This window comes from Dysosmobacter sp. HCP28S3_G4 (assembly GCF_052065175.1).
Taxonomy (GTDB): domain Bacteria; phylum Bacillota; class Clostridia; order Oscillospirales; family Oscillospiraceae; genus Oscillibacter.
The window spans coordinates 1-42,534 of record NZ_JBQHUP010000021.1 but is presented as its reverse complement, the minus strand read 5'-3'; the positions used below and the strand labels follow the sequence as shown (position 1 = coordinate 42,534).

The following is a 42,534-nucleotide window of genomic DNA, read 5'->3' as shown; positions in this document are numbered from 1 at the left end:
ATTCCACGATCCAGCTTCCCTCGTTCAAGCATCTTTCATCACCCATGCTTATTTTACCATATAAATGCGAAAAAGCCCAGCTATGCTCGACTTTTTCGACAGCCTGAGGGCCTCCGGGATACCAGAGGTCCTCTTTTTTCGTTTAGAAGACAAAATTGATACCAAACTGTAATGACTTCTCCCGGCCTTTTATGGTTTACTGATGCGGCGGAACAGAAAGACCGAAAGGAGAAGAACGTAATGGAACAGAGACGGGAATTTCGCGGCATCAGCGCACTGACGCTGCATCTGCTGGCCATGGCCTTCATGCTGTGTGACCACCTGTGGGCCACGGTGCTGTATCCATACGACTGGCTGACCTGGGTGGGAAGGCTGACCTATCCCATCTTTGCCTTTCTGCTGGTGGAGGGCTTTTACCACACCCATGACCTGAAAAAATACCTGCTGCGGATGCTGGCCTTTGCCGTCATCTCGGAGCTCCCATTCAATCTGATGTACAGTGGGCAGCTGATCTATCCCGTGCATCAGAACGTGATGTGGACGCTGCTGCTGTCCCTGCTGTGCATGGCCGCGATTGAGAAGACACGGCGGCGGGGCAAATGGTGGCTGACGGCGGCGGTGTTCCTGCTGACCGCCGGAGCAGGCTACGTGCTGAGTATACTCACCATGGCGGACTACTTCGGCTGCGGCGTCCTGATGGTGCTGGTGTTCTACCTGTTCCGGGGACGGAAATGGTGGCAGATGCTGGGGCAGGCTCTGGGACTTTACTGGGTCAATGTAGAGCTTCTGGGCGGCATGATGGTACCGGTGACCGTGCTGGGGCATACCTTCATGATCGTTCAGCAGGGGACGGCGGTGCTGGCGTTGCTGTTTATCTGGCTCTACCGGGGACGGCAGGGGCCTCACAGCAAGGCCGTCCAGTACGCCTGCTACGCATTCTACCCGGTGCATCTGCTGATCCTGGGACTGCTGGGGCGGTATCTGTAAAGGAAGCTCTGAAGGGCACTCCAGCGGCGTACTCTTTTCTGAAAAGAGAAAAGAGTACGCTGAGTCTGTCGATAAACCCAAAAAACTTGCGGCAGCTTGTCGAAAAGACTTTTTCGACAAGCTGGCTCTTTTTGGACAAGACCATTTACAAGCGTCCATTTCTCGTGTACAATAAAAGAAATAAAATTTTAGCACTATAAAGACAAAAAGAGATTCGGGAGAGAAGACATGAAACTGCTGTACACGATCTATGACTTCATGTGGGGCGATCTCATCACAATTCCCCTGCCGGGAGGCGGTTCCCTGGGACTGTCCCTTCTGGTGCTGATCCTGGTGCCGGCGGGCATCTTTTTTACGCTCCGCACCCGGTTCCTGCCGGTGCGGCTGTTTCCGGAGATGATCCGGGTGACCCTGGAGACGGAGAGCAACGCCAAGCGGGAGGGCATCTCCGGCTTTCAGGCCCTCATCGTGTCCACCGCCACCCGGGTGGGCATGGGCAATCTGGTGGGCGTGGTGGCCGCCGTCTCCGCCGGCGGCGCCGGCGCCGTGTTCTGGATGTGGGTGACGGCGCTGGTGGGCTCCGCCACCGCCTTCGTTGAGGCCACCCTGGCCCAGCTCTACAAGCAGAAGGACCCGCTGTACGGCGGATACCGGGGCGGCCCCGCCTATTTCATCCACAGCTTCATGACCCGCCATTTCGGGAAGAAGACCCGCCGGTGGTCCTTCACTGCCGTGCTGTTCGCCATCTCCGGACTGATCTGCTGGTGCGGCATCAGCCAGGTCATCGGCAACTCCGTGTCCTCCTCCATGTACAACGCCTTTCATATCCCGCCGCTGTACACGGCCATTGCCCTGGCGGCGGTGTCCGCCGTCATTGTGCTGCGGAAGAACGCCACCGTCAAGGTGCTGGACGTGGTGGTGCCCATCATGGCGGGCTGCTACTTCTTTATCACCCTGTTCATCATCGTCAAAAACGTGTCTTTGCTGCCCTCTGTGTTCCAGCGCATCTTCGCCGAGGCCTTCGGCCTGCGGCAGGCGGCGGCGGGCGGCTTCGGCGCCGTCATCATGAACGGCGTGAAGCGTGGACTGTTCTCCAACGAGGCGGGCAGCGGATCCGCCCCCTGTGCCGCCGCCGCGGCGGACATCGACCATCCCGCCAAGGAGGGTCTGCTCCAGGCCTTCGGCGTGTTCCTGGACACCATCGTCATCTGCAGCTGCTCCGCCATGATCATGCTTCTGGCTCCGGCGGAGAGCGTGGACGGCCGGGCAGGCATGGACCTGCTGCAGGCCGCCATGGAGTATCATCTGGGGCGCTTCGGCGTAGTGTTCATCGCCCTGACGCTGCTGCTGTTCAGCTTCTCCACCTTCATCGGCGTGCTGTTCTACGCCCGCTCCAACGTGGCCTATCTCTGCGGCGACAACTGGGCCTCCCAGACCGCCTACAAGGTGCTGGCCCTGGTCATGCTGTTCATCGGGTGCCTGGCGGCCTACACCTTCGTGTGGGACCTGGGAGACGTGGGTATCGCCCTGATGACCATTTTTAACATGATCGTCTTGTTCCCTATGTCCGGCGAGGCTCTGGCTTCCCTGCGGGACTATGAGGCCATCATGAAGCGGCGGAAGCAGCGCAAATAAGAGACGAATCCAGTGGATCCCGCACGGGGCCGTTTTCCGGGACGGCTTGGTGCGGGATCTATTTTTTCGGGAAAAGACGCAACGGTTTTCCGGCGGGACGCATATAGGAAAGTGACAGACGTCAAAAAGAAAGGAGGGGGCCTATGGAGGACGTGCTGGCCAAACGGCTGCGGCTGGGAGACATCCAGGCGCTGGAGGAGATCATGGACCGCTACAGCGCCTATGCCGCCAAGATCATCGCGGTCTTTCTGAACCGGACGCTGCCGCTGGAGGACATGGAGGAGGTCCTCTCCGACGTGTTCATCAGTCTCTGGAACAGCCGGAGCCGTCTGGAGGGAGACGTGAAGCCCTATCTGGCGGCCATCGCCCGGAACGCCGCCCGACAGAAGCTGCGGCAGTTCCGGCCTGTGGAGGAGATGCCGGAGGACCTGGAGCTGACGGACAGCACGCCCGGTCCGGAGCGCCGGGCGGAGGACGGCGAGCAGGCCGGGGAGCTGCGGGCGGCCATCCGTCGTCTGGACCCAGCGGATCAGGAGCTGTTCTTCCGGTTCTATTTTTTGGACCAGACGGTGGGAGAGATCGCCGCCGTCACAGGGCAGAATCCCGCCACGCTGCGGAGCCGCCTGAAGCGGGGACGGGAGAAGCTGAAAAAGATCTTGACGGAGAGGGGTGTTTGCTGTGACTGAGAAATGGATCCCAACAGACGAGGAACTGGACGCGCTGCTGGACGCCCAGCCGCAGTTCGACCCGGAGGCTGTCAAGGCCCGGACCCTGGCGGCCGTGGCCGGACAGGAACCGCCGGAAAAATACCGCCGCGGAAAATTCTTTCTGCGCTGTACCCTCATCGCTGCGGCGCTGTGCCTGCTGTCCGCCACCGCTCTGGCGGCGGTGGACACCGCCACCGGCGGCCGTATCACCGCCGCCCTGGGTATCCGCACGGCGGCGGAGCCCGCCACGGAGCCGGAGACCGCGCTCGTGGAGGAGGTCGTCCAGCCGGAACCGGAACCCGCTCCTGAACCGGTGAAGAAGGAGCCGGAGGAACCCCCGGAGGAGCCGCCGGAGCTGGACCGGCAGGTGGCGGACTCCCTGGGCATCCGGCAGGAGCAGGCAAAAAACCTCCGTCCGGCGGTGCAGAAGGTGGAGCGGACGGCGGAGGAGCAGGACGTCCGCATGACGGTCTTACAGACGCTGGGGGACCCGTCCTGCCTGTATGTCAAGCTGCGGTTCGACTTCCCGGAGGAGGTGCCGGTCCATGACTATCTGGAGTTCCAGAACATGGACGTCGACTTCGGAAACTCCGGCAGTTACAGCTATCAATGGACCGTTCTGGAGCGGACCGGCAGTTCCATCACCTATCTGCTGACGGTGTGGGGCTCTGATCTGGAATTGCTGGACGGCAACACCGCCACCGTCACCGTTGAGAACTATGGACATGACCATCAGTACGCGGACGATGAAATCCTCCAGCTGGCGGGCGAGGAGGGGAAGCCATACACCACCATCATTGCCCCGGACGGGACCATGCGCTGGGACGTCTCGGACAGCGACACGGCGGCCCTGCCGCCCCAGACAGAGGTCATCGTCTCCAACGGCTTCACCATCAGCCGGAGGGAGGACGGCAGCCGGGTGGTGACCTACGACGGCGCCCACGGCGACCGGATGACGACGCTCTATCTGGCGCCGGACTTCGACGCCGAGGTGGCGGGGAAGTGGGAACAGTCCTGGGAACTGTCCTACGAGGATTTGTCCCTGCGCTGGACGGGAGCGTCGGAGCTGTTCGGACCAGTGCTGACTTTGACGGATATCCGCCTCTCTCCGCTGTCCTGGGAGATGACCTTTACGGCCCGGGAGCTGGAGGGGGAGAATCTGGCCTTCAGCCTGCTGCCGGAAAGCGGCTGGAACGCCCGGCTCAGGCACCGGGACGGCTCCCTGACGGAGTTCCCCATGCGCCGGGGAAGCGGCGGATATTCGCAGGAGCGGGATCCGCAGGATATCACCATCCTCATTGAGACTATCACGACCATGAACCGGTTCGACCGGCCTGTGGACATCTCGGACGTTACCGCCATCGTCATCGACGGCACGGAGTATCCGTTGACCGGGAATTGACCTTATAAAAATTTCAAATTCTGGATATTTCAATAAAACCACTTCGCGGATAAGATGGAACAATCAAAGCGAGAGGGGTTTTACCAATGAATCAAGCAACTGATCTGCGCAAGCGGGCGCCCGTCAAGTGGCTCACCGTGACGGCCCTGCTGATGGCCATGAACGTGGCCCTCAGCTCCTTCGGCGTCCCGGTGCCCGGCGGACACTTCTACCTCAACGACATCGTCATCGCCGCGGCGGCCATCCTGCTGGACCCACTGGGGGCCTTCATCGTGGGCGGCGTGGGCGCGTTCCTGGGCGACTTCCTGTTCTATCCCGCGCCCATGTTCGTGTCTCTGGTGACCCACGGCATCCAGGCGGTGTTCATCTCCTGGTGCGTCCGGCGGGCCTCCGAGGAGAAGAAGCTGACCGCCGCCATCGTGGGCGTGGCCGTGGGTGCCCTCATCAACGTGGTGGGCTATTCCCTGGGCCGGGCGTTCATCTACAGCACGCCGGAGTACGCCGTGCTGAAGCTGCCCTTCCAGATCCTGCAGGCGGGCATCGGCGCGGCGCTGGCCGTGGTGCTGTGCTGGCCCTGCCGTCTGCGGGCGGCGTTCCAGCGCATCTTCGAGCGCTGAGCGGATCGTGACAAAAGACCCGTGGGAGGAACTTCCTCCCACGGGTCTTTTCCTGTTTTCCAGTCACTCCCGAAACAGCTGGTCCAGCAGCTCCATGGCCTGGGGCAGGCGCTCCGGCTCCAGACCGGCGTAGTTGATGACCAGCGTGTGGTCGAAGGCCGGGTCCGGCACGGCGGCGTACTCCGACAGGAAGCCCACCCGGATGCCCAGCTCCTCCGCCCGGCGCTGGAGGGCCTGATCCGTGGCCAGGGTGTCCAGCTTCAGCAGGAAGTGCAGTCCCGCGCCGTGCTCCGTGATGGTGACCCGATGGGCGAAGGGACTCTGCCGGAAGGCGTCCAGTACAGCGGCACGGCGCTGGCGGTACTCGTTGCGCATCCGGGACAGGTGCTGCTCGTACTGCCCGGAGGACAGGAACCGGGCCAGCACCGCCTGCTCCGTGGCGGGGACGGTGCAGGCGTAAAAGCCCATGGTACGCCGCCAGCGGTCCAGCAGCTGGGGCGGCAGCACCAGAAAGCCCACGCGCATGGAGGGGGCGATGGTCTGGGAGAAGGTGTTCATGTAGATGACCCGGCCGTCCCGGTCGATGCTTTGCAGGGGCGGGATGGGACGGCCTGTAAAGCGGAACTCGCTGTCGTAGTCGTCCTCGATGATGACGCCGCCGGTCTCCGCCGCCCACCGCAGCAGTCCCTGCCGCCGGGAAATGGGCATCACCAGTCCGGTGGGGTAGTGGTGAGAGGGGGAGATGTGGGCCACGGTGGCCCGGCTCCGCCGCAGGGCGTCAAGGTCCAGGCCCTGATCGTCCAGCGGCACCGGCACGCACCGAACGCCGCTGGCCCGGTAGACCTGGCTGATCTTGGGATAGCCCGGGTCCTCCACGGCGAAGACGTCCACCTGGCTCATGAGCTGGGCCAGCAGCAGATACAGGAACTCCGCGCCTGCGCCCACCACGATCTGCTCCGGGGAGGCGCTGAGGCCCCGGTAGTCCCGCAGGTCCTGGGAGATGGCCTCCCGCAGGGCCAGCAGCCCCTGATGAGGGATGGGGGCCAGCAGGGCGGTGCCCTCCTGACTCAACACCTGCCGGGTGAGCCGGGACCAGGCGGCGAAGGGAAACCGGGAGGCGTCCACCCGGTTGGTTTTCAGATCCAGTTGCCACGTCCGCTCCGGCGGCGGGGCCAGCCGGGGGATGGGAGCAGGCTCCCGGGCTGGCGGTGCCTGTTCCACCTGGGCCACGAAAAAGCCCTGCTTGGGCTTCGCCAGGAGATAGCCCTCCGCCGCCAGCTGGGCGTAGGCGTTCTCCACGGTGATGACCGACACCCGCAGATGCTCCGCCAGAGAGCGCTTGCTGGGCAGCCGGGTCCCCGCCGTCAGGGCGCCGGAGAGGATGTCCCCCCGGATGCGGCGGTACAGATATTCATAGAGCGGCAGGTCTCCCCGCTCCTCCATGGGATATGTCAGCATGGCGGATACCTCCCATCTGACCTTATGAAAAAATCGAAATTTGGATATTCCAATCATACCATATCCTCGCTAGAATCACAACATCAAAATCACGTCAGACGAACCTGAGAGGAGAGAATGATATGGAAAAAGTAATCAGACGGGAAAATACGGCGGCCATGACCGGCTTCCGGGCCATGGTGATGACGGCTTTGTTCGCGGCGCTGGGCTATGTGGCCACGCGGATCTTACAGATCCCCACCCCCAGCGGCGGCTATGTGAACCTGGGGGACACAGTGGTGATCCTGGGGGCCTATCTGCTGGGGCCGGTGTACGGCGCCGTGGCCGGCGGCATTGGACCCGCTCTGGCGGACCTGCTGTCCGGCTACGCCATCTATGTGCCGGCCACGCTGGTCATCAAGGCCGTCATGGCCCTGCTGGCGGCGCTGGTGTACCGGGCGCTGGGTAAGAAGACGTGGAGCATGGTGGTGTGCGCCGTGGCGGCGGAGGCCGTCATGATCGTGGGCTACTGGCTATTTGAGACGGTGCTGGCTGCCGCCGCGGGAGAGGGCAGCTTCATGGTGTGCCTGGCGGCCTGCGGTGCGGCGGGCATTCCCGGCAATCTGGTGCAGGCGGCCTTCGGCATCGCGGCCTCCACGCTGCTGGCCCTGGCCCTGCGGCAGAATACCCAGGCCCGCCGCCAGTTCCCCAATCTGTAAGAGTCTGCACGGAAAGGAACAGAAAGACCGGGCTGTCATGGATTCATGACAGCCCGGCTTTTTTGTCGGTCGGAAGCGGGATCAGAAATATCCGCCCAGATCGTCGGGACCGTGGTCCTCAAGACGGCTCCGGGAATCCATGCCGGAGGTGCGCTTGGCGGTCTCGAAATAGGCCAGCTCCGAAGTCTGGTACAGGGGGAGATAGAGGGCGCCCACGATGATGGGGACGATCACCTGAAGCGGAGGGGAGAGCCCCAGAGGCAGCTCCGGCAGAAAAATATCCAACATGGACAGGTACTCCGCCGCGTAAAGATAGATGGACGGAAGAGAGGAGAGGACCATCCAGCCCAGGAAGCTCAGATCCAGGGAGAACAGCTGACCCTTGTAGCCGAAGGTCTGGCGCTTGCTCATGTTCAGCGTCTCCATCACCCCCAGGTTGGGGTCTTCGCAGAGATTCAGGATGGCGAAGCGGTAGCGATACAGTGCCACCACCGGCGGGATGAACAGCAGGATCATCAGCGGGGAGAACAGGAAGATCTCCTGCTCATACATCATCAGCAGGACGCTGAAGATCATGCCGGAGGGGAGGGACCACAGGAAGACGAACATCATCTTCGCCAGATACAGCAGGATGAGCCTGCCGGCGAAGGAAAAGCCGTCGAACAGCGTCAGGTATTCCGTGCGCTCGCCCCGGCGGATGGCGGCGCAGTAGAGCCAGCAGCCGGCCTCCAGGATCAGAGCCAGCAGAGACACCAAGATCCAGACGAACAGCCCCAGGGGATTGGACAGGGCAGGAATCCCGCCGCCGCTGTTGTTGGCGAAGTAGCTGGCCAGATTCATCAGCCACACCAGGGCCAGATACAGGGTGAAGAACTTTCTGGGAGGGACCTGCGCGTCCCGCAGAAGTTCCCGCGCCTCCCGTTTGACTTGCCTGCGGTCGATATACTCTGCCATCCAAAGACCTCCATATCTGCCCGTCCTGCCGGAGGGCTTCCGCTGCGATTACTGCATAGTTTATCACAGCTGAGGGGAAAAGGCAAGATGCGGCAGAGCCGGTCCGGTGGGGAGTGCCGCTGGGCAATTTATCCAGAACAGTAAAATACTTGTCAAAAAAGAAACGAATTTTGCGGATTTGTGGAGTTCACAGTCTGGACATTTTATGACGGCTGGTGTAAAATAAAACGCAGTATGTGATAGCCGTGTGCTATCCAGCAGAAAAAATGAGGTGAAGACTATGGCACAAGCTTTCTTTGGCGGCGTTCATCCCAATGACATGAAAGCCGCGACCAATGAAAAGGCCATCGAGCAACTGGCACCCCCTGCGAAGGTGGTCATTCCCATGTCGATGCACTTTGGCGCACCGTGCACCCCCCTCGTCAAGGTGGGCGACTACGTAAAAGTGGGCCAGAAGATCGGCGAGTTCCACGGTTTGGGAGCCCCCATCCACGCCAGCGTCTCCGGCAAGGTGATCGCGGTGGAGCCCCGGCCCTACAACATGGGCGGCAACATGATGGCTGTGGTCATCGAGAACGATGGCAAGGATGAGCTCAGCGAGGAGGTCAAGGCCCCTGAGAATCCCGACAGCCTGACGGTGGACGAGATGGTGGAAGCCGTCAAGAACGCCGGCATCGTCGGCATGGGCGGCGCTACCTTCCCCACCCACGTGAAGATCTCCGGCGGCATCGGCAAGGTGGACACCGTCATCATCAACGGCGCCGAGTGCGAACCCTACATCACCGGTGACCACCGGACCATGCTGGAGCGTCCCGAGGAGATCATCGGCGGCGCCACCTATCTGGCCAAGATGTTCGGCGTGGACAAGGTCATCATCGGCGTGGAGGACAACAAGCAGAACGGTATCGACGCCATGAACAAGGTCATTGCCGAGAAGCACGCCCCCGTTGTGGTGGAGCCCCTGCACTGCCGTTACCCCCAGGGCGGTGAGAAACAGCTCTGCCAGGCCATCACCGGCAAGCAGGTGCCTCCCGGAGGACTGCCCTCCAACATCGGCTGCGCCGTGTTCAACATCAATACCACCTGCGCCATCTTCCGGGCCATCACCCAGGGCATGCCCGTGGTGCGGAAGATCGTCACCGTCTCCGGTTCCGGCGTCATCGAGCCCAAGAACCTGGAGTGCCCCATCGGCACCCCCGTGTCCAACCTGTTCGACGCCTGCGGCGGCCTGAAGGAAGGCACCTACAAGCTCATCATGGGCGGCCCGATGATGGGTATGGCCCAGTACACCACGGATGTTCCCGTGGGCAAGGGCACCGGCGCCATGCTGGCCTTCTGCGAGAAGGAGGAGCAGACCGTTGAGAATCCCCAGTGCATCCGCTGCGGCAAGTGCGTGGAGGCCTGCCCCATGCACCTGGAGCCCCTGTTCATGTACCAGTACGCCTCCAAGGGCATGGTGGATGAGCTGAACGAGGCCCATATCATGGACTGCATGGAGTGCGGCGCCTGCGCGTACATCTGCCCTGCCCGCATGCACCTGACCCATATGTTCAAGACCGGCAAGCAGCTGGTGAAGAACAAGGCAGCCGCCGACAAGGCTGCCGCTGAGGCCAAAAAGGCCGCACAAGAGAAGAAGGAGGCGTAAACAATGACCGATTACAAGAATCTCAAGCTGATTGCGACTTCTTCTCCCCACATCCGTTCCGCGGAGAACACCCGGTCCATCATGCTGGATGTCATCATCGCCATGCTGCCGGCTTTGGCCTACGCGACCTGGCAGTTCGGCCTGAAAGCCCTGACCCTCACCGCCGTGTCCGCGGCGGCCTGCGTGTTCTGGGAGTGGCTGTACCGTACGCTGCTGAAGAAGCCTCAGTCCATCGGCGACCTCAGCGCCGTGGTCACCGGCATGCTGCTGGCTTTTGTCTGCCCCGTGACCACCCCCTACTGGGTCATCGTCATCGGTGCGTTCTTCTCCATCGTTCTGGTGAAGCAGCTGTTCGGCGGCATCGGCAAGAACTTCCTGAACCCCGCTCTGGTGGGCCGTGCCTGCCTGCTGGCCAGCTATGCGGGCTACATGACCACCTGGCTGGACCCCGCTGCCGGCAAGGCGCCCCTGATGGGCCTCGTGGCCGACACCATGACCGGCGCCACCCCCATGTCCTATCTGAAGACCGGCGATCTGGCCGCCCTGGCGGAGAAGTACTCCGTTCTGGATATGTTCCTGGGCAAGACCGGCGGCTCTCTGGGCGAGGTCTCCGCGCTGATGCTCATCGCCGGCGGCGTCTGGCTGCTGTACCGGAAGGTCATCTCCTGGCACATCCCCGCCGCTTACATCGGCACCGTGGCGGTCCTGTCCCTGCTGTTCCCCAAGGGCGGCGCTGACAACCTGCAGTTCATGCTGTACAGCGTGTTCGGCGGCGGCCTGATGCTGGGAGCCATCTTCATGGCTACCGACTACGCCACCTCTCCCGTCACCAAGAAGGGCCAGCTGATCTACGGCATCGGCTGCGGCCTGTTCACCGTGTTCATCCGCTATTTCGGTTCCTATAACGAGGGCGTCTGCTACTCCATCATGGTCATGAACCTGTTTGTGCCCCTGATCGACAAGTACACCAAGCCCGTCCGCTTCGGCACCGTAAAATCTGCTAAGAAGGAGGCGGCTGCGAAATGAGTAGCGAAGTCAAGACCAAGGAAAAGGTCAATATGGACCCCAAGTACCTCATCAAACTGGCCGTGACCCTGTGCGTTACCTGCGTCATCGTGGCCGCGGCACTGGGCGCTGTCGACAACGTGACCAGAGGCCCCATCGCCGAGGCCAACCGTATCGCCACCGAGAAGGCCCTGTCCGCGGTGTTCCCGGATGTGGCCGCCCCTGAGTTCCCCGAGCTGGAGCTCACCGACGCCATGACCTCCGCCGCTTCCGCCGCCGGCGCCACGCTGGAGAATGTCTACGAGGTGAAGGACGGCGGCGAGACCGCCGGCTATGCCGTGAAGATCATTGCCTCCGGCTCCCAGGGCAACATCGAGATGGTGGTGGGCGTTGACGCCGAGGGCGCCGTCACCGGCGTGTCCATCGTCTCCAATGCTGAGACCTCCGGCATCGGCTCCAAGGTCATGAAGAACAATCCTCTGCCCAGCGGCACCGGCGTTCTGGACCAGTTTATCGGCAAGAGCGCCGCTGACGGGACCCTGTCCGTGGGCTCCAATGTGGACGCCATCTCCGGCGCCACTGTATCCAGCCGCGGCGTCACCACCGGTGTCAACGGCGCCATCGCCGCTGCCGGCGCCATCGGCTGAGAAAGGGGGATACTGAATCATGAACTTTGGAAAACAGTTTAAGGAAGGTCTGATCACCAACAACCCCGTGCTGGTGCAGGTGCTGGGCATGTGCTCCACCATGGCAATCACGACCTCCTTCTTCAACGGCCTGGGCATGGGCCTCAGCGTTCTGGTCATCCTGACCGCCTCCAACATCGTTATTTCCGCCATGCGGAAAGTCGTTCCCGATAAGATCCGTATCGCCATGTTCATCGTGGTCATCGCCGGCTTCGTCACCTGCGTGGACCTGCTGCTGAAGGCCTTCGTCCCCGCACTGTCCGAGTCCCTGGGCGTGTTCATCCCCCTGATCGTGGTGAACTGCATCATTCTGGGCCGTGCCGAGGCGTTCTCCTACAAGAACGGCGTTCTGGCCTCCGCCGTGGACGGCATCTGCCAGGGCATCGGCTACACTGTGGTCCTGATCATTATGTGCGTCATCCGTGAGCTGCTGGGCGCCGGCACCTTCGGCGGCGGCCTGCTGAACAACGGCGACGGTATCCGCCTCATTCCCGAACAGTTCCCCATCGGTATGCTGACCCTTCCTGTGGGCGGCTTCCTGGTGCTGGGCTGCCTCATCGCCGCCATGCAGTGGGCGCTGAGCAAATCCAAGAATAAGGAGGAGAGCAAGTAATGCAAGAGATCTATACGCTTCTCTCTATCACGCTGGGAGCCATCCTGTCCAATAACTTCATCTTCTCCCAGTTCCTGGGCATCTGCCCCTTCCTGGGCGTCTCCAAGAAGGTGGATACCGCCTCCGGCATGGGCATCGCCGTGACCTTCGTCATGGGTCTGGCCTCCGCCATCACCTGGCTGGTGAACAAGTTCATCCTGGTCCCCCTGGATCTGAGCTACATGCAGACCGTGGCCTTCATCCTGGTCATCGCCTCTCTGGTGCAGTTCATCGAGATGTTCCTGCAGAAGGCCATGCCCTCCCTGTACACCGCTCTGGGCATCTATCTGCCCCTGATCACCACCAACTGCGCCGTTCTGGGCGTCGCTCTGCTGAACATCCAGAACAACTACAACTTCATTGAGTCCGTGGTCTACGGCGTTACCGGCGGTCTGGGCTTCCTGCTGGCCATCGTGCTGTTCGCCAGCATCCGGGAGCGCCTGGTGTTCGCTGACTATCCCAAGGCGTTTGAGGGCTTCCCCATCGCCCTGGTCACCGCAGGTCTGATGGCCCTGGCATTCATGGGCTTCTCCGGCCTGAAGGTCTGGTAAGGAGGCACTCGTCATGACAAATATTATCGCTGCTGTCGCGGTGCTGGGTATCCTGGGCGCCGTGTTCGGCCTGGTCCTGGCCGCCGCCTCCAAGATCTTCGAGGTGAAAAAGGACCCCCGTGTGGAAGAAGTCCTGAGCCATCTGGCCGGCGCCAACTGCGGCGGCTGCGGCTTCCCGGGCTGCGCCGGCTGCGCCGCCGCCATCGTGGCCGGCGACGCCCCCATCAACGCCTGCGCCCCTGCCGGCGCTGAGAACGCCGCCGCCATTGCCCAGATCATGGGCCAGGCTGCTCCCTCCGGAGAGCGTCAGGTGGCCTTCGTCCGCTGCAACGGCGGCACCAACGCCGTGAAGCGCTTCGAGTACCGCGGCGTCCACGACTGCATCTCCGCCACCAAGGTGGCCGGCAGCCCCCTGGAGTGCAACTTCGGCTGCCTGGGCTTCGGCTCCTGTGTGGCTGCCTGCCAGTTCGGCGCCATGTCCATCGGCCCCAACGGCTCTGCCGTTGTGGATCCGGACAAGTGCACCAACTGCATGGCCTGTGCTGCCGCATGCCCCCGCAAGCTGATCGTGTCCGTCCCCGCCTCCAAGAAGGTCCACGTGGCCTGCGCCAACCAGGACAAGGGCAAGGCCGCCATGAGCGTCTGCTCCAGCTCCTGCATCGGCTGCGGCCTGTGCCAGAAGGAGTGCAAGAAGGACGCCATCCATGTGGTAAACGGCGTGGCCGTCATCGACTATGAGAAGTGCGTGGGCTGCAAGCTCTGCACCAAGGTCTGCCCCCGCGACGCCATCCTCCCCAAGGCCACCGCTGAGGAGAAGGAGAAGTACAAGGCCATCAAGAAGGCCCAGGCTGAGAAGGCTGCCGCCGCCAAGAAGGCCGCCGAGGAAAAGGCCGCTGCCGCCGCTGCCGGCGAGGCTGAGAAGGTCTGAACGCCCGGTCTGTCATAAAGCGTGAAAACGCGCCCCGAACGTCAGTTCGGGGCGTGTTTTTTTACCCGGAGAAGCGGCGAAAAGGCCAAGGGGACACATGGGAAAAGCCTGGCTCCGGTGGGGGAAATATCGGACTCTGGCGTCATCCGCGGCACCGTCGGAAAGGGGATAAAAACCCGGAAAAGGCCGCAGAATAAAAGTTCAAAAATCCCTCTTGGTTTGTTTACAATTTGTTTATATCCATCCATTGACAATAGGGGGCGGCGGTGGTAAACTCACGTTAGCACTCAGGGAAAGTGAGTGCTAAAAAGGTTTGAGGTGTTTGCATGGATCTGACGGATCGGAAAAAGCAGATACTGAAAGTCGTCATTGAGGATTACATCCGCACGGCGGAGCCGGTGGGCTCCAAGACCATCGCCAAGGAGATGGGCGGCAGCGTCAGCTCCGCCACTATCCGGAACGAGCTGGCGGACCTGACGGAGCAGGGCTATCTGGAACAGCCCCACACCTCCGCCGGACGCATCCCGTCCCCCCAGGGCTACCGGCTGTACGTCAACGAACTGATGGAACAGCAGCGGCTCAGCATCGCGGAGACGGAGCGGATCAATCAGGCCCTCCAGATGAAGATGGAGGAGCTGGACCGGGTGATCTCCCAGGCGGGGCGGGCGGTGTCCTCCTTTGTGAACTATCCCGCCTATGTGGCCGCCGCCAGCCGGAAAAAGACCATCACCGCCAAGCATTTCGATATGCTGCCGGTGGATGACCGGAGCTGTATCGTGGTGATGATGACCGGCGACAACCGGGTCAAGAGCCAGCTGCTGCGGCTCCAGCTCCGGATGGACCCGTCCCAGATGCCGGTGCTGGCGGACCTGCTGAACAAGGAGTTCACCAACATCTCCACCGACGAGATGAACATGGCCCTGATGCGCATGAGCGATCAGGTGACGCCCCAGATGTTCCTGCTGCTGTCCCAGACCATTGCCTACGCGGTGGATGTGCTGGAGGAGGCGGGACAGAAGGAGATCTACACCGCCGGTGTGACCCAGGTACTGAAGCTGCCGGAGTTCCGGGATGCCGACAAAGCCCATGAGCTGATGAGCTTTCTGGCGGAGAACAAGGAGAACCTGCCGGTACCCGACGACAACTCTCCACTGAAGATCCTGATCGGGCCGGAGAACGTCAACGCGGCGCTCCGGGACACCAGCGTGGTGGTGGCCAGCTATGATATCGGAGACGATATGCGGGGCCTCATCGGCGTGGTGGGTCCCACCCGCATGGACTACGCCGCGGTGGCGGCCCGTCTGGCCGGGTTTGCCGACGGCCTGACACGATTGTTTGAGAAACGGGATTTACCCCCCAAGGAGGATACAGACAAATGAGCGACGAGACGAAGCAGCCCACTCCGGAAGAAGAGCAGGGCCGGCAGGCCCCCGAGACGGAGGAGACCGCTCCCCGGCAGGAGCCGGAGACCGCCGGAGAGGGCGGAGCGAAGCCGGAAGAGCCCCGGGAGGAGAAGGCCTCCGACAAGCGCAAAAAGGATAAGGACGCAAAGAAGAAGGAAAAAGAGAAGACCTACACCCTGACCCGGGAGCAGATGGAGGCCGCCGAGCTGGCCGCCAAGCAGCTGGAGACCGTGAAGGACCAGTACACCCGTCTGGCGGCGGAGTATGACAACTACCGCAAGCGCACCGCCAAGGAGAAGGAGAGCATCTACCAGGACGCCAAGATCGACACCATCCAGGAATTCTTGGCGGTGTACGACAATCTGGAGCGGGCCGTGGCCGCTGAGGGCGGCGACGATTCCCCCCACAAGAAGGGCATGGAGATGATCTTCGTCCAGTACAAGAAGATCCTGGAGAAGCTGGGCGTCACGGAGATCGAGGCCAAGGGCCAGCCCTTCGACCCCAACCGGCACAACGCCGTCATGCACATCGACGATGAGAATCTGGGCGAGAACGTGGTGGCCCAGGTGTTCCAGGCGGGATTCATGCTGGGCGACAAGGTGGTCCGGCACGCCGTGGTGCAGGTCGCGAACTAAGGCAATTAGGAGTTAGGAATTAGGAATTAGAAATTCATCTGACTCCGTCATTCCTAATTCCTCATTCCTAATTTCTAATTATCATAAAAAACATTTCGATAGATTTAGGAGGAATTCATTATGTCTAAAGTAATCGGTATCGATTTGGGAACTACCAACTCCTGCGTGGCCGTTATGGAGGGCGGCGAGGCCGTCGTCATCCCCAACGCGGAGGGCAACCGGACCACTCCGTCCGTGGTGGCATTCTCCAAGACCGGTGAGCGTATGGTGGGCCAGGTGGCAAAGCGCCAGGCCATCACCAACCCCGATCGCACCGTGTCTTCCATCAAGCGTGAGATGGGCAGCGACTACAAGGTGGGCATCGACGGCAAGAACTACACTCCCCAGGAGATCAGCGCCATGATCCTGCAGAAGCTGAAGGCGGACGCCGAGGCCTACCTGGGCTCTCCCGTCACCGAGGCCGTCATCACCGTTCCCGCTTACTTCACCGACGCCCAGCGTCAGGCCACCAAGGACGCCGGTAAGATCGCCGGCCTGGACGTGAAGCGCATCATCAACGAGCCCACCGCCGCGGCCCTGGCCTACGGCGTGGATAAGGAGCAGTCCCAGAAGATCATGGTCTACGACCTGGGCGGCGGCACCTTCGATGTGTCCATCCTGGAGATCGACGACGGCGTCATCGAGGTCCTGGCCACCGCCGGCAACAACCGTCTGGGCGGTGATGACTTCGACGAGTGCATCATGAAGTACCTGGTCAACGAGTTCAAGCGCACCGACGGCGTGGACCTCAGCGGCGACAAGGTAGCCATGCAGCGCCTGAAGGAGGCCGCTGAGAAGGCCAAGATCGAGCTGTCCGGCGTCACCACCTCCAACATCAACCTGCCCTATATCACCGCCGACGCCACCGGCCCCAAGCACCTGGACATCACCCTGACCCGGGCCAAGTTCAACGAGCTGACCGCCCATCTGGTGGAGGCCACCATGGGCCCCGTCCATCAGGCTATGAGCGACGCCGGTCTGAATCCCTCTGACCTGAGCAAGGTCCTGCTGGTGGGCGGCTCCAGCCGTATCCCCGCCGTGCAGGAGGCCGTGAAGAAGTTCACCGGCTCCGAGCCCTTCAAGGGCATCAACCCCGACGAGTGCGTGGCCATGGGCGCCGCCCTCCAGGCCGGCGTGCTGACCGGCGACGTCAAGGGCCTGCTGCTGCTGGACGTCACTCCCCTGTCCCTGGGCATCGAGACCATGGGCGGCGTGTTCACCAAGCTCATCGACCGCAACACCACCATCCCTGTGAAGAAGAGCCAGATCTTCTCCACCGCCGCCGATAACCAGACCTCCGTTGAGGTCAACGTCCTCCAGGGCGAGCGTGAAATGGCCGCGGCCAACAAGTCCCTGGGCCGGTTCCACCTGGACGGCATCGCCCCCGCGCGGCGCGGCGTACCCCAGATCGAAGTGACCTTCGACATCGACGCCAACGGCATCGTCAACGTCTCCGCCAAGGACTTGGGCACCGGCAAGGAGCAGCACATCACCATCACCTCCTCCTCCAACATGTCCAAGGAGGACATTGAGAAGGCCGTCAAGGAAGCGGAGCAGTATGCCGCCCAGGACGCCAAGCTGAAGGAGGAAGTGGAGGTCCGCAACCAGGCCGACCAGATGGTCTATCAGTCCGAGAAGACCCTGGGCGAGATGGGCGACAAGATCCCCGCCGGCGACAAGGCCAAGGTCCAGTCCGCCATCGACAAGCTGAAGGAGACCCTGAAGGGTCAGGACACCGCCGCCATCAAGGCCGCCACCGAGGAGCTGACCAAGGAGTTCTACGCCGTCAGCGAGAAGCTGTACCAGAACGCCAATCCCCAGGGCGCGCAGGGCGGCGAGGCCGGTCCCGACATGGGCGGTCAGCAGAGCGGTCCCCAGGGCCAGTACTACGACGCCGACTACAAGGTAGTCGATGACGACGACAAGAAGCAGTAAGAGTGACGAGCCGATGGGACGGGGATCTGATCCCCGCCCCATTCGGACGTTTGGCGGAAATGAGGAATCAGGAATGAGGAACCGGAAATTGCCTGTCAAATTCCTCATTTCCGATTCCTAAGGCGGCACCGCGCAGCCGCGCGGCGGTGCCTGAATGACAGGAGCATGACTATGGCAGATAAACGAGATTATTACGAGGTCCTTGGCATCTCCAAGGGTGCCTCTGAGGATGAGATCAAAAAGGCATACAAGAAGATGGCCCGGAAGTACCATCCGGATCTGAACCCCGGCGACAAGGAGGCCGAGGAGAAGTTCAAGGAGGTCAATGAGGCCTACGAGGTGCTGTCCGATCCCAACAAGAAGGCCCGGTACGACCAGTATGGCCACGCCGGCGTGGACCCCAATTTCGGCGCCGGTGCCGGCGGCTACGGGTTCGACGGCAATTTCGACTTCGGCGACCTGGGCGACATCTTCGGCAGCTTCTTCGGCGGCGGCTTCAGCGGCGGCGGACGGCGCACCAATCCCAACGCCCCTCAGCGGGGCGAGAGCATCCGCATGTCCATCGCCATCAGCTTTGAGGAGGCCGCCTTCGGCTGTGAGAAGGCCGTCACGGTGGAGCGCATGGAGCCCTGCGGCACCTGCCATGGAAACGGCTGCGCCCCCGGCACCACGCCGGAGGTCTGCCCGGACTGCCACGGTACCGGCACTGTCCAGGTGCGGCGGCAGACGCCCATGGGCGTCTTCGCCACATCCTCCCCCTGCACCCGCTGCGGCGGAAAGGGACGTATCATCCATCAGCCCTGTCCGGAGTGCCGGGGCGCCGGTTCCGTCCGGCGGCGGAAGACCATCCAGGCCAGCATTCCGGCGGGCATCGACAACGGCCAGACCATCTCTATCCGGGGACAGGGCAACGCCGGTATCAACGGCGGCCCTGCGGGCGATCTGCTGATCACCGTCACCGTCCGGCCCCATGAGATCTTCCGGCGGGAGGGCACCTCCGTCCTGTGCGAGGCGCCCATCACCTTCGCCCAGGCGGTACTGGGCGCGGAGCTGGAGATCCCCACTATCGACGGCAAGGTGAAGTACAATCTGCCGGAGGGCACCCAGTCCGGCACCACCTTCCGGCTGAAGGGCAAGGGCATTCCCTCCATCAACGGCCGGGGCCGGGGCGACCAGTACGTCACCGTGTATATCGAGACGCCCCGGAACCTGAACCGGGAGCAGAAGGAAGCGCTGAAAAAGTTCGCTGAGACGCTGGGCGAAAACAATTATGAGGAGCGGAAGAATTTCTTCCGGAAGTTTAAGAAATGAGCGGGAAGCAATACGCGGCAGACTGCCACCTGCACTGCCGCTGGTCGCCGGACAGCCGGGCCCCCATGGAGGATATGGCCCGGGCGGCGGCGGACATGGGCCTGAACGAGGTCTGCTTCACGGACCATGTGGAGGTCATGACCGCCAAGTCCTGGGTGCGGAACACCTTTGACTGGGCGGCGCTGGACGCGGAGTACGCCCAGGCCCGGGAGGCGCTGGGGGATCGGATCGTCATTCGCCGGGGCATCGAGCTGGGGGAGACCCCCAGAGACTTCGCCCACGCGGAGGCGCTGTTGGCCCAGATGCCCCCGGCAGACTTCGTCATCGGCTCCATCCACCAGCTGTCCGACGCATACGGCTGTCAGGATCTGGCCTACGCTGCCAGCGCCGATCCGGAGGAGGCCCGCCGTCAGATCACGGACTATCTGGAACTGGTGCTGCGGCAGGCCAAATGGGGAAAATTCTCCGTGCAGGGCCATCTGACCCTGCCCCTGCGGTATATCAACGAGCGCCGGGGCGGGCACATGACCTTCGACGGCTTTGAGGCGGAGGTGGAGGAGATCTACCGGACCCTCATCGCCAACGGCTGCGGCATCGAGGTCAACACCAACCGGGGCAAGGACCCGCTGCCGGACGAAAAGTGGCTGCGGCTGTACCGGGAATGCGGCGGCGAGATCATCACCCTGGGATCCGATGCCCACCGGGCGGAGCACGTGGGCTGCTGCATCCGGGAGCGGCAGGAGCTGCTGCGGGAGTGCGGCTTCCGGGCGTTCTGCACCTTCCGGGAGATGAAACCCGTGTTCCACGACCTGTAAAGCGGTCCGCGCCGATTTTCCGGTTGCAAATATGGCAGAACACGGGTACAATAGCCATGGAAACGGCGCCGCGGGAGCGGACCGGCCGAACGACGGACTTCCCCGGCTTCCGGGGAGACGTTCAATCTGAACTGTGCCGCGCACGCGGCAGAATGGGGGATTTTTTATGAAAATCGCAATGGGCTGTGACCACGGCGGCTACGCGCTGAAGTGTGAACTCATCAAGCATCTGGAGGAGCAGGGCCATGAGGTGAAGGACTTCGGCTGCTATTCCACGGAGAGCTGCGACTATCCGGAATTCGGCGAGGCGGCGGCACGGGCCGTGGCTTCCGGCGAGTGTGAGCGAGGCATCGTCATCTGCACCACCGGCATCGGCATTTCCATCGCTGCCAACAAGGTGAAGGGCATCCGCTGCGCCCACTGCGCCGACTCTCTGGAGGCGGAGCTGACCCGGCGTCACAACGACGCCAATGTCATGGCCATCGGCGCGGGCTTCACCGGCTCTGTGCTGGCCAAGCGGATGACGGATGTATTCCTGTCCACGGAATTTGAGGGCGGCCGTCACGCCCGCCGGGTGGGCAAGCTGGACGCCATCCAGCCCTGAGGACAGACGCGGCACGCCGAAAAGGCGGTGAAATGGATTGTCTGTAATACGCGGATACAATAATTATCGGGGCCGGACGCCCCTGTGGAAAAAGATCGCTGCTGTGCTGCTGGTCCTGGTGATCCTGGCGGCGCTGGGGGTCATTGCGCTCCAGAACTACCTGGTGTACGACGACCACGGCGTGGCACATCTGACGCTGCCCTGGCAGCAGGAGACGCCGGAGGACAGCGGCGTCGGGGACATCTCCGAGCCGCTGAACATCACGGTGGAGGAGAGGCACGAGCCCCAAACGGAGCTGCGGGCAGTCCAGCTGCCCCAGACGGAATACACCGGCTGGGATATGGACCGTCTGACGTCCTGCTGGAGCGAGAGCTCGCCCTTCAGCGCTCTGGCGGTGACCGTGAAGGACGGTAGCGGCCGTGTCTACTATGACTCCGAAGCGGCGAGGACCGTCACGGGCCGGACCGCTCCGGCGGAGACGCTGGAGACGCTGAAGACCGTGACGGAGAACACCGGCCATGCCATCGCCCGGCTCAGCTGCCTGCGGGACCCCATCGCCGCCAAGGCGGATGTGGAGGGAATGGGCCTGAAGAACACCGGCGGCTATATCTTCTACGACGGAAACAACACCAACTGGCTGGACCCGTCCAAGGAGGGCACCGCTGCGTACCTCAGCGCCCTGGCCAGGGAGTGCGCGGCCATGGGCTTTGACGAGATCTTGCTGACGGACGTGTCCTATCCCACGGAGGGCAAGCTGGATAAAATCGACTACGGAACGGCAGGCTCCCGCCCGGAAGTCCTGTGTGCGCTGGTGCGCGCCGTGGCGGATGCCGTGGCGGCGGACTACCCGGAGGTGCAGATCTCCGTGGAACTGCCCGCCCAGGTCATCACCACCGGCCGGGATGATGCCGCCGGACTGGTTCTGGCGGACATGGCCGGCTGCGTGGACCGCGTCTACGCCGTGACCACGGAATCGGAGGCCCCGATGCTGGCCCAGGCCGCAGCCGCTGCGGGCGAGGACGCCCCCGGCTTCGTGCCGGAGCTGGCGATGGACCTGCCGCCCTGGGAGATGGAGACGGCCCTCCCCGCAAGCCTGACGGACTATCTTCTGATGGAACAATAAAAGAAAAGAGAACTCCGCCCGCGGCAATTCTGCCGCGGGCGGAGTTTTTTGCGCATGCAGAGGCCCTTCAGTCCTCAAACACCCATCTCTGTCCCTTCCGCTCCACCGGCACCACTTTGGGCGCCAGAGACGGCCATTCGGACAGAAATACGTCGGTGGGGGAGAAGTCCTCCCACTGGTGCATGGGGAAAACGCGTCGGACGTCCGCCAGCTCCAGCAGATACCGGAATCCCCAGGACGCCGCGTCCTCCTGACGGGGATCCAGCGGGGCGAAGGCCAGGTCGATGGAGCGACCCCGGAGAGGTTCAATGTAGGTCTTGAAACTGGCCTCCATGTTCCGGTTCCAGGCACGGTCCTCTCCCTCCCAGTGCCACCAGTTCAGGTCACCGGCATGGTAGACGGTACAGCCGTCCGCCGTCACCAGGAACGCCACGCCCTCATCGGTGGAGGGCAGGGTCTCCACGGTGACGCCCGGCAGGGGCTCCGCCGTCTCGTTCCCACCCAGCACCAGGCATTTGGCGGCGGTGCCGTCGGACACCTTCCACTTGGTCCGGTTGTGGCTGTCCAGGCGGATGTCCTTTCCCAGCAGGAACCGGATCTCCCGGACGCCGTCGTCCAGAGGGAAGATGTGGCGGTCAAAGTGGTCGTGGTGCTGGTGGCTGGCGAACACCAGCAGGGGGACGCCCTCCCGCAGAGGTGGCAGCTCTCCCCGCCACCAGTCGAACAGCAGGGAGACGGTGGGCAGCTCCACCAGAAAGCCGCTGTGATCCAGAAATGTGACCGCTCTCATTTCAGCTTCACCGCCGTGCCGTAGGCGATGACCTCCGCGGCCCCCTGCATTACGGCGGAGGAGCCGTAGCGGATGTTGATGACGGCGTCGGCCCCCAGGGCGTTGGCCTCGTCCACCATGCGCTTGGTGGCGATCTGACGGGCCTCGTTCAGCATCTCCGTGTAGCCGGTGATCTCACCGCCCACCAATGTCTTCATGCCCGCCATGAAATCCTTTCCGAAGTTCTTGGACTGGACCACCGTGCCCTTTACGATGCCTAGGGGCTCGATCTCTTTGCCGGGGATGTAATCAATATTCAGCAGCAGCATCTTCTTCTCCTCCTTTGATCTCCCGCAGACGCTGGCGCAGGGCCAGCAGGACGCCCACCACCACGGCGCCGCCCAGCACGCCGTAGACCATCAGGAACAGCAGGGCTGCAAAGCCCTCGCCGTCCCGCAGAAATTCCACGGCGGCAAACACGGATGCGATCACCAGCGGCAGGATATACAGAACGACTGCCGCTGCCGCGGCAATGGAGGAGATGCGCCGTCTTCGGCGGTCAGAATTGTCTGGCATCGTCGATCTCTCCTCTCCCAATCTCCCGGATGCGCTGGATCAGGGCCAGCACCACACCCACCGCCACCAGCAGGGGCAGGGCCACCAGCACCAGCATCAGGGGCAGCGGCGGCGCGTCCTCCGGAGCCAGCAGATAGCCCCAGATTATCAGAGCCGACAGGGCGGCCATCAGCACCACCGTCAGGACGGCGATGGCCACAGGGGCCACATACCGCACCCGGATGTCCTGCTTCTGCTTGTTCTGGAAGGTGGTGCCAGCGTGCTCCAGCTGTTCCATCCGGTCCAGCAGGGACTGGGCGTCCAGGCCGTCCAGCGTCTCATGGCAGTCCGCCAGCTCGCCGCACAGACGGATGGACTGCTCCAGACTCTCCCGGTCCCGCTCCAGCGTCACCCGGTGGCGGCGCATGGCGTCGGACACCGTCAGCCGTCCTGTCTGGAGGGAGCGGATCTCCTCCAGCGGCAGGCCCAGCTTCCGCAGGAGCTTGATGCGCCGCAATGTCTCCACATCTTCGTCGCCGTAGTTCCGGTAGCCGTTCTCACTGTTCCGCTGGGGACACAGCAGGCCTTCGGCCTCGTAAAAGCGGATGTTCTTCTTGGTGATGCCCACCAGGGCCTCCACTTCGTTGATCTTCAGCGTCCTCACCCCTCTTTCCGGGATTATCGTATACCCTCCACAAGGGGGAAGGTCAAGGGTTTTTTGAAAAAACTTCAACAGCCGGTGAAACTATGCTATAATCTTACCATGAGACACGATGATTTGACAACCGAAATGATTTTACAGCGCCTGCCGGAGCCGCTTCTGGCTTGGTTCCGAGGCAATGCCCGGGATCTGCCCTGGCGCCGGACCACGGACCCGTACCGCATCTGGGTGTCGGAGATCATGCTCCAGCAGACCCGGGTGGCGGCGGTGCTGGGGTACTACGCCCGCTTTCTGGAGGCCTTCCCGTCGGTGGAGGCTTTGGCGGCGGCGCCCGAGGACCAGCTGATGAAGCTGTGGGAGGGCCTGGGCTACTACAGCCGCGCCCGGAATCTTCAGAAGTGCGCCCGTCTGGTGACGGAGCAGTACGGAGGGCGGTTCCCGGCGGACTACGACGCGCTGCTGGCCCTGCCGGGCATCGGCGAGTACACCGCCGGGGCTATCGCCTCGGCGGCCTTCGGCCTGCAGGTGCCGGCGGTGGACGGCAACGTCCTGCGGGTGGTCACCCGCGTCACCGACTGCCATGACGATATCATGGACCCGAAGACGAAAAAGGCCGTCCGGGCGCAGGTGGAGAATATTATGCCGGAGACGGCGGCGGACATCCGGATCTTCAATCAGGCAACCATGGAGCTGGGGGCCACCGTCTGCGTGCCCAACGGCCCGCCGAAGTGCGGGGACTGTCCGGCGGCGGAGTTCTGCCTGGGGCGGCTCCGGGGCACGGCGGAGGTCCTGCCGGTGAAGAAGCCGAAAAAGGCCCGCCGGGCGGAGGAGAAGACGGTGTTCGTCCTGCTGCGGGGCGGGAAGACCGCCCTATGCCGCCGTCCGGACACGGGATTGCTGGCGGGGCTGTGGGAGTTCCCCAACGTGGAGGGGACCCTGGACGAGGCCGCCGCGGCAAAGGCCGTGGAGGCCATGGGCCTGACGGCTCTGGAGTGGGAGCGGAAGCTGACGGCGAAGCACATCTTCACCCATGTGGAGTGGCACATGACCGGCTACGTGATGCGGGTGTCCGGAGCGGGCGCGCCGGAGCTGGAGTGGGTGGATGGAGACGGCCTGCGGGAACACGCGGTGCCGTCCGCGTTCGGGCGGTACTACGCCGAGGCCGAAAAGGAGATACGAGATAGGAGATAGGGGGCTGGAATGAGGGCGCTGCTGTTTGTGTTTCTGGGATGGCTGCTGGGAAAGACCTGGCAGCGATTCCGGAACTGGCGGAGTCACCGGAAGCTGGTGGGACAGCTGAAGAAGCTGGGCGTTTACGGCGGAACGGTGGACACCCGGAAGGTGCCCGGAGAACCGGAGACGCCGGTGAAGCTCTCCGCGGAGCCGGATGGACCGGAGCCTTTTGGGTATAAAATGAGCTGGCTGTGCATTCGCTGCGGCGATCCGGAGCGGGTCATCGCGGCGCTGCGGCCCAAAACGCGGCAGCCCGCCAACTGGAAGACCGGCGTTCAGGCGGCGTATGGGCGGCAGGGCTGCTTCGTCTCCCCCTGTCTGGATGGGTTTGTGCTGGTCATCGGGATTATCCCGGATGCTCCTGAGGACCGGCGGGAGCTGGCGGCGCAGTTTCCGGAGGTGCAGAGCTTCATCTCCCACCGGACCATCGGCTATTACGCGTGGAAAAAGGTTGTGGATGGCCGCTGCGTCCGGGAATACTGCTATAGGAATGTGGAGGCGGAGGCGGATGACGGCCCGCTGACGCCGGAGGAAACGGCGCTTGGCTTTGACTGCCTCCCCCGCAAGGGGCAGGAGGACGGCGAGCGTCTTCCCGATGAGGAGGACGTGCTGAACATCGCCGCCGCCTGGGGCGTGGACCCGAGCTTCCGGAAGAAGGTGTATCCGCCGTCGGCGGGGTGGCTCTGCGGCCTGTGACGGCACGAATCGGAAAGGAGATCATATTTCATGGGATGGTTGGTTGGACTGCCGCTGGGACTGCTCCGGCTGCTGTTTGGGTTTGTGATGCTGGCGCTGCGTCTGGCGGTGCCCATTGCGATCATCGCGGTGGCGGTGTATCTGCTGCGCCGGGGACGGAGCGGTTCGTCCCGGCAGGGACAGCCCCGGCAGGAGAAACCGAAGGAGCCCCATTTCGACGGGCCGGTGTACACCGTGGACTATGCGGAAGTGCCTCCCGACGGGGAGGACAAGAGGGAACCATGAGTTCCCTCGAAATGCGCAGGAGCCGGACGGCCCCGGGGAACGGCAAAAGACAGGGGATGGAACTGTGAAAAAGATTCTGGTCATTGGGTCCACGGTGGTGGACGTCATTATCAATCTGGACCATTTGCCCCGGACGGCGGAGGACGTCAACGTCAGCGGCCAGCAGATGGCCATGGGCGGCTGCGCCTACAACGCCTCGGAGATCCTGCGGAACTTCGACGTGCCCTACATCCTGTTCTCCCCGGTGGGCACCGGGGTCTACGGCGACTTTGTCCGGGCCCATCTGGCGGAGGAGGGCATCATGCCCGTCATCCCCACACCGGACCGGGAGAATGGGTGCTGCTACTGCTTCGTGGAAAAGGGCGGCGAGCGGACCTTCATCTCCTATCACGGGGCGGAGTACGCCTTCCGGAAGGAGTGGTTCGACGCGCTGGACGCCTCGGACATTGGCGCGGCCTATCTCTGCGGGCTGGAGGTGGAGGAGCCCACCGGCGGCGTGATCCTGGACTTTCTGGAACAGCATCCCGGCATCACGGTGTACTTCGCGCCGGGGCCCCGCATCGTGAATCTCCAGCAGGAGAAGCTGGACCGGCTCTACGATTTGCACCCCGTCCTCCATCTCAACGAGGAGGAGGCCGTTTCCAGTGCCGCCCGCCTGACGGGAACGGCCCCGGCGGATGTCCGGGAAGCGGCGTCCATTCTCCACCGCCGCACCGGGAACACCGTCATTGCCACTCTGGGACCGGCGGGCTGCTGGTACGACACCGGCGCGGCGTCCGGCCGTGTGCCTGGTGTCCCGGCGGAGACGGTGGACACCATCGGCGCCGGGGACTCTCACATCGGCGCGGTGATGGCCCGGCTCCAGCAGGGTGCGTCCCTGCCCCGGGCGCTGGCGGACGCCAACCGGATCGCCGCGGCGGTGGTGGGGACCAAGGGCGCCCGGCTCAGCCGGGAGGCATTCCGACAGGCCATGGACGGCCGGTGAGGAGGAACAGGCATGGCATTCTGGAAAAAGAGCGAGGACCCCTGGGACCGGAAGCCGGAGAAGCAGCGAACCGCCACGGCGCCACGGGAACTGGAACCGCCGTCCCCGAAGCCGGAGGCGGAGCTGCCCACCCCGATGATGGCGTGCCCCTGGTGCGGAAGTCCCATGCTGAAGGGAGAGCTGCGCAGCACCGGCCGGGGCCTTGCGGGCATGTGCTGGAACGAGGGGCCGTCCAGGAGCTTTCTGGAGTCCTTCGGAGCCACTGACCAGCCCGGACGGCTGGAACTGGGCATCAGCGAGGAGGCGTGGTACTGCACGGCGTGCCGGAAACTGGTGCTGGACGTGGGTGCAGCCCTGAAGTGCGGCGGCCCCAATTACGTCTGGAAAAACGGCAAAGTCGTAGTGCCGGACGATACCGATTCAGAGGAAAGGGAACCATAACGATATGATCTGCAATTTGTGTCCCCGGAATTGCGGGGCGGAGCGGACGGAGACGAAAGCAGGCGGCTTCTGCCGGGAGCCGTCTGTCCCGGTGGCGGCCAGGGCCATGCTCCACCAGTGGGAGGAGCCCTGTCTCACGGGGGAACACGGCGCCGGAACGGTGTTCTTCTCCGGCTGCAATCTCCGGTGCTGCTTCTGCCAGAACCGGCCCATCTCCCAGGAGGGCGTGGGCAAGCGTCTGACAGCGGAGCGGCTGCGGGAGATCTATCAGGAGCTCATTGCCCAGGGGGCGGCCTGCATCGACCTGGTGACGCCCACCCACTTCACGCCGGTGATCCTGGAGTCCCTGGCGGAGCCGCTGATGGTGCCGGTGGTGTGGAACTCCGGCGGCTACGAAAAGCCGGAGATCCTGCGGCTGCTGGAGGGAAAGGTGCAGGTGTATCTGCCGGACCTGAAATACGCCCTGCCGGGGCCTGCGGGCGCATACTCCGGCGCGGCGGACTACTTCCATTGGGCCACCCGGGCCATTCTGGAGATGTTCCGCCAGACCGGGCCGTACCGCCTGGAGGACGGCTTGCTGCGCTCCGGCGTCCTCATCCGGCATCTGATCCTGCCGGGGGAACTGGAGAACACCCGGCGCGTCATCGACTGGGTGGCGGAGACGTTCCGCCCGGGGGATGTGCTGTTCTCCCTCATGAGCCAGTACACGCCCCGGCCGGGGGCGGAGGGGAACCTCCGCCGCCACGTCACCCGCGGCGAGTACGCCGCGGCGGTGGGCTACATGACCAACTGCGGCATCACCGACGGCTTCACCCAGGAGCGAACGTCGGCCAAAGAGGAGTACACGCCGGATTTCGACTTGCGGGGCGTGTGACGGAACAAGAAAGAGCTGACGGCGCCGCAGCGGCGCGTCAGCTCTTTTTGTGTGCTTCCGGTCACTTGAGACCGCCCAGCTTCCGGAGGTTCTCAAAGGCCTCGGCATATTTCCGGGCGGAGGCGGAGGGGTTGCCCCGCAGGATGCGCAGGGACTGACGGTAGGTCTTCCCGCTGCGGGTGCGGATGCGGGCGGCGTGGGTCCGCAGCTTCTCCAGCGCCTCGTCGATCTCGGCCTGACGGTCCGCCAGGGCCTGACCGGTGAGCTCCCGGGTCTCCTCCAGCCGGGCGCGGCAGCGCTCCAGAGCCTCCTCCACGTTCCGGAGGGCCGTCAGCTTCGCCTCGGTGCGGCGGGCCAGACGGGCCTCCATGGCCTCCTCCCGCTTCAGGGCGTGCATGGCCCGCTCCTCGCTGATCCGGGCCCGGACGGCCTCCAACTGGTCGGCCAGCAGGATCTTGTCCACCTCGGTCCGCTCCCGGAACCGGCGCAGGTCATCCTCCGCGAAGGCAGAGTACACCTCCGCCCGCTTGGCCAGACGGCGCAGGTCTTCGTTCTCCTCTGTCAGACGGGTGAGCATCTCCCGCAGGTCCATGGCGGCCCGGAAGGACTGGACGGCGTCCACGGTGGTACCGGCCACCAGCGCGAAGGACAGGGGCTCCGCCAGAAATTGGGGAATAGCCAGGATCATCCGGGCCACCGGCGGATGGACTACCCGCACCAGCAGGATGGAAAACACGCCCCAGGCCAGAGAACTGGTGAGGCAGATGTAGCCGTTGAGATTGCACTTCTGGTTGGAGTAATCCCAGTACCGGACGTGGAACAGGGACTCCATGGCCGCGCCGGTAAAGTACTCCAGAATGGTGGCGGAGACCATGCCGAACAGCCAAATCAGCCACAGGCTGTCCTGCACCCGGATGGTGGACACCAGAATGATGACGGCGCCGCAGCCGTAGATGGGCAGCAGGGGACCGTGGAGGAAGCCCCGGTTCACCCACCGGCGCTGCCTGACGGAGACATAGAAGGACTCCCAAACCCAGCCGCAGAGACAGTAGAAGAAAAAGAACAGGACCCATTGGTCCGCAGTGTATGAGATCATGGGACAGCTCCTTTACAGACAAGATTCGACAATATTAAATCAGTATAGCACGCCTGTTGCAAAAGGAAAATAGACGGATGAAGCAAACTGTCAGGAAAGGGCGGAGAGGGGAGCGGTCAACGGAGCGTAGGTTGCGCATCCGGCGGGGATGGAGTATCCTATGCGCAGAAACGAAAAGAGGAGAACGAACATATGAACGCTTATGTAACAGGCGGCACCATCCGGGCGCTGCGGGAGAAGCAGGGCTGCACCCAGCGTCAGCTGGCGGAGAAGCTGATGGTCAGTGACAAGGCCGTCTCCAAATGGGAACTGGGCAAGGGCCTGCCGGACATCACGCTGCTGGAGCCGCTGGCGGGGGCGCTGGGCGTGTCGGTGGCGGAGCTGCTGTCCGGGGAGTGCGTGGTGAACCGGAACCGCAGCGGAAATCTCAACCGTATGCGGTTCTATGTCTGCCCTGTGTGCGGCAACGTGATCTGGTCCGTTGGAGAGGGGGCCTTCAGCTGCTGCGGCATCACCCTACCGCCGCTGGAGGCGGAACCCGCCGGAGAGAACCACGCCATCCGTGTGGAGCGGATGGACGACGAGTGGTATGTGTCCCTGGACCACCCCATGAGCAAGAACCACTTCCTCAGCTTCATGGCATATGTCACCACAGACCGGGTGGACTTCCGGAAGCTCTATCCGGAGCAGTCCCCGGAAGCCCGCTTTCCCATGCAGGGCCACGGAATGTTATATGTGTACTGCAACCACCACGGCCTCTATCAGACAAGAATATAAAAAAACACGCAGGACCGTTTTGACGGCCCTGCGGTTTTTTCTGGAAAACAAAAACCCTGATTGCTTTGCCGGAGGCAAAGCAATCAGGAAAAAGGGAGGGGCCAGGGAACCGCAGGTTCCCGCAGCTTGTCGAAAAACCCTGTCTGAAGGAAAAGAGTCCTTTTTTGCAGGGGGAGTACGAGGGGGCGGGAGCCCCCTCGTGTTGGATTGAATGCCTGCAAAAAGCCTGTGTCAGCAGGCGTTTGCGCCGCGCAGCGGCAGCTTTTCGGCCCGCTGCGCGGGCAGAAAAGCGAGGCATTGTGAAGGCTGTCGAAAAAGTCCATCGGACTTTTTCGACAGCCTGAGAGAACCGCAGGTTCCCGGTTCTTTTGCCCTCCGGGCAAAAGAATACGCCGTAATCATTTTTCCGGCGGCGTGTACGTCGGAAAAATACCGAGACCCCAGCCGCCCTGGGCGGCGGCGCCAGTGACCGATGTCACTGGCGAGGGGGAATCTAAAGGGGGGACGCAAGTCCCCTCCCTTTAAGCCCGCTCAGAGCCGGGTCACCACCGGAATCACCATGGGATTCCGCTTGGTGGTCTTGAACAGGTAGTTGCTGACAGCGGACTTCACAGCGCCCTTCAGGTCGCTGTCGTCCCGGCCGCGGCGGCGGGAGGAGGCGGCGCCCACGGCGGCATCCTCCGCTACGCTCTGTAGTTCCTTCATCAGATCCTCGGACTCCTTCACGTAGATGAAGCCCCGGGTGATGATCTCCGGCAGGCTGATGAGCTGGCCGTCATGGGAGGACACAGGAAGAACGACCACCACCATGCCGTCCTCGGCCAGACGCTTCCGGTCCCGCATGACCACGGCACCCACGTCGCCCACGCCGGAGCCGTCCACGAATACCTCGCCGGCGGGGACGGAGCCGTTGATCTTCAGGGTCTTGGCGGTGATCTCGATGACGGAGCCGTTCTCGGCGATGGCGATGTGGTTCCGGGCCATGCCCATCTGCTGGGCGATCTGGCTGTGGATCTGGAGCATCCGCTGCTCGCCGTGGAGGGGGATGAAGAACCGGGGCTTCGTCAGGGCGTGGATGATCTTCAACTCCTCCTGGCAGGCGTGGCCGGAGACGTGGAGCATATCCGCCCGGTCATAGACCACGGTGGCGCCCTTCCGGAACAGCTCGTTGATGACCCGTCCGATGGTGACTTCGTTGCCAGGGATGGCGGAGGCGGAGATGATGACCTTGTCGCCGGCGCCGATCTCTACCTGCTTGTGGGTGGAGAAGGCCATGCGGTACAGGGCGCTCATCTCCTCGCCCTGGGAGCCGGTGGTGACGATGACCTGCTTGTCCTTGGGCAGGCCCTTGATCTTGTTGATGTCCGTCAGGGTGTTCTTGGGCAGGTGCATATATCCCAGCTCCGTGGATACCCGCATGATGTTCTCCATGGAGCGGCCGGTGACCGCCACCTTCCGGCCGCAGGCCGCGGCGGCGTCCAGCACCTGCTGGATGCGGTGGACGTTGGAGGCGAAGGTGGTGACGATGATGCGGTCCTTGCAGCCGGTGAACTGGCGCATGAAGGTCTTGCCCACCACGCTCTCGCTCATGGTATAGCCGGAGCGCTCCACGTTGGTAGAGTCCGCCAGCAGGGCCAGGACGCCCTCCTTGCCCAGCTCGCCGAAGCGGGCCAGGTCGATGACATCGCCGTCAATGGGGGTGGAGTCGATCTTGAAGTCGCCGGTGTGGACCACCGCGCCCATCTTGGTATGGATGGCGAAGGCCACGGAGTCGGCGATGGAGTGGTTCACGTGGATGAACTCCACATTGAACTTGCCGGCCCGCACCGTCTCGCCGGGCTCCACGGTGGTGAGTTTGGTGGACTTGGTGAGGCCGTGTTCGTCCAGCTTCAGCTTGATGAGGCCGGCGGTGAAGCGGGTGCAGTAGATGGGCATGTTCACCTGCTTCAGCACGTAGGGGATGGCGCCGATGTGATCCTCATGGCCGTGGGTGATGAACAGGCCGCGGATACGGGCGCGGTTCTTCACCAGATACGTCGCGTCGGGGATGATGGAGTCGATGCCGTACATGTCGTCACCGGGGAAGGCCATGCCGCAGTCCACCACGATGATCTCACCGCCGTACTCGTAGACGGTCATGTTCTTGCCGATCTCGTCCAGACCGCCCAGAGGGATGATTTTCAGTTTTTCTGCCATAGATGGAATGTCTCCTTTTCAAAATACAAGAGTATGTAGGGCGCGGTCCCGGCGGCGAAACGCCGCGGACCGGCCACTGTGTAAAGACTTCCAGGAGAGACAGGGGAACGGGCGTCGAAGCGTCCGGCGCATCGTCGGCCCTGGAACGGCATGCGAAAGCCCTCCGCGCATCGGGCCCTGCCCTCCGGGGAGGGTAAAGACCGCGGGGCTTCCGCAACTGCCAAGGGCCTGCGGGGGCAAAAAAGCGCAACACAAAGTAAGACGTCCGGTCAGATGCCCGGCCCCGTATCGCCGGCAGTCTGTTCGGTCACGTCGTCCTGTCTCTCCTGTGAAGTTGTTCTATTCAACTGAGCGGAAATGCCGTCCGCCGCAGCAAAATACATGGAAAACAGACGAAAACTGGGATCCTCTCCGTCTGGTGATTTTTATTAGTATACCATAATTCCCTGCCAATGTATACATCTTTTTGCAAATTTCAGAAATCGGCGCCGGACAGCCTGTTTTCCGGACCGGCGGATGCGGCGCTTTCTCTTGCGTACCGGGAAAGAACCTGATATAATATTATTCTGATAGCATATGTCCCGCCCCCTGACACGGGCGGCGGACTTTCCCAAGATGGGGGGAGTGAGAGATGAACAAAAAACTGTCCCGGCTTCTGGAGCCGAATCTACAGCTGTACTTTTTCTGCCTGGTGCTGTTCTCCCTGGCGGCCATCCCCTTTAAGCCGCTGCTGGCTTTTGTGGAGGGCTGCGTCACGGTGGCACTGTATATTTTCTTCAGCCGCAGCAATCAGAAGCGGAGGCAGGGCATCCTGCAATATATCGACAACCTCACCGGCAGCGTGGACACCGCCAGCAAATCCACCCTCATCAACTCGCCGCTGCCCATTATGGTGTTCCGGCCGGACACCGGCGAGGTGATCTGGAGCAATGAGAACTTCCTCCAGCTGGCCGGTGTGCGAGAGCATCTGTTTGAGATCCGGGTGGAGGACGCGGTGCCGGAGTTCCAGGTCCAGTGGCTGCTGGAGGGAAAGCAGGAGTGCCCGGAGCGGGTGCTGATGAACAATCGGCGCTTCCGGGTATACGGCAGCCTGGTCCGGGCCAAGGCCAAGGACGGCAGCCAGAACCTGGTGGCCACCACCTACTGGGTGGACACCACCGAGGCCGACGCCCTCCGGGAGAAGTACGACGCATCCCGGCCCGTCATGGCCATCTTCCAGGTGGACAACTACGACGATCTGATGAAGGCCTGCGCCGACACCCAGCGCAGCGCCATCCTGGCCCAGATCGACGAGAAGCTGAACAAGTGGGCGGAGGGCACCGGACTGCTGCTGAAGACGGAGCGGGACCACTATCTGTTCCTGTTTGAGGAGCAGTACTTCGACCACTTCGCGGCGGAACGGTTCTCCATTCTGGACACCATCCGGGAGATCCGGGTGAACGAGGGCACCCATCCTACGCTGTCCATCGGCGTGGGCAAGGACGCGGACACCATGGCGGGGCTGTACAAGAACGCCCAGCTGTCTCTGGAGATGGCCCTGAGCCGGGGCGGCGACCAGGCGGTGGTGCGGAACCGGCTGGACTTCTCCTTCTACGGTGGCCGGGCCAAGACCACGGAAAAGCGCACTAAGGTGAAATCCCGGGTCATGGCCAACGCTCTGGGCGAGCTGATGACCGACGCCCAGCAGATCTATATCATGGGCCACAGCTACGCCGACATGGACGCCGTGGGCGCCGCGGCGGGCCTGTGTTGCATCGCCCGGAAGCGGGGAAAGAAGGCCCAGATCGTCCTGGACCTGGAGAAGAACGCCGCCGGTCAGATGCTGTCCCAGCTGCGGAAGCTGCCGGAGTATGAGAATACCTTTGTCGCGCCCCAGGAGGCGTTTCTGCGGATGCAGCCGGGGGCTCTTCTGATCGTGGTGGACACCAACCGGCCTGACGGCGTGGAATCCCGGCAGATCCTGGAGGCCAGCAGCCGGGTGGCGGTCATCGACCATCACCGCCGGGCGTCGTCCTATATCGAGAACGCGGCGCTGAACTTCCACGAGCCCTACGCCTCCTCCGCCTCGGAGCTGGTGACGGAGCTGCTGGGCTATCTGGTGGAGCCCACAGACCTGCTCCACGACGAGGCCATCGCCCTGCTGGCAGGCATCGTGCTGGACACCAAGCGGTTCAGCCTGCGCACCGGCGGACGGACCTTCGAGGCGGCGGCCTATCTCCGCCGGGCGGGCGCCGACACGGCGGACGTCCAGCGGCTGTTTCAGAACGACCTGACGGAGATCGTCACCCGGTACGACATCATGCGCCGGGCGGAGATCATCCATGACAACATCGCCCTGTCCACCATCCCCGAGGACGGGGTGGACCGGGTGGCGGCGGCCCAGGCGGCGGATGAGCTGCTGACGCTGAAGGGCGTCAAGGCGTCCTTCGTGCTGTCCCGGTCCGGGACGGCGGTGCAGATGTCCGCTCGCTCCCTGGGGGACATCAACGTCCAGGTGATCCTGGAGGCCTTGGGCGGCGGCGGCAACTCCACCACCGCCGGCGGCCGTATTGAGGACGCCGACATCAGCGATGTGCGGGACCGGCTGGTCCAGGCCATCGACGACTATCTGGAGAAGTGACGGCCTCTCCCGCGGAGAGGACCTCCATCCAAACTATCTGATAAATCAAAGGAGAATACGCATATGAAAGTGATCTTACAGCAGGACGTCCGGGGCCAGGGCAAGAAGGGCCAGCTCATTGAGGCGTCTGAGGGCTATGCCCGGAACTATCTGCTGCCCCGAAAGCTGGCCGTTCTGGCCACGCCGGACGCCATCAACACCATGAACCTGAAGGAGAAGGCCCGCAAGGCCGAGGAGCAGCGCCAGCGGGAGGAGGCTCTGGCCACCGCGGAGAAGCTGAAGAACTGCACGGTGAAGCTCACCGCCAAGGCCGGCAGCGGCGGACGGCTGTTCGGCGCCGTCACCACCAAGGAGATCGCCGAGGGCCTGAAGGCCCAGTACGGCATCGACATCCCCAAGCAGAAGCTGGTGCTGGATGAGCCCATCAAGGCCTTCGGCACCTATGAGGTCAAGGCCAAGCTGGGCTATGAGGTGACGGCCACCGTCAAGGCCAGCGTGGCGGAGGAGTGACCCGCTCCCTGAAATAAGGCGGGACGCCGGATCAATGGCGTGTCCCGGTGTCGGAGGTGACATCCATGGCAAATGAAGATCTGCTGCTGCGGCAGATGCCCCACTCCCTGGAGGGGGAGCAGGCGGTGCTGGGCTCCATGCTCATCGACCCGGACTGCATCAAGGACGTCATGGACAAGCTCCAGCCCGGAGACTTCTACCTGCGGCAGAACCGGGAGATCTTCGAGACCATCTACTCCATGTTCACCTATGCCCGTCCGGTGGACGGCATTACCGTGGCGGAGGAGATGCAGAAAAACGGCACATACGACGAGAACACCACCCGCAGCTATCTCGTCCAGCTGATGGAGATTACCCCCACCTCCGCCAACGTCATGGAGTACGTGAAGATCGTCCGGGACAAGTCGCTGCTGCGGGCGGTGGCCCAGGCGGCCTCGGAGATCACCGCCATGGTCCAGGAGGGTACCGGCACCGCCGGGGATACCCTGGAGGCGGCGGAGCAGCGGATCTTCGCCATCCGGCGTGGGCAGAGTGCCAAGGACATGATCCCTCTCCGGCAGGTGCTGCCGGAGGTGCTGGACCGCCTCAGCGAGATGAGCGAGAGCGAGGACCATCTGCCGGGATTGTCCACCGGCCTGTCCGCAGTGGATGCCAAGATCACGGGCCTGAACAAGTCGGACCTGCTGCTGCTGGCGGCCCGTCCCGGCATGGGCAAAACCTCTTTCGCCCTGAACATCGCGCTGAACGTGGCAAAGTCCTCCCAGAAGACGGTGGCCATCTTCTCTTTGGAGATGTCCAGCGAGCAGTTGGTGACCCGGTTGCTGTCCTCGGAGGCCTTTGTGGAGAACGTCCGTCTGAAGACCGGCAACCTCCGGGAGACGGACTGGCAGAAGATCGCGGACGCCGCCATGGTGCTGAACCGGCTGGACATCCGCATCGACGACAATCCTATGCTGTCGGCGGCGGATATGAACGCCAAGTGCCGCCGGCTGGACAATCTGGGCCTGGTGGTCATCGACTACCTGCAATTGATGACCTCCGCCGGCAGCGGCAAGGGCTACGGCGGAGAGAGCCGCCAGCAGGTGGTGTCCGATATCTCCCGTATGCTGAAGATCATGGCCAAGGAGCTGGACGTGCCGGTGCTGTGCCTGTCCCAGCTGAGCCGTGCCAACGAGAAGCGGGACGACAAGCGGCCCATGCTGTCGGACCTGCGTGAATCCGGCGCCATCGAGCAGGACGCGGATATCGTTCTGTTTTTGTACCGGGACGACTATTATAATGAAGACTCGGAAAAGCACAATATCGCCGAGTGCATCGTGGCCAAGAACCGCCACGGTGAGACCGGAAAAGTGGAGCTGAAGTGGCAGCCGGAGTACACCACCTTCGCCACGCTGGAGAAGCGGTATGACGATGAGGAGTGAGCTGGAGGCGGCACGGACGTTTGTCCTGTGCCATGTTCCGGCGGAGAGCCGGGTGCTGTGCGCCGTCTCCGGCGGACTGGACTCCATGTGCCTGCTGCATTTTATGAATACCTGGGGGCAGATGGGGAAGTTTCCCGTCATGGCCGCCCATTTCAACCACCGGCTGCGTCCCACGGCGGACCGGGACGAGGCGTTCGTCCGGCGGTACTGCGAGATAGAGAAGATCCCCTTTGTCTCCGGCTCCGGCGACGTGCGGGAGCTGGCGGACCGGGAGGAGCTCTCTCTGGAGGAGGCCGCCCGAAAGCTGCGGTACGCGTTCCTGCGGGAGACAGCAGAGCGGGAGGGCTGCGCCGTCATTCTGACGGCCCACCACGCCGATGACAACGCGGAGACCATGCTGCTGAATCTGGTGCGGGGTACCGGCGTCAAGGGACTGACGGGCATTCCGGCGGACCGGGACGGCGTCCTCCGCCCCTTTCTGGAGATTACCCGGACGGATCTGGAGACCTACGCCGCCGCCCATGACATCCCCCATGTGGAGGACGAGACCAACGCGGACCCGGACGCGGCGGCCCGGAATCTGCTGCGGCTGAAGGTCATGCCGCTGCTGAAGCAATTGAATCCCCATGCCGTGGAGCATCTCAATGAGACGGCGAGACAGTTGTGTGTTATCGACCGGTCTCTGGACATGGAGGCGGAGCAGCACACCGCCCATGCGGAGGCCCGGAAGGGCCGGGTGACCCTGTCCCGGCAGGCGCTGCACGAGGCGCCGCCCAGCGTCCGTCCCCGGATGCTGCTGCGGCTGTTTGACTTGCTGGGCGTGGGGCGGAAGGACATCGGCGCCGTCCACCTCAACGCCATTCTGGACCTGACAGATTACGACGCCGGAAAGGAACGGCGTCTGGCGCTGCCCCACGGCGTCACCGCCCGGTTTTTCCGGGGGTGGCTGGTGCTGGAGACCCGGCCCCAGCCCCTGACGGAGGTACAGCTGCTGCCCGGACAGCCTCTGGGGTGGGGGGATTACACCCTGACCCTGCTGGATCATCGGGTGGGGGAGGGCCTTGCCATCCGGCGGCGGAGAGAGACGGAGAACGGGACCGTCACCGCGGCACCCTGCGTGCCGGGGGAACGGCTGACTTTGCCGTCCACCAACGGCGGCAGCCGCAGCGTCAAGCGGCTGTGCGTGGACCGGGGCGTCTCCCTGACGGAGCGGGACCGCCTGCCCGCCATCTATGCCGATGGCCGTCTGGCCGCCGTGTGGCGGCTGGGCGTGGATACGGAATTCCTGCCGGAGGGAGAGCCCTGCCGGTTCATTCAAATTACAAAGAGAAATGCGGAGGAGAAGGACCATGGTCAATGAGCTGGAGAAGGATATCCTGAAAGTCCTGGTGACCGAGGAGGAACTGAAGAACCGTGTCCAGGCGATGGGCGCGGAGCTGGCGGAGCGGTTCGCGGGGAGAGATCCCCTGTTTCTGGGCGTGCTGAAGGGCTGCTTCGTGTTTATGTCGGACCTGATCCGGGCCTGCCCCGTCAAGAGCGATCTGGAGTTCATCGCCGTCAGCTCCTACCAGAACGCCACCGTCTCCTCCGGCCGGGTGCAGATCACCCACGACGTCCAGCAGGACATCAGCGGCCGGGACATCGTCATCGTGGAGGATATTCTGGACTCCGGCAACACCCTGGCCTTCCTGAAGAACTATCTGCTGACCAAGGGCGCCGCGTCCATCACCATTGTCACGCTGCTGGATAAGCCCTCCCGCCGCACCAAGGCTATCACTGCCGACATGGCGGGCTTCGTGGTGCCCAATGAGTTCGTGGTGGGCTACGGGCTGGACTATGCCCAGCAGTACCGCAATCTGCCGTATATCGGCGTTTTGAAACCGGAGGTCTATTCGAAGTGAAGCGAGGAAAAACATCCAATCTCAGCTTTATGCTGCTGATACTGGTCATCCTCATGGGGATCTCCTACCTGTGGCAGAGTTCGGCCAACGAGGGGAAGATCACCTATTCCCAGGTGCGCCAGCTGTTCGTGCAGGAGCGGGTGTCCGCCTTTACCGTGTCGGACAACACCCTGACCATGAAGCTGAACCAGCCCATGGCCGACGGCCGGGACACGGTCCGGTACGAGCTGGATGACGTCCAGTGGTTTAAGGACGATCTGGGGGAGCTGGTGGTGCAGCAGGCCCAGAAGGGCATCATCATCGCCTATGATTATCAGGCCAGCAGCACCAGCGTCTGGCTCCAGATGGTGCCCTATCTGCTGATGATCCTGATGATCGGCTTTATGTTCTGGTTCATGGTCATTCGGTCCCAGGGCGGCGGCATGGGCCCGGACAAGATGTCCAAGTTCGGCTCCGCCCATGTCCGGACCATTTCGGAAAAGGACAAGACCATCACCTTCGACGACGTGGCCGGCGAGGACGAGGAGAAAGAGGAACTGGCGGAGATCGTGGAGTTCCTGAAGGACCCCAAGAAGTATATCGCTCTGGGTGCCCGCATCCCCAAGGGCGTGCTGCTGGTGGGCCCTCCGGGCACAGGCAAGACGCTGCTGGCCAAGGCTGTGGCCGGCGAGGCGGGGGTCACGTTCCTGTCCATCTCCGGCTCCGATTTCGTGGAGCTGTACGTGGGCGTAGGCGCGTCCCGTGTCCGGGACCTGTTTGAACAGGCCAAGAAGCAGTCCCCGGCCATCGTGTTCATCGACGAGATCGACGCCGTGGGCCGCCAAAGAGGCACCGGCCTGGGCGGCGGACACGACGAGCGGGAGCAGACCCTGAACCAGCTCCTGGTGGAGATGGACGGCTTCGGCCGCAACGAGGGCGTGGTGGTCCTGGCGGCCACCAACCGGGCGGACGTGTTGGATCCGGCGCTGCTGCGCCCTGGCCGGTTCGACCGGCAGGTCTACGTGGGTATGCCGGACATCCGGGGCCGTGAGGCCATCCTCAACGTCCATGTGAAGGATAAACCCCTGGCGGAGGATGTGGACCTGGGGGCCGTGGCCCGGGGCACGCCGGGCTTTACCGGCGCGGACCTGGAGAATCTGGTGAACGAGGCGGCCCTGCTGGCCGCCCGGAAGGACCAGCGGTATATCACCATGGCCGACCTGAACGAGGCGGAGATCAAGGTCATCGCCGGACCGGAGAAGCGGAGCCGGGTGATCCCGGAGCACGAGCGGCGGCTGACGGCCTATCACGAGGCTGGCCACGCCGTGGTGATGCACATGCTGCCGGACCACGACCCGGTGAACCAGATCACCATTATCCCCCGGGGGCAGGCGGGCGGCATGACCATCTCCCTGCCGGAGGAGGACCGGTCCTATCTCTCCAAGCGGTATCTGGAGGACCAAATCGTGGCCCTGCTGGGCGGCCGCGTGGCGGAGCAGCTGGTGCTGGGCGACGTGTCCACCGGCGCGTCCAACGACATTCAGCGGGCCAGCCAGATCGCCCGGAAGATGGTGGCGAGCTACGGCATGAGCGAGAAGATCGGCACAGTCTCCTTCGACTCCGGTCACGACGAGGTATTCATCGGCCGCACCATGACCCAGGGCCGCAGCTACTCCGAGCAGGTGGCGGCGGAGATCGACGAGGAGGTCAAGTCTGTGGTGGGCGGCGCCTACGACCGCTGCCGCAGCATCCTGGAGAGCCAGCGGGATCAGCTGGAGGCCGTGGCCCGGTATCTGCTGGAGCACGAGACCATGGACCGGAAGGCGTTCCTGGCGGTCTTCGGCGAGGACGCCGCGGAGGAACCTGCCGCGCTGGAAGCTCCGGAGCAGGACGGCTGACACTGTACGTCCGCGGACAGCGCGGAAGATCCATGAAAAAGCGAGACAAATACCCGGCGGAGCGCAGGCTTCGCTGGGTATTTTGCACTATTTTGACTGATTCCTGAAATTTATCCAAGGAGTTGATTCAGCAAAATCACCAAAACGACTGTCCGCAATACACGGACACAAAATGGGGCGGATCACGGCCAAATTCAGGTCTGTCCCCGATATGGGGACAGTTGACCGGATGCGGCAGAAAAAATCCGCCGTTTTCCGGAAATCAAAAATCGATTTCTTGTGTAGGTTTGACCTTGCAAACCGGGGCGGAATACCGTAAAATGCGAATTATAGTTCTTTTGCCGTCCTGTGGGAGCAGGGCGGCAAATCCGAAGGAGGAAGACTTATGAAGAAGTTCTTTGCACTTGCCATGGCCGCAGCCATGACCCTGAGCCTGGCTGCCTGCGGCAGCTCCGGCAGCTCCGGCGCATCTGGCAGCGCCGCAGCATCCGGCAATTCCGGCGATTCCGCCAACAAGGTGGTCAAGATCGGCGTCTTCGAGCCCCAGACCGGCGACAACGGCGGCGGCGGCAAGAAGGAGATCCTGGGCATGCAGTACGCCAACTATGTCCAGCCCACCGTGGAGATCGGCGGCGAGACCTATGATGTCCAGTTGGAGATCGTGGATAACCGCACTACTCCCGAAAACGGCCCCTCCGCCGCCTCTGAGCTGGTGAACCGCGGCGTGTCCGTGGTCCTGGGTTCCTACGGCTCCGGCGTGTCCATGGCCGGCGGCGCCGTGTTCTCCGAGGCCGGCATCCCCGCCATCGGCGTCACCTGCACCAACCCCCAGGTCACCTCTGACTGCGACGTCTATTTCCGCATCTGCTTCCTGGATCCCTTCCAGGGCACCGTTCTGGCCAACTACGCTTATAATGAACTGGGCGTCGACACCGCCTATGTTCTGGGCATGCTGGGCAGCGACTACGACCAGGGCCTGGTCTATTACTTCACCCAGGCCTTTGAGGATCTGGGCGGCACCGTGGTAGCCGAGAGCTTCCCCGAGGGCAGCGCCAACTTCGTCTCCTACATCAACAACGCCAAGTCCGCCAACGCGGGCGTCATCTTCGCTCCTGTCTCCATCAACTATGCGCAGCTGATCGTGGAGGCTGCTGACGCCCAGGGCTTCGAGGGCGCTCTGCTGGGCTCCGACACTTGGGACGACAACATGGTCATTGAGAGCGCCAAGGGCCGCAACGTGGACATCTTCGTCACCACCTTCTATCAGGAGGGCGGCAACGAGGCCTTCGATAACGGCATCAAGGAGTGGATCAACTCCAACGCCGACGCCAAGACCAACAACGGCGGCAACGACATGATCTCCGCTGTCACCGCCATGGGCTATGACGCCTACTTCACCGCTCTGGAGGCCCTGAAGGCCGCCGGCAGCACCGATCCCTCCGCCGTGCTGGAGGCTCTGCCCGGCGTCTCCTATGAGGGCGTGTCCGGCCTCATCGAGTTCGACGATATCGGCGACGCCAAGCGTGACTCCGCCTTCATCAAGACCGCCAACACCGAGAGCGGTGCCTGGGAGTTCGTGAAGGTTCAGACCGTTGGCTGATCCGTAAAACTCAGCGAAAGGGGATGGCGGCGAGCCCGCTCGCCATCCCCTTTTTCTCCGTTTTCTGGGCCGCCTCGAAAGAGCGGCACGGGCTGTTTTTTCGAGACGACCCAGTCCCCTGATAAGAGAACAACCACAGGAGTCCTGCAAACAAAAGTCAATAGCTGAAATGAAAAAAGTCCCGCAAAATTTGCGCGACTGAAAAAGGGCATAACAAAACAGACTGGAGAAAAAGCTTCGCCAGCCG

General features: G+C 63.0%; 42 protein-coding genes and 1 pseudogene. 34 read left to right on the top strand and 9 right to left on the bottom strand.

All coding sequences use genetic code 11. The features are described 5' to 3' along the window. Positions 1 to 240: 240 nt before the first annotated feature. The 5 genes from ACTNBU_RS06875 to ACTNBU_RS06855 all read left to right on the top strand — a co-directional run bounded on the left by ACTNBU_RS06875 (position 241) and on the right by ACTNBU_RS06855 (position 5,348). Entirely contained in the window at positions 241 to 987 is a 747-nt protein-coding gene (locus ACTNBU_RS06875) for a TraX family protein (protein WP_441032058.1), read from the top strand. Between the two features lie 228 nt (positions 988 to 1,215). Beyond that, positions 1,216 to 2,622 (top strand): alanine/glycine:cation symporter family protein, encoded by a 1,407-nt coding sequence (locus ACTNBU_RS06870; protein WP_441032056.1) that lies wholly within the window; start codon positions 1,216 to 1,218, stop codon positions 2,620 to 2,622. A gap of 143 nt (positions 2,623 to 2,765) precedes the next feature. Continuing rightward, positions 2,766 to 3,308 carry an RNA polymerase sigma factor gene (locus tag ACTNBU_RS06865; RefSeq protein WP_441032054.1) on the top strand — a complete coding sequence of 181 codons (543 nt, stop codon included), beginning with the start codon at positions 2,766 to 2,768 and terminating at the stop codon, positions 3,306 to 3,308. Beyond that, positions 3,301 to 4,731: a hypothetical protein gene (locus ACTNBU_RS06860; RefSeq protein WP_441032052.1), complete on the top strand. Its 1,431-nt coding sequence runs from the start codon at positions 3,301 to 3,303 to the stop codon at positions 4,729 to 4,731. The genes ACTNBU_RS06865 and ACTNBU_RS06860 overlap by 8 nt, the downstream gene beginning before the upstream one ends. An 86-nt stretch (positions 4,732 to 4,817) precedes the next feature. After that, positions 4,818 to 5,348 carry an ECF transporter S component gene (locus ACTNBU_RS06855; protein WP_441032050.1) on the top strand — a complete coding sequence of 177 codons (531 nt, stop codon included), beginning with the start codon at positions 4,818 to 4,820 and terminating at the stop codon, positions 5,346 to 5,348. A gap of 63 nt (positions 5,349 to 5,411) precedes the next feature. Here the strand turns inward: ACTNBU_RS06855 and pdxR are convergent, their stop codons facing one another. Then, complete coding sequence (pdxR, locus tag ACTNBU_RS06850) at positions 5,412 to 6,806, bottom strand: MocR-like pyridoxine biosynthesis transcription factor PdxR (RefSeq protein WP_441032048.1); 1,395 nt, start codon at positions 6,804 to 6,806, stop codon at positions 5,412 to 5,414. A 122-nt stretch (positions 6,807 to 6,928) separates the two neighbouring features. Between pdxR and ACTNBU_RS06845 the strand changes: the two genes are divergently transcribed. Then, a complete protein-coding gene (locus tag ACTNBU_RS06845) occupies positions 6,929 to 7,504 on the top strand; it encodes an ECF transporter S component (protein ID WP_441032047.1) in 576 nt (191 codons plus the stop codon). An 81-nt stretch (positions 7,505 to 7,585) separates the two neighbouring features. Here the strand turns inward: ACTNBU_RS06845 and ACTNBU_RS06840 are convergent, their stop codons facing one another. Beyond that, a complete protein-coding gene (locus tag ACTNBU_RS06840; RefSeq protein WP_441032045.1) occupies positions 7,586 to 8,458 on the bottom strand; it encodes a DUF975 family protein in 873 nt (290 codons plus the stop codon). Positions 8,459 to 8,738: 280 nt separating this feature from the next. On the opposite strand from ACTNBU_RS06840, the gene rsxC reads away from it, so the two are divergent. The 14 genes and pseudogenes from rsxC (at position 8,739) to ACTNBU_RS06770 (ending at position 21,790) form a co-directional block, all read left to right on the top strand. Continuing rightward, on the top strand, positions 8,739 to 10,103 hold the full coding sequence (rsxC, locus tag ACTNBU_RS06835; protein ID WP_441032043.1) for an electron transport complex subunit RsxC: 1,365 nt from the start codon (positions 8,739 to 8,741) through the stop codon (positions 10,101 to 10,103). A gap of 3 nt (positions 10,104 to 10,106) precedes the next feature. After that, a complete protein-coding gene (locus ACTNBU_RS06830) occupies positions 10,107 to 11,129 on the top strand; it encodes an RnfABCDGE type electron transport complex subunit D (protein WP_441032042.1) in 1,023 nt (340 codons plus the stop codon). Further along, positions 11,126 to 11,755, top strand: coding sequence for an RnfABCDGE type electron transport complex subunit G (locus ACTNBU_RS06825; RefSeq protein ID WP_441032040.1), 630 nt, complete (start codon positions 11,126 to 11,128; stop codon positions 11,753 to 11,755). Before ACTNBU_RS06830 ends, ACTNBU_RS06825 begins: the two co-directional genes overlap by 4 nt. 19 nt (positions 11,756 to 11,774) lie before the next feature. Next, a complete protein-coding gene (gene rsxE, locus ACTNBU_RS06820; protein WP_441032038.1) occupies positions 11,775 to 12,407 on the top strand; it encodes an electron transport complex subunit RsxE in 633 nt (210 codons plus the stop codon). Beyond that, positions 12,407 to 12,997: an electron transport complex subunit RsxA gene (gene rsxA, locus ACTNBU_RS06815; RefSeq protein WP_441032036.1), complete on the top strand. Its 591-nt coding sequence runs from the start codon at positions 12,407 to 12,409 to the stop codon at positions 12,995 to 12,997. The genes rsxE and rsxA overlap by 1 nt, the downstream gene beginning before the upstream one ends. A gap of 13 nt (positions 12,998 to 13,010) precedes the next feature. Further along, positions 13,011 to 13,925, top strand: coding sequence for an RnfABCDGE type electron transport complex subunit B (locus tag ACTNBU_RS06810; protein WP_441032034.1), 915 nt, complete (start codon positions 13,011 to 13,013; stop codon positions 13,923 to 13,925). A 326-nt stretch (positions 13,926 to 14,251) separates the two neighbouring features. Beyond that, positions 14,252 to 15,304: a heat-inducible transcriptional repressor HrcA gene (hrcA, locus tag ACTNBU_RS06805; RefSeq protein ID WP_441032032.1), complete on the top strand. Its 1,053-nt coding sequence runs from the start codon at positions 14,252 to 14,254 to the stop codon at positions 15,302 to 15,304. Further along, positions 15,301 to 15,963, top strand: a complete 663-nt coding sequence (grpE, locus tag ACTNBU_RS06800; RefSeq protein WP_441032030.1) for a nucleotide exchange factor GrpE — start codon at positions 15,301 to 15,303, stop codon at positions 15,961 to 15,963. The genes hrcA and grpE overlap by 4 nt, the downstream gene beginning before the upstream one ends. Before the next feature lie 120 nt (positions 15,964 to 16,083). Continuing rightward, positions 16,084 to 17,937 (top strand): molecular chaperone DnaK, encoded by a 1,854-nt coding sequence (gene dnaK / locus ACTNBU_RS06795; protein ID WP_441032028.1) that lies wholly within the window; start codon positions 16,084 to 16,086, stop codon positions 17,935 to 17,937. Between the two features lie 171 nt (positions 17,938 to 18,108). Beyond that, positions 18,109 to 19,248 carry a molecular chaperone DnaJ gene (dnaJ, locus tag ACTNBU_RS06790; protein WP_441032026.1) on the top strand — a complete coding sequence of 380 codons (1,140 nt, stop codon included), beginning with the start codon at positions 18,109 to 18,111 and terminating at the stop codon, positions 19,246 to 19,248. Further along, positions 19,223 to 19,288 (top strand): annotated as a pseudogene (locus tag ACTNBU_RS06785) (hypothetical protein); the annotation flags it as partial. The gene dnaJ and the pseudogene ACTNBU_RS06785, both read left to right, overlap by 26 nt. Then, positions 19,278 to 20,063 carry a histidinol-phosphatase HisJ family protein gene (locus ACTNBU_RS06780; RefSeq protein ID WP_441032060.1) on the top strand — a complete coding sequence of 262 codons (786 nt, stop codon included), beginning with the start codon at positions 19,278 to 19,280 and terminating at the stop codon, positions 20,061 to 20,063. The pseudogene ACTNBU_RS06785 and the gene ACTNBU_RS06780, both read left to right, overlap by 11 nt. Before the next feature lie 166 nt (positions 20,064 to 20,229). Next, on the top strand, positions 20,230 to 20,667 hold the full coding sequence (gene rpiB / locus ACTNBU_RS06775) for a ribose 5-phosphate isomerase B (RefSeq protein WP_441032024.1): 438 nt from the start codon (positions 20,230 to 20,232) through the stop codon (positions 20,665 to 20,667). A 103-nt stretch (positions 20,668 to 20,770) separates the two neighbouring features. Beyond that, the gene (locus ACTNBU_RS06770) at positions 20,771 to 21,790 is read left to right on the top strand and encodes a putative glycoside hydrolase (protein WP_441032023.1); all 1,020 of its coding nucleotides are present in this window, start codon (positions 20,771 to 20,773) and stop codon (positions 21,788 to 21,790) included. 67 nt (positions 21,791 to 21,857) lie between these two features. On the opposite strand, the gene ACTNBU_RS06765 is transcribed toward ACTNBU_RS06770, so the two are convergent. From ACTNBU_RS06765 to ACTNBU_RS06750, 4 genes are read right to left on the bottom strand one after another with little or no spacing between them, the layout of a single operon-like run. Then, on the bottom strand, positions 21,858 to 22,580 hold the full coding sequence (locus ACTNBU_RS06765; protein WP_441032021.1) for an MBL fold metallo-hydrolase: 723 nt from the start codon (positions 22,578 to 22,580) through the stop codon (positions 21,858 to 21,860). Then, entirely contained in the window at positions 22,577 to 22,888 is a 312-nt protein-coding gene (locus ACTNBU_RS06760) for a YbjQ family protein (protein WP_441032019.1), read from the bottom strand. Before ACTNBU_RS06760 ends, ACTNBU_RS06765 begins: the two co-directional genes overlap by 4 nt. Next, complete coding sequence (locus tag ACTNBU_RS06755) at positions 22,869 to 23,135, bottom strand: hypothetical protein (protein WP_441032017.1); 267 nt, start codon at positions 23,133 to 23,135, stop codon at positions 22,869 to 22,871. The genes ACTNBU_RS06760 and ACTNBU_RS06755 overlap by 20 nt, the downstream gene beginning before the upstream one ends. After that, positions 23,119 to 23,778: a MerR family transcriptional regulator gene (locus ACTNBU_RS06750; protein WP_441032015.1), complete on the bottom strand. Its 660-nt coding sequence runs from the start codon at positions 23,776 to 23,778 to the stop codon at positions 23,119 to 23,121. Before ACTNBU_RS06750 ends, ACTNBU_RS06755 begins: the two co-directional genes overlap by 17 nt. A gap of 126 nt (positions 23,779 to 23,904) precedes the next feature. On the opposite strand from ACTNBU_RS06750, the gene mutY reads away from it, so the two are divergent. From mutY to ACTNBU_RS06720, 6 genes are all read left to right on the top strand, one after another. Next, entirely contained in the window at positions 23,905 to 24,966 is a 1,062-nt protein-coding gene (gene mutY / locus ACTNBU_RS06745) for an A/G-specific adenine glycosylase (protein ID WP_441032013.1), read from the top strand. 9 nt (positions 24,967 to 24,975) lie between these two features. Continuing rightward, on the top strand, positions 24,976 to 25,704 hold the full coding sequence (locus tag ACTNBU_RS06740; protein WP_441032011.1) for a hypothetical protein: 729 nt from the start codon (positions 24,976 to 24,978) through the stop codon (positions 25,702 to 25,704). 30 nt (positions 25,705 to 25,734) lie between these two features. Then, positions 25,735 to 25,989 (top strand): hypothetical protein, encoded by a 255-nt coding sequence (locus ACTNBU_RS06735; protein WP_441032009.1) that lies wholly within the window; start codon positions 25,735 to 25,737, stop codon positions 25,987 to 25,989. 64 nt (positions 25,990 to 26,053) lie between these two features. After that, on the top strand, positions 26,054 to 26,974 hold the full coding sequence (locus ACTNBU_RS06730) for a PfkB family carbohydrate kinase (protein ID WP_441032007.1): 921 nt from the start codon (positions 26,054 to 26,056) through the stop codon (positions 26,972 to 26,974). 12 nt (positions 26,975 to 26,986) lie between these two features. Beyond that, positions 26,987 to 27,415: a PF20097 family protein gene (locus tag ACTNBU_RS06725; protein ID WP_441032005.1), complete on the top strand. Its 429-nt coding sequence runs from the start codon at positions 26,987 to 26,989 to the stop codon at positions 27,413 to 27,415. Positions 27,416 to 27,419: 4 nt separating this feature from the next. Next, positions 27,420 to 28,289 carry a radical SAM protein gene (locus ACTNBU_RS06720; RefSeq protein WP_441032004.1) on the top strand — a complete coding sequence of 290 codons (870 nt, stop codon included), beginning with the start codon at positions 27,420 to 27,422 and terminating at the stop codon, positions 28,287 to 28,289. A gap of 61 nt (positions 28,290 to 28,350) precedes the next feature. Here ACTNBU_RS06720 and ACTNBU_RS06715 read toward each other — a convergent pair whose 3' ends face one another. Further along, entirely contained in the window at positions 28,351 to 29,385 is a 1,035-nt protein-coding gene (locus ACTNBU_RS06715; RefSeq protein WP_441032002.1) for a putative ABC transporter permease, read from the bottom strand. A 192-nt stretch (positions 29,386 to 29,577) separates the two neighbouring features. Here ACTNBU_RS06715 and ACTNBU_RS06710 point away from each other — a divergent pair, with 192 nt between their 5' ends. After that, positions 29,578 to 30,162, top strand: coding sequence for a helix-turn-helix domain-containing protein (locus ACTNBU_RS06710; protein WP_441032001.1), 585 nt, complete (start codon positions 29,578 to 29,580; stop codon positions 30,160 to 30,162). 531 nt (positions 30,163 to 30,693) lie between these two features. On the opposite strand, the gene ACTNBU_RS06705 is transcribed toward ACTNBU_RS06710, so the two are convergent. Next, positions 30,694 to 32,358: a ribonuclease J gene (locus ACTNBU_RS06705; RefSeq protein ID WP_441031999.1), complete on the bottom strand. Its 1,665-nt coding sequence runs from the start codon at positions 32,356 to 32,358 to the stop codon at positions 30,694 to 30,696. A 631-nt stretch (positions 32,359 to 32,989) separates the two neighbouring features. On the opposite strand from ACTNBU_RS06705, the gene ACTNBU_RS06700 reads away from it, so the two are divergent. The 7 genes from ACTNBU_RS06700 to ACTNBU_RS06670 all read left to right on the top strand — a co-directional run bounded on the left by ACTNBU_RS06700 (position 32,990) and on the right by ACTNBU_RS06670 (position 42,287). Beyond that, positions 32,990 to 34,978: a DHH family phosphoesterase gene (locus ACTNBU_RS06700; RefSeq protein WP_441031997.1), complete on the top strand. Its 1,989-nt coding sequence runs from the start codon at positions 32,990 to 32,992 to the stop codon at positions 34,976 to 34,978. Between the two features lie 63 nt (positions 34,979 to 35,041). Beyond that, a complete protein-coding gene (rplI, locus tag ACTNBU_RS06695) occupies positions 35,042 to 35,488 on the top strand; it encodes a 50S ribosomal protein L9 (RefSeq protein WP_441031996.1) in 447 nt (148 codons plus the stop codon). A gap of 65 nt (positions 35,489 to 35,553) precedes the next feature. After that, positions 35,554 to 36,909 carry a replicative DNA helicase gene (gene dnaB, locus ACTNBU_RS06690; RefSeq protein ID WP_441031994.1) on the top strand — a complete coding sequence of 452 codons (1,356 nt, stop codon included), beginning with the start codon at positions 35,554 to 35,556 and terminating at the stop codon, positions 36,907 to 36,909. After that, positions 36,893 to 38,269 (top strand): tRNA lysidine(34) synthetase TilS, encoded by a 1,377-nt coding sequence (gene tilS / locus ACTNBU_RS06685; RefSeq protein WP_441031992.1) that lies wholly within the window; start codon positions 36,893 to 36,895, stop codon positions 38,267 to 38,269. The genes dnaB and tilS overlap by 17 nt, the downstream gene beginning before the upstream one ends. Then, entirely contained in the window at positions 38,259 to 38,810 is a 552-nt protein-coding gene (gene hpt, locus ACTNBU_RS06680; RefSeq protein WP_441031990.1) for a hypoxanthine phosphoribosyltransferase, read from the top strand. Before tilS ends, hpt begins: the two co-directional genes overlap by 11 nt. Continuing rightward, the gene (gene ftsH, locus ACTNBU_RS06675; RefSeq protein WP_441031988.1) at positions 38,807 to 40,687 is read left to right on the top strand and encodes an ATP-dependent zinc metalloprotease FtsH; all 1,881 of its coding nucleotides are present in this window, start codon (positions 38,807 to 38,809) and stop codon (positions 40,685 to 40,687) included. The genes hpt and ftsH overlap by 4 nt, the downstream gene beginning before the upstream one ends. 385 nt (positions 40,688 to 41,072) lie before the next feature. Then, the gene (locus ACTNBU_RS06670; RefSeq protein ID WP_441031986.1) at positions 41,073 to 42,287 is read left to right on the top strand and encodes an ABC transporter substrate-binding protein; all 1,215 of its coding nucleotides are present in this window, start codon (positions 41,073 to 41,075) and stop codon (positions 42,285 to 42,287) included. Here ACTNBU_RS06670 and ACTNBU_RS06665 read toward each other — a convergent pair. After that, positions 42,272 to 42,534, bottom strand: a 263-nt coding sequence (locus ACTNBU_RS06665; RefSeq protein WP_441031984.1) for a hypothetical protein, incomplete at its 5' end; no start/stop codon positions are given. The genes ACTNBU_RS06670 and ACTNBU_RS06665 overlap by 16 nt on opposite strands.

What these genes read in the sequence shown, in the direction of transcription:
- ACTNBU_RS06845 (WP_441032047.1), top strand. Translation starts at nt 6,929, where the DNA reads ATGGAAAAAGTAATCAGACGGGAAAATACGGCGGCCATGACCGGCTTC.
- hpt (WP_441031990.1), top strand. Translation starts at nt 38,259, where the DNA reads ATGGTCAATGAGCTGGAGAAGGATATCCTGAAAGTCCTGGTGACCGAG.
- ACTNBU_RS06710 (WP_441032001.1), top strand. Translation starts at nt 29,578, where the DNA reads ATGAACGCTTATGTAACAGGCGGCACCATCCGGGCGCTGCGGGAGAAG.
- rsxE (WP_441032038.1), top strand. Translation starts at nt 11,775, where the DNA reads ATGAACTTTGGAAAACAGTTTAAGGAAGGTCTGATCACCAACAACCCC.
- ACTNBU_RS06855 (WP_441032050.1), top strand. Translation starts at nt 4,818, where the DNA reads ATGAATCAAGCAACTGATCTGCGCAAGCGGGCGCCCGTCAAGTGGCTC.
- ACTNBU_RS06825 (WP_441032040.1), top strand. Translation starts at nt 11,126, where the DNA reads ATGAGTAGCGAAGTCAAGACCAAGGAAAAGGTCAATATGGACCCCAAG.
- mutY (WP_441032013.1), top strand. Translation starts at nt 23,905, where the DNA reads ATGATTTTACAGCGCCTGCCGGAGCCGCTTCTGGCTTGGTTCCGAGGC.
- pdxR (WP_441032048.1), bottom strand. Translation starts at nt 6,806, where the DNA reads ATGCTGACATATCCCATGGAGGAGCGGGGAGACCTGCCGCTCTATGAA.
- rplI (WP_441031996.1), top strand. Translation starts at nt 35,042, where the DNA reads ATGAAAGTGATCTTACAGCAGGACGTCCGGGGCCAGGGCAAGAAGGGC.
- ACTNBU_RS06670 (WP_441031986.1), top strand. Translation starts at nt 41,073, where the DNA reads ATGAAGAAGTTCTTTGCACTTGCCATGGCCGCAGCCATGACCCTGAGC.
- hrcA (WP_441032032.1), top strand. Translation starts at nt 14,252, where the DNA reads ATGGATCTGACGGATCGGAAAAAGCAGATACTGAAAGTCGTCATTGAG.
- rpiB (WP_441032024.1), top strand. Translation starts at nt 20,230, where the DNA reads ATGAAAATCGCAATGGGCTGTGACCACGGCGGCTACGCGCTGAAGTGT.
- ACTNBU_RS06755 (WP_441032017.1), bottom strand. Translation starts at nt 23,135, where the DNA reads ATGCCAGACAATTCTGACCGCCGAAGACGGCGCATCTCCTCCATTGCC.
- ACTNBU_RS06720 (WP_441032004.1), top strand. Translation starts at nt 27,420, where the DNA reads ATGATCTGCAATTTGTGTCCCCGGAATTGCGGGGCGGAGCGGACGGAG.
- dnaJ (WP_441032026.1), top strand. Translation starts at nt 18,109, where the DNA reads ATGGCAGATAAACGAGATTATTACGAGGTCCTTGGCATCTCCAAGGGT.
- ACTNBU_RS06830 (WP_441032042.1), top strand. Translation starts at nt 10,107, where the DNA reads ATGACCGATTACAAGAATCTCAAGCTGATTGCGACTTCTTCTCCCCAC.
- rsxA (WP_441032036.1), top strand. Translation starts at nt 12,407, where the DNA reads ATGCAAGAGATCTATACGCTTCTCTCTATCACGCTGGGAGCCATCCTG.
- ACTNBU_RS06840 (WP_441032045.1), bottom strand. Translation starts at nt 8,458, where the DNA reads ATGGCAGAGTATATCGACCGCAGGCAAGTCAAACGGGAGGCGCGGGAA.
- tilS (WP_441031992.1), top strand. Translation starts at nt 36,893, where the DNA reads ATGACGATGAGGAGTGAGCTGGAGGCGGCACGGACGTTTGTCCTGTGC.
- ACTNBU_RS06735 (WP_441032009.1), top strand. Translation starts at nt 25,735, where the DNA reads ATGGGATGGTTGGTTGGACTGCCGCTGGGACTGCTCCGGCTGCTGTTT.
- ACTNBU_RS06760 (WP_441032019.1), bottom strand. Translation starts at nt 22,888, where the DNA reads ATGCTGCTGCTGAATATTGATTACATCCCCGGCAAAGAGATCGAGCCC.
- dnaK (WP_441032028.1), top strand. Translation starts at nt 16,084, where the DNA reads ATGTCTAAAGTAATCGGTATCGATTTGGGAACTACCAACTCCTGCGTG.
- ACTNBU_RS06875 (WP_441032058.1), top strand. Translation starts at nt 241, where the DNA reads ATGGAACAGAGACGGGAATTTCGCGGCATCAGCGCACTGACGCTGCAT.
- rsxC (WP_441032043.1), top strand. Translation starts at nt 8,739, where the DNA reads ATGGCACAAGCTTTCTTTGGCGGCGTTCATCCCAATGACATGAAAGCC.
- ACTNBU_RS06765 (WP_441032021.1), bottom strand. Translation starts at nt 22,580, where the DNA reads ATGAGAGCGGTCACATTTCTGGATCACAGCGGCTTTCTGGTGGAGCTG.
- ACTNBU_RS06700 (WP_441031997.1), top strand. Translation starts at nt 32,990, where the DNA reads ATGAACAAAAAACTGTCCCGGCTTCTGGAGCCGAATCTACAGCTGTAC.
- dnaB (WP_441031994.1), top strand. Translation starts at nt 35,554, where the DNA reads ATGGCAAATGAAGATCTGCTGCTGCGGCAGATGCCCCACTCCCTGGAG.
- ACTNBU_RS06870 (WP_441032056.1), top strand. Translation starts at nt 1,216, where the DNA reads ATGAAACTGCTGTACACGATCTATGACTTCATGTGGGGCGATCTCATC.
- ACTNBU_RS06810 (WP_441032034.1), top strand. Translation starts at nt 13,011, where the DNA reads ATGACAAATATTATCGCTGCTGTCGCGGTGCTGGGTATCCTGGGCGCC.
- ACTNBU_RS06705 (WP_441031999.1), bottom strand. Translation starts at nt 32,358, where the DNA reads ATGGCAGAAAAACTGAAAATCATCCCTCTGGGCGGTCTGGACGAGATC.
- grpE (WP_441032030.1), top strand. Translation starts at nt 15,301, where the DNA reads ATGAGCGACGAGACGAAGCAGCCCACTCCGGAAGAAGAGCAGGGCCGG.
- ACTNBU_RS06725 (WP_441032005.1), top strand. Translation starts at nt 26,987, where the DNA reads ATGGCATTCTGGAAAAAGAGCGAGGACCCCTGGGACCGGAAGCCGGAG.
- ACTNBU_RS06865 (WP_441032054.1), top strand. Translation starts at nt 2,766, where the DNA reads ATGGAGGACGTGCTGGCCAAACGGCTGCGGCTGGGAGACATCCAGGCG.
- ACTNBU_RS06715 (WP_441032002.1), bottom strand. Translation starts at nt 29,385, where the DNA reads ATGATCTCATACACTGCGGACCAATGGGTCCTGTTCTTTTTCTTCTAC.
- ACTNBU_RS06740 (WP_441032011.1), top strand. Translation starts at nt 24,976, where the DNA reads ATGAGGGCGCTGCTGTTTGTGTTTCTGGGATGGCTGCTGGGAAAGACC.